This is a genomic window from Rhizobium sp. BR 362 (assembly GCF_036528765.1).
Taxonomy (GTDB): Bacteria; Pseudomonadota; Alphaproteobacteria; order Rhizobiales; family Rhizobiaceae; genus Rhizobium.
Window position 1 is genome coordinate 1 of the sequence record NZ_JARWGH010000012.1, and the last position, 56,304, is coordinate 56,304.

Below are 56,304 nucleotides of genomic sequence, written 5' to 3' on the forward strand. Positions count from 1 at the left end.
GGCTGCGCTCTTAAAGGAGAATGGGAAGCCGGGAGCCGCACGCCATTCTGTGACCGAAGTTAACGCATCAGGGTCACGTATTGGAGCATGGTTCAAGACCGAAGGACAGAAACAATCTGTCCAGCGGAAGGAAGAGATTTAGCCGATCGGTCAAAACGCCGGTCAGAACATAACCGAACCCAAGGAAAAGCCGCCACTTGAAGGTGTTTTGTCCCTTGTGTTCTTTCATTGGAGCGCCCGATGCGCCTGATCATAAATGGTGAACCCGAGACAATTGCCGCAGCCACGCTTTCGCAGCTTCTGGCAGCGCTCGAATATGAGGGTGAGTGGCTGGCAACCGCAGTCAACGGCGAACTCATACATCGCGAGGATCGCGACGATCATCTTTTGAACGACAATGACAGGATCGAGATCCTGACACCGATGCAGGGAGGCTGACCCATGCTTGATCTCCACGGAACCCAGATTGGCTCACGCCTTCTCCTTGGCACTGCACGTTATCCTTCGCTGGCCGTTCTGGCCGAATCTGTCAAGCGATCCAGGACGGAGATCGTCACCGTGTCGTTGCGTCGGGAAACGGCCGGCGGGCGCAACGGCGGTGCATTCTTCGATATGATCCGGGCGCTCGGCGTCCGCGTTCTCCCCAACACCGCCGGATGCCATGGCGTGTCCGAGGCGGTGCTGACGGCCAAGATGGCGCGCGAGGTGTTTCAGACCAATTGGATCAAGCTGGAGGTGATCGGCAATCACGATACGCTACAGCCGGATGTCTTCGCTCTGGTGGAGGCTGCACGCATTCTCGTCAGTGACGGCTTTGAGGTCTTTCCCTACACGACCGACGATCTGGTCGTCGCCGAACGACTGCTGGAGGCGGGGTGCAAGGTGCTGATGCCCTGGTGCGCGCCGATCGGCACTGCGGCGGGGCCGCTCAACCCTGCGGCTCTTCGCTCGATGCGCGCGCATTTTCCCGACGTGCCGCTGATTGTCGATGCAGGCATCGGCCGGCCGTCGCATGCAACGACCGTGATGGAACTCGGCTTTGATGCGGTTCTTCTCAACACTGCGGTTGCCGGTGCGGGCGATCCGGCTGCGATGGCGGAAGCCTTCGCTGGGGCGATCGAGGCCGGCCGACAGGCATATGCTGCCGGCATGCTGGAGCCGCGCGACATGGCGGTTCCGTCGACGCCCGTGATCGGAAAGGCGGTATTCGCGTGAAGCTCGATCCTTTCTATCTGATCGTCGATAGCGCCGCCTGGATCGAAAGGCTGGTTCCGCTTGGTGTCAAACTCGTGCAACTGCGCATCAAGGAACGGGCGCTGTCGGATATACGCACAGACATCCGCCGGGCAAAAGCAGTTTGCGCGGCGTATGAATGCCAGTTGATCGTCAATGACTATTGGCAGCTTGCCATTGAGGAAGGCTGTGATTTCATCCATCTCGGCCAGGAGGATCTGGCGACAGCCGATCTTGCTGCCATTCGTGAGGCTGGCCTGAAATTAGGACTTTCCACGCATGACGAGGCGGAACTGGCAACCGCGCTTGCGGCGCGTCCAGACTATATCGCGCTCGGTCCGATCTATCCCACCATTCTCAAGGCAATGCCCTGGGCGCCGCAAGGTCTTGACCGCCTGCGCGATTGGAAGAGCCGCATCGGCCCGCTGCCGCTTGTCGCCATTGGCGGGCTGACGGTGGAGCGCATTGCCGGCGTGTTCGAAAATGGGGCCGATAGTGCTGCTGTTGTGACCGATATCACGCGCAATCCCGATCCAGAACAACGGACTCTGGCGTGGATTGGGGCTACCCAGTCATTTCGCAGAGAATGTTAAAGAGGAAATTGGCCTTCGGGCGAATGGCTGCGCACACAAGCTACGAACGGCTACCCGGCTTCTGGCCCATCCATTGCACGTGGCGTGAAAGGACCGCTGTGGCAACGTCCACATTTCCGGCGCGCAACGCGTTGAGGATGGCACGATGATCGCGGTCCGTCGGCGCCTCCCACTCCGCCCGCCAGCCGGAAAACAGGAAACGTGCGCTGACGGCGTGCAGGTCATCGATTGTCTTCAGCAGGCGCGGCATGTTGCAGGGAGACAGAATGAGACGATGGAACCTCCCGTTCGCCTCTTCCCATGCCTGCACATCAACCGCGCGATCGCCTGCATGAATCGCCTCTTCGGCCTCGTCCAGGATGGCTTTGGTCATATGAGGAGCGGCGTTGCGCAGCGCCAATACTTCAAGTGCGGCGCGCATCTCCGCCACCTCACGCACCTCCTCGACGCTAAAGCCGACCACGCGCACGCCTTTGCGCGGCTGGCTGACCACCAGTCCCTGGGACTCCAGCCGACGGAAGGCCTCGCGCACGGGCACATGACTGGCGCCGAATTCCTCAGCAATATGGTCCTGCCTGAGCTTGGCGCCGGCTTCGATCACCCCTGAAATAATGCGATCAGCGAGTGTCCGGCTTATCCGCACGGCAATGGGATCATCTTTTGCAACGCTCATATGGCTATCATCGGTTTCAAAAACGGTTGTGCATCGACTCAATGTCCTATGCTTACCCACCCCTTTGCTGATTCTCCACATTCTTCATGGAGCTGTAACTGTTCCATCGCGCGCGAGCTCAGATTGCGAAGATAACGGCACCGCCCGCCAGGCCCGCACCTGCGGCAGTCATGAGCAAATGCTCCCCCGATTTAAACGGTTTGCGGCGATTTTCGACGGAAAGGGACAGCGGAATGGTCGCAGCCGAAGAGTTGCCGAATTCCGCGACCGTGCTGACAAGCTTGCTTTCTTCCAATTCGAGATTGTGGCGAACTGCGTCGCAAAGGCGGAGGTTGGCCTGATGCGGAACGAAGCGGTCGATGGCGGAGACCGTTACGGCAGCCTCATCCATCGCCTGGCGTGAGGTGCGTGTCATCAGATCGACAGCGCGGGAAAAGACCTCGCGCCCATCCCGCATCGTCATCAGCACTTGGTCTGCCGCGGTTTCAGGAGAAAAAGGCTTGTTACTACCGCCTGACGGCATGGTAATCAGATCGTAGCCGCTTCCATCCGAAGCCAGGACGGCTGCCTTGAGGCCGCTTTGCTCGTTTCGGCAGGGGACCAGCACGACCGCACCGGCACCATCGGCGAACAGAACGGCACTGGCGCGTTCCGCCGGATTGATGCGGCGGCTGAGAATATTGGCAGCCACCACCAGCACCGCCCGGCCATGCGCACGCACGAAGCCATCCGCCAGCGTCAGCGCGTAGAGAAAGCCCGAGCAAGCTCCGGCAAGATCGATGGCTCCGGAATTTTGCAAACCGAGCTTGTGCGCCAGAAGCGGCGCCGAGGGCGGCAAGAGATGATCGGGCGTGGAGGTGGCAAGCAAGGACATGGCGATCTCGCCCGGTGCAATTCCGGCCTTTTCAAGGGCCATTTTCCCGGCCTCGGCTGCAAGGCCGCTCAATGTGTCTCCTTCGGTTGCCCAATGGCGAGATCGGATGCCGGTGCGCCTTTCGATCCAGCCTGCCTCGAGACCGAGCCGACCTTCGATTTCCGCATTGTGAACGATGCGGGACGGGACGGCATGACCGAATCCGGTGAGGCGGGAGGCGAGGGGCATCAAGATGCAGTCTCCTCAAGAACGAGCGAGGCGACTTCATCGATCGCATCATAGGCGGCTGCGATATCCTCGGCGCTCGTGCAATAGGGAGGCATCAGATAGATGACGTTTCCGAGCGGACGCAGAAGCAGCCCGCGTTGGCGAAATAGCCGGCGCATGCGCGGCCCCGCTTCGGCGAGATAGCCGCCGGAGGGTACCGCAAGATCAAGGGCGGCGATGGTGCCGCATTGCCTGACGTTTACAAATCTCGTGTCGTTCTCGAAATGTCGCAAATGATGGGCGTGCTGCGCCGCAAGCTCGGCAATTCGGGCTTTGACTGGTTCGTCCTGCCAAATTTTCAGATTGGCGACAGCCGCGGCGCAGGCGATCGCATTGGCGGTGTAGGAACTCGAATGGAAGAAGGTCTTGCGCCGGTCGGAAGACAGGTGGGCCTCAAAGATCTCGCTTGTGCAAAGAGTTGCCGCCAGCGGCAGCGCGCCGCCGGTCAGGCCTTTCGAGGTGCAGAGGATATCGGGTGTCACCCCCGCCCGTTCGCAGGCAAAGCGCGTTCCGGTGCGACCCCAGCCGGTCATCACCTCGTCGGCGATGAAGAGACAGCCGTATCGGCCGGCGATTTCCTTTAAAGCAGCAAGCACGGCACTGCCGTAGAACTTCATGCCGCCTGCGCCGAGCAAAAGCGGCTCCACCAGAATGGCGGCGACCTTTCCCGAGCGGCAGATGGCCTCGAACGCATCGAGTGTCTCTTGTTCGCTGCCGGCTTCTGGAAAGGGAAGGCGGTCAACGCCGAAAAGCAGCGGCTCGAAGGGCGCATTGAACACGCCGCGCTCTCCCACGGACATGGCGCCGATCGTGTCGCCATGATAGCCGTGTTCCATCACAACGATGCGGTCACGCGCGATGGCGCGATTATGGAACGTGCCGAGCGCCATCTTGATCGCCACCTCGACCGCCGTCGATCCGCTGTCCGAATAGAAAACGTGTTGCAGTCCGGAAGGCGCGAAGGCGAGCAGACGTTCGGCGAGGACTTCTGCCGGTTCATGGGTAAATTCGGCGAAGATGATCTGGTCGTAGGCCTCCGTCGCCTCCCGGATCGCCGCCATGATGCCGGGATGGCGATGGCCATGGGTGATCACCCACCATGACGAGATTGCGTCGAGGATGCGATTGCCATCCTCATCGAACAGATATGCGCCTTCGGTCGCGACGATACGCTTCATCGGCGGTTCAAGCGCATGCTGTGTGAAGGGGTGCCAGACGGGCGAGAAGGTCACGCGCTTACCTCCATCAGGGACGCAGTGTCGAAGTTCTCTCGAAAGGCGCGGCGCAGGGTTTCACTCGTCAGACTTTCCAGCAGCGGCAGCCGTCCCAACACCCTCACTTGCCCGATGGCAGCGATGGTCGCCTGAGTGTCGGCGTTTTCCGCGCCCACAAAGGCAACGCCGCAAAGGGGAATGTCGCGGTGGCGAAGTGCCTCGATGGATAGCAGCGTGTGGTTGATGGTGCCGAGCGACGTTCGGGCGCAGAGCATGACGGGAATGCGCCATCGGGCAAAGACATCGGCAAAGACTAGATTGTTCGTGAGCGGGACCAGCAGACCGCCAGCGCCTTCGATGACCAATGGACCGGCGCAGGCCGGCAGTTCAAGGCGGGCCGGGTCGATTTCCACGCCGTCGAGACGTGCCGAAAGATGCGGTGAGACCGGAGTGGCAAGGCGATAGGCTTCCGGCAGGATATGCTCAGCGGGCAGCCCGCTCAGCCGGGCGACCGCGTCACTGTCCGTCTCGCCTTCCAGGCCGGATTGCACGGGTTTCCAATAGCGGGCGTTGAGCGCGCCCGCCAGTGCTGCCGAAAACACGGTTTTGCCGATGCCGGTATCCGTGCCGGTGACCACGAAGCGGACGCTCATCTCTTGTGTTCCTCCATGGCGGCGGCAAGGCAATCCAGCATGCGCGCAATCTGCTCTGAATCGACGTTAAGCGTGATCGACAGCCGCAGGCGCGCCGTGCCCTCCGGCACGCTCGGCGGACGGATCGCACGGATGTCGAACCCTTGAGCCTGGAGAGTGTCGGCAATTCGCACCGCGCGCGCGTTGTCGCCGATGACAACCGGCTGAATCTGCGACCCGCTCGGCTCTACGCCGAACCGGCTTTTCAAGCCGTCACCGAGAAAGGCGAACAAACGTCCCAAGGCCTCGCGGCGCTCAGGTTCGTCGTCCACAATGCACAGAGCTTCGCGCACGCCCGCCGCCATGAGAGGCGAAGGCGCGGTGGAATAGATGAAGGCGCGAGCACGGTTGACAAGATAATCGGCAAGCACGCGAGGGACTGCGAGCAAGGCTCCGGAAACGCCCAGCGCCTTGCCGCAGGTATGAAGCGCTAGCACATTGTCCCGGCCTTCCAGCCCAGTCGCCAGCCCTCTGCCGCCGGTGCCGAAAACGCCGGTGGCATGGGCCTCGTCGATCACCAGAAAGCCCTCGTGACGATCGGCAATGTCGGCGAGGGCGGCAAGCGGCGCTTTATCACCGTCCATCGAATAAAGGCTTTCCACCGCAATCCAGGGCCGGCCTCTGCCGCCATTCCTGCGCCAGTTTCGGATCGCCTCGTCAAATGCGTTCGCATCATTGTGGTCGATGCTGACGGCCGCGGCCTTGCTGGCTGCAATGCCCTCATGGGCGCTGGCATGGATGAGCGCGTCGTAGACGATCAGATCTTCGCGTCGTGGCAAGGTCGAGAAAAGTGCGGAATTGGCGGCATAGCCGCTGCCGAAATAAAGTACGCGTTCGGCGCCGAAAAACTGAGCGGCTTCCGCTTCCAGCGCCTCATGTTCGGGGTGGTTGCCGCGCAGTAAGCGCGAGCCGCCCGCGCCCACCGAAACGCCCCTTTCCATCGCCGTAATGATGGCCGCTTTGAGCCGCGGCGCGCCCGCGAGAGCCAGAAAATCGTTGGAGGTAAAGTCCACGCCACGTAGCGGCGCAAGGCTACGTAGCCGCGCCCTGCGCCGCAAGCCCTCAAGCGTGGCGGCATAATCCGAAAACATTGTCGTCGTCACACCGCCGGCTCCGACGGCATGGGAGAAAGCCCGAGGCGGCGGAAGAGCGTTGTGTCGTGATCCTCGCCGGGATTGTCTGCCGTCAAAAGCGTGTCGCCAACGAAGATGGAGTTGGCGCCCGCAAAGAAACAAAGCGCCTGCATCTCGTCGCTCATCTCGGTCCGGCCGGCCGAAAGCCGCAGATGCGAGGTCGGCATCAAGATGCGCGCCAGTGCGATCGTGCGCACGAAATCAATCGGATCGACAGGTGCCGCATCAGCGAGCTTCGAACCGGGAATGGGGATGAGCTGGTTGATCGGCACGCTTTCCGGCGGCACGGGCAGGTTCGCCAGCGTCAACAGCATCGAGATCCGATCATCGATCGTTTCGCCCATCCCAAGGATTCCGCCGGCACAGACCTTGATGCCGGCCATGCGCACGGTTTCCAGCGTATCGAGCCGGTCCGCGAAGCTTCGGGTGGTGATGATTTCGGAATAGAAGCGTTCGGACGTGTCGATGTTGTGGTTGTAGTAGTCGAGGCCAGCTTCCGCGAGCTCGCCTGCCTGAGACTCACTCAGCATGCCGAGCGTCATGCAGGTTTCCATGCCGAGCGCCTTCACGCCCTCGACCATGGCGACCAGCGTTTCCATATCGCGGTCTTTCGGACTGCGCCATGCCGCACCCATGCAGTAACGGGTCGCACCCGCATCCTTGGCCTTGCGCGCCTCAGTGAGCACGCGTTCGACTTCCATCAGCTTCGAGGCCTTCAGGCCGGTTGGGTAATGCGCCGACTGACTGCAATATCCACAATCCTCGGCGCATCCGCCCGTTTTGATCGAGAGAAGCCGGCTCATCTGCACGGCGTTCGGATCGAAATGCGCGCGGTGGACGGTCTGGGCCCGGAAGAGCAGATCGTTGAATGGCAAATTATAGATAGTTTTGGCTTCGTCGAGGGTGACGCCGCGCGCTTCTGATGCAGAAAATGTCAAATCTTCCAAAATTGAGGTGATTGCTTCCACTTCGCTCGTCCTCCAGATTCAAATTATGGATAGAAAATAATTTTATCGATAATTTTGCAAGGGGTGATGCGAAGAGAACTGAGTGAAATCATCCGGTGCCAAAAAACGACGTGACGCGGCGGATTCGGTGAAGCATTCCATCCGGCCGCGGGCGGGCTGTAAGGGGCCGTCTTTATCAAAGTCCGGATTGTACGATTTCGGACCATACGCCGCAAAGATTTAGACCATGGACGAAAACTATTAACCAAGACGCTGCACATGTCTCGAAGCGCACAAGCAACGGGTGTATATATTTTAAGCTACATCCTCTCCTTCGATGATCGAGGACTTCGCTTAGTCGCTGGTATTCCGGCGAATCTTGCGTCTTAAGGTCGCCCCATCAATGGGAACGGCGACCGAATGGGAGAGTTGCCATGATGAACGCTTCTGACTTCAAGTTTGCGCCAAACAGCGTAGTTCTCATTGCCACTGACGGCAATTCCGAAACATTGTCGATGGCAGCCAGCATAAGGAAAGCCGGATTGTCATGCGTGTGCTTTTCGAACTGTCATACGATGGCGGAGCATTGGCGCGCACTCAATCCGGCCCTCGCTATTGTCGACGCGACAATAGCCGACGAATTTTTCCGCTGTCGCAAGGCGGACGAAGCTTTTTGCGATTTGCCGGTCATCGAATTCGTGCAGCCCCATGCGGAAAGCCGCACCAAAGCCTTCGCGGCCGGTGCAATGGATTGCATCGTTAAACCTGTCATAAGCGAGGAATTGCTGGGCTGCTTGAGAACGCATCTCGCCTCTCGGAGCGCATTGACGCATGCTTGAGCGCGGGTTGTAACCTTGACAGAATCGAAGGCCGGCTGGGTGCGAGCGTAGGTGACATCCGGCTTTCCGGCAGTCGACCTTAGCGACGGAGCCGATGGATAATGGGACGCCGCTTTCAACCGCGCCAACGCGGGGAGACAGCTCGCTTTATTTGAGCTGCTGTGGATCACTGGCTGCGCAAATGCAGCAGTGTGCATGGGCTCTCCGCCGTCGCCCGCTCGCAGGCAACCAATGCGCTCTCAAATGTCGGGCAGATCAAGCACTTTGGGATCGCGAGTCTAACTCGTTGTAATAGCGTGCGGCTTGGGCCACCGTCTTACGCAACGACTGCCGCCGTCGACGGAATTCGTTATGCAGCGGGTAACTGGCGACGGTCATAAAGTCGCCGCTGTGTCGTCAGCAGATCGCCGCGCAATCGCCCCATAGAAAACGTTTGACGACCACATTGCCGCCGAATCGTTCTTCAACCCTGACCGACGGCTAAATCAATGCGATATGCCGCCTTTCGCCCTACGCCATCAAAGAGGTGTTCTCCCGCATTCCTAAAGAGGATTTAAGATGATCACGCGTTATCTCTCTGCCACATCGTTGACCGCCGCGGTGTTAAGCTTGATGTTTCTTGGCAATCCAGCGTCCGCACAGCAAGCAACGCAAGAAAAGCCTACCCAAGGACAATCAGATAACAATGGTGCGGCTGCGGCAGTCAGCGATCAAAAAATCGAGGCTTTTGCGGTCGCGTATCTGCAGGTGGACAAGATCAGGCAGGAATACGCCGCCAAGATCGGAGCAACGTCGGATCCGACCGCGAAGCAGCAGCTACAGACCGAGGCGAGCAAACAGATGGTACAGGCTGTTCAGACCTCTCCAGGCATGTCGGTAGACGAATACAAGGCAATTCTTTCGGCTGCCCAGAAGGATCCGGTGCTCATTAAAAAAGTTCAGGACAAGCTTCAGAAATCCGCGCCTGCACAGCAGTAACCGGCACCACGATCATCAAGCAAAGATCGTCTATTGCGGGCCGCGCCGAGTGTCTCAATCTTGGCGCGGCATCGATGAGGTAGGAGCGCGTCGAACTCTTCAGAACGGCGATGCACCAGACCCGGAGGAGGGGCACGGCTTTGGCCTCGGGGTCCTTACAGAACGCTCATTTTTCCACCGGCTTCAGTAAACCAATCGGGCTCGTATCGTTCCCGGTATCTGGCGAATCTGATCAAGGATGTCATCGGCTGTCTGGCCAACGCCCTCGGCTTCAATGACGACGTAACCTGTTTCGCCGTACGTCTGCAAGAACTCGCCGACGATATTCAGTCCACGGGACGAAAAGATCGTGTTCAGACTGTTTAGGATGCCAGGGCGGTTTTCATGAACATGGATGAAACGCGTGCCGTTTGCACGTGGCGGCAGTTGTACCTGCGGAAAGTTGACTGCGCCCAGTGTCGAGCCAATGTCGGAATACTCGACAAGCTTCCTCGATACTTCCCTTCCAATGCGCTCCTGGGCTTCTTCGGTCGATCCGCCGATATGTGGCGTGAGAATGACATTATCCAAACCCTGCAGCGGCGTTTCGAAGCGCTCCTTGTTTGATGCCGGCTCCTTCGGGAAGACGTCGACGGCCGCGCCGGCGAGATGTCCGTCTTTCAAAACCTTCGCAAGCGCTTCCAGATCCACCACGGTTCCACGGGAATTGTTGATGAAAATGGCCCCCTTTTTCATCCTGCGCAGTTCGGCCTCGGTGATCATGTTTCGCGTCGAACTGATCTCCGGAACATGCATCGTCACGAAATCTGAGATTTCGAGAAGCTCGCCGAGCGAAGCCATCGATTCTGAATTGCCGTGGCGGAGCTTGTCTGAAGGATCGAAATAGCGAACATTCATACCCATGCTTTCGGCAAGAACGCTAAGCTGCGAACCGATGTTGCCGTAGCCCACAATGCCGAGCGTTTTCCCGCGCACCTCACGGCTGCCTTCGGCGGATTTGTCCCATCCACCTTCATGAGCAGACGCCGAACGCGGGAAAATCCGTCTGGTCAACATTATGATCTCACCGATCACAAGCTCTGCGACCGAGCGCGTATTCGAATAAGGAGCGTTGAATACGGGGATTCCACGTCGACGGGCCGCGTCCAGGTCGACCTGATTTGTCCCTACGGAAAAACAGCCGACGGCCATGAGCTTCCTGGCGGAGCTGAAAATTTCGTCTGTCAGATGCGTGCGTGAACGAATTCCGACGATATGCGCTTCTGCTATATGACTTTTGAGATCCTTATCATCGAGCGCCTTTGGCAGATGAGTGAGATTGACGTAGCCGGACGACGAAAAATAGTCTACGGCGCTCTGGCTGATGCCTTCCAACAGAAGCACGGAAATCCGATCGCGGGGAAGAGAAAGTTGTCGGGTCATTGAATAGCCTTCGATGCTCGAATTCGATCAGGCCGAGGTCGCTTTTCGGCTACGAAGCTCACGGCAACATGACTTAGCGACTAACCAACGGACCGCGCAAGAATAAATTCAGCTCCTGGGCGGATACACAAGGATCTGCATACTGCTTTGAACGTCGCCGTTGGCAGGGGCTTTCCAGTGTTTCGCTGCGCTCGAGTTCTTGATCGAAAAAGGGCCGACACAATGCAGCGAATTCAAAAGATTCTATCGAGGTTCTTTACTTCTTGCTGATACGTGTGCTTTGTCCGCGAATACTGGCTCGGCGTGAAAGGTCTTGGGGCCAACGATTTGAAATTCTGGGCGCCGTTATGCCCGATGTTGGACGATTTGCGAGCCTACGAAACGCAATCACCGGATCATGGCAGCTTCGGCCGCGCTACGCTGCAATCAGAGCACAACCACCTTTGTTCCCACTCCGACGCGGCCATAGAGATCCATGACATCTGGATTTGCCATGCGGATGCAGCCAGAGGATACCGCCTTGCCGATCGAATTCGGCTCATTGGTGCCATGGATGCGGTAGAGCGTGGAACCGAGATAGAGCGCTCTCGCGCCGAGGGGACTATTGAGGCCGCCATCCATGTGGTCAGGGAGTTCCGGCCGGCGAGCGATCATTTCCTTGGGCGGCGTCCAATCCGGCCATTCGGCCTTGCGGCTGATCGTCTGCGTGCCCTTCCAGGCAAAGCCCTGTTTGCCGACACCGATGCCGTATTTGAGAGCAGTTCCATCGTTTAGCACAAGATAGAGGCGCTTTTCCTTAGTGGAGATCACGATGGTGCCAGGTTCGTAGCCAGAAAACGGCACAATCATGCGCGGGATCGGTGACTTCGCCAAGCCGGCCCGCCTATCGTCCTTGGGGCCCGGAGTGAGTTGGGGAGCAATCGCCTCGCGGTCAATGGAGGCCCGCCGTTGTGAACGAGGGGGCGGCGGGAAATCGCCGTCTTCGTCGTCATAATAATCATAGCGGTCATCCCGGTAGTCATAATCACGGTCGGAACGCCGATAATCGCGATAGTCCGGCGGCGCCTGCCGCCAATAGCGCCGGGCAGCATAGCCGCCGTCCGGGTCGTCGCCATACTCCGGATAGTACCTCCATTCCTGAGCATGCGCGGCGACGCTTGCCATCAGGACAGCGAGAGCGGGCAAAAGGACTGATCTTATGACAAAGGGGCTAAGCGCCATTGGAATGAGATACTTGCGTCATGCCACGCCGCGGTTGCAAGCTAGAAGCTAGGTTGCTATCGCGGTAAACGCGGAGGCATTTAGGTTGCGACCTGGCAGTGAAGTTTCATCCAGGAGCGCTAGGCGACCTTAATTAGCCATGCTCGGCCGTGTTTTCGGTCGGTATCTACCCGCCGATAAGCTTCAGCGTGTGGCGCGCGATCATGAGTTCTTCGTCGGTCGGCACGACATAGAGCTCTGGGCTGCTGTCTGGTTTGGAGATCAGCAATTCGCCATTGATATTTTTTTCCGGGTCGAGCCTAACACCGAGCCATTCCAGTCTGGCGGCTATTCTCGCTCGCATCTCTGGAGAATTTTCGCCGATCCCGGCGGTAAAGACGAAAGCATCGATGCCGCCGAGCGCGGCCGCCAGCGCTCCGGCGTAGAAGGCGATCCGATAAACGAAGTGATCAAGGGCGAAGGCGGCGCGCGGGTCGTCGCTTGCCAGCAGCGCGCGCATGTCATTGCTGACGCCAGACAGGCCCTTGAGACCGGATTGATTGTAAAGCAGATTCTGGACATCCTTGGGCGACATGCCTTTCTGGTCCAGCAGATACAGGAGAACGCCGGGATCGATCTGCCCACACCTGGTGCCCATGGGCAGCCCGTCGAGCGCCGTGAAGCCCATCGTGGTTTCGATGCTCTTCCCTTCGAAAAGGGCGCACAAGGAGGCGCCACTGCCGAGATGCGCGGTAATTACCCTGCCGTTCGCGATATCCGGTGCGACCTCCCGCAGGCGTCCAGCGACGTATTCATAGGATAATCCGTGAAAGCCGTATCGCTGCACACCCTCGGCGAAAAAGCGCTCGGGAATAGCGTAGTGGTTCGCGACCAGGCTTTGTCCACGATGAAATGACGTATCGAAGCAGGCAACCTGCGGAAGGTCAGGCTGGCGATCCAGAATAGCATGGATCGGTGCTAGATTGTTCGGTTGATGCAGCGGGGCAAGCGGCACGTACCGCTCGAGATCGCGAAGAATCTCCTTTGTGATCCGTACCGGTCGGTCGTAGTCAGGACCGCCATGGACGACACGGTGCCCGGCGGCGACAAGCCGGCCCTCGTCTTTCTCACGCAGCCAAGCGCCGACGATTTGCATAGCTGCGGGCAAATCGGGCACATCCGCCGGCGCATGCTTCTGATCCGCGAGGATCTTGCCGTCACGGCCGTTGACTCGCAGCCGTGGCGCCGTGGCGATACCTTCCATCTGCCCCCGAAATAGTTTCGTCAGCCCATCTTTGGTGGAGAAGACCTCGAATTTAAGGCTGGACGATCCCGCATTGATAACAAGGATAGTATCCATGGCCATCACGAGCTCTGAACGGCAGCAGAATGACGCCGCGCATCTGCAGGCGTTAAGGCGGCCACACGAAAGACGAGGCGGGTGCGGGCCGCGTTGGCCGCTGACAGTAAAAGTGCTGAGGGGATGACAGCCCTCGGCGTTTCAAGGTCGAACTGCGTGCGCGGCTTGAGCGCTTTCTGGCCGATATCACGCCTGCCATCCAGGTTGGGCGCAATGTTGATCGCCGCGTCGATGATGACCAGCGTCTTCGTGTAGGCCGGAGTGTCCGCAACAAAAGTATCGCCGACACGCCGGCCCGTCCGCCGGGGTATTCTTCGTAGCGCCATCCTAGAGCCACCCTCCCGTGAAACCTGCGCGGCGCAGGCCGGTTACGATCGGCTGGCAGCGGCGCGTGATATTCCAGAGCAGTCCTGTCCTGTAGTTTTCGATCATCAAGGCGACGGGTCCCTGATCGATACCGAAGTGGTAGGGACTGATCCACCATCCTTTCTCACCGCCTTCTTGAGTGTAGGTCTGGTTGAACGACGGTTTGAACCCATAGAGGTGGGTCATGCCGAGGCGCATTTGCGCAAAATTCCGGACGGTCGGAACGACTATCTCCGGCGCAAAAGGCAGGGAGGCGACGACCACCCACGGCGAGACGGTCCCGTCGTCCGGTCCGAAGGGCGCGCCCCTGGCGACATAATCGAAGAATTCCCGTTCCACGCCGTCGACCGTCTTCTTGATCCAGCCGGGCCCGTCGCTTGCCGTGAATCCCCAGCAGTGCTTTCCATAGCCAACAAATTTCATAGGATTGCGGATGGCATACTCCTGCTGGACGTAGGTTGCGTCGCGGCTGTTTCGGAAGTAATCGCTATCGTGATTCCTCATGAATTCGTCGCGGATGCCGCGGAAGTCGATCCACATATGCGAGAGCTGGTGAGTGAAAAGCGGTCCCGAATAGAGCAGCTCACGCCCGTAGATATTTCTCCACTCATAGCTTTCGGTGTACGCGGCATAGGCTTCGGGCGGCAAGGGATGGGTCGGCGATCCCAAGCCGAGAAAGTAAAGCAGCAGGCCCTCATCATATCCCCGCCAGCGATAGGGAATAAACCCGTTTTCTGGCCGCCACCCGTGCGTGAGAGTCAGTCCGTGATCACAAGCCCAATTCCAGTCTGCTCGTTCGTAGATTTCATTGGCGAGCCGGCGGACTTCAACTTCGTCCGTGGTGTCGCCATCAAAATAGGCGGCCACGGTCAAAGCTCCAGCGAAGAGGAACGCCGAGTCGATGGTGGATAATTCGCATTGCCAGACACGGCGGCCGGTTTCGATGTCCAGGAAATGGTAGAAGAAACCTTTGTAACCGGATGCGTCTGGTTCAGGCCCCTGTGGGCATGACAGCAAGAACGCCAGGCGCCTCCGGGCAATCTTGGCCGCAAAAGCTCGAATGATGACGCCGCGCTCCACAACGACAGGGAGTGTTGCCAAAGCCATTCCGACTGCGGCGATGCTGGCAGGCGCATCGATTTGTGTCTTGTCGCGAACGAGCCCGTTATCCGGATTGGTGCACTGAAGATAGTAGAGCATTGTAGTGAACTGCAGCCGCCGAAGATCCTCCTCGGTGGGCAGACGATCAAGATCGGGGTCGGTCGAGAGCATTTGGGTCATAGTGGCTGGGAACAGTTCCGACGAAAAGGCGCCATTCGGCGCCCCTTAGACGTTGTCTCCTTCCGTGGATGTCTTTCGGGATGCTTGTGTCGTGCCTTTCACGCCCCACTTCCATCCGCTTATCACGGGCATGTCATCACCATATTTCTCGATGTATTCGCGATGCTCGATCAGCTTGGCATGTATTGCCTGCTTGAAGTATGCAGCGCGGGCACCCAGTTGGGGCAGCCGGTCGATGACGTCCTCGACGAGATGGAACCGATCAAGCTGGTTCATGACCACCATATCGAAGGGCGTGCTTGTCGTGCCTTCTTCTTTGTAACCGCGCACGTGGAGGTTGTCGTGATTTGTCCTGCGATATGTGAGCCGATGGATCAGCCAAGGATAACCGTGGAAGGCGAAGATGATTGGCTTATCCTTGGTGAATAGGGCATCGAAATCAGGATCCGACAATCCATGCGGATGTTCCTCCTTGGGCTGCAGCTTCATCAGGTTCACGACATTGATGACCCGCACCTTCAATTCGGGCAAATGTTCACGGAGCAACTGGACCGCCGCGAGTGTTTCGAGGGTCGGAACGTCGCCGCAGCACGCCATCACCACATCGGGCTCACTGCCCCTGTCGTTGCTCGCCCATTCCCAAATGCCGACGCCCATGGTGCAATGCCTGACGGCCTCATCCATGGTCAGCCATTGCGGGGCGGGTTGCTTGCCCGCGACAACCACGTTGACATAGTTGCGGCTGCGCAAGCAGTGGTCCGTCACCGATAGAAGCGTATTGGCATCCGCGGGCAGATAGACCCGGACGACATCCGCTTTCTTATTGACAACATGGTCGATGAAGCCGGGATCCTGGTGACTGAAGCCGTTATGGTCCTGCCGCCAGACATGAGAACTGAGGAAATAGTTCAGCGAGCCGATCGGTCGCCGCCAGGGGATTTCGTTGCAGACTTTCAGCCATTTTGCATGCTGGTTGAACATTGAATCGATGATGTGGATGAAGGCCTCGTAACAGGAGAAGAAGCCATGGCGCCCCGTCAGGAGGTAGCCCTCCAGCCAGCCCTGGCATTGGTGCTCACTCAGAACTTCCATGATGCGGCCATCGGGTGAAAGATGGTCGTCCTCTGGATAGATTTCCGCCATATAGCAGCGGTCCGTGACCTCCAGCACATCCTGCCAGCGGTTGGAATTGTTTTCGTCCGGGCTGAACAGGCGGAAATTCTTGCTCTCGAGGTTTGCTTTCATCACGTCGCGCAGGAATTTTCCCATCACGCGCGCAGACTCGACCGTCGTAGCACCGGGGCTGGAAACCTCCACGGCATAGTCGCGGAAGTCCGGCATCTTGAGGTCACGCAAAAGCAGTCCGCCGTTGGCGTGCGGATTATCGCTCATTCGACGATGGCCCGCGGGAGCCAATGCCGCCAATTCAGGCTTGAACCGGCCGCTCTCCTCGAAGAGCTCCTCAGGGCGGTAGCTTTTCATCCATTGTTCTAGAATGCGAATGTGCTCTGACTTGTCCATTTCGCCCATCGGCACCTGATGCGATCGCCAGTAATCTTCGCATTTTTTGCCGTCGATCTCCTTCGGGCAGGTCCATCCCTTCGGTGTTCGAAAGACGATCATCGGCCAAACGGGGCGCTTAACTTTGCGGTTCGCGCGGGCGTCTGCCCAAATTGTCCGGATTTCGGCGATGATGGTATCGAGCGTCCCGGCGAGCTGCTGGTGAACGTCGTCGGGATCATGCCCCTCGACGAAGTAGGGCTTGTATCCCATTCCCTCGAAAAACTTCCGCAATTCGTCCCTGGGGATGCGGGCGAGGAAGCATGGGTTGGCGATCTTGTAGCCGTTGAGGTGCAGGATCGGCAGAACGCAGCCGTCGCGGGCGGGGTTGAGGAACTTGTTCCCGTGCCATCCGGTTGCGAGCGGCCCAGTTTCAGCCTCCCCGTCACCGACAATGCAGGCGACGATCAAATCCGGATTGTCGAAGACGGCGCCATAGGCGTGGCTCAAGGCATATCCCAGCTCACCACCTTCATGAATGCTGCCCGGCGTTTCCGGGGCGACGTGACTTGGTATGCCGCCTGGGAAACTGAACTGCTTGAACAGTCTCTTCATGCCTTCCTTGTCCGGGCTGACGTCCGGATAAACTTCACTGTAGGTGCCTTCCAGATAGGCGTGGGCGACAAGCGATGGTCCGCCGTGGCCAGGACCAATCACGTAAATCATATTAAGGTCGTCACGCTTGATGACCCGGTTTAGATGCGTATAGAGCATGTTCAGGCCGGGGGATGTTCCCCAGTGTCCCAGCAGGCGCGGCTTTATGTGTCCGCGCGCCAACGGTTTTCTCAAGAGTGGATTGTCGAGCAGGTATATCTGGCCGACCGAAAGATAGTTGGAAGCCCGCCAGTAGGCGTCAAGCAAATGAAGTTCATCGGCCGACAGATGTTTGTCTGTGCGGGTTCCAGCTGCTGCAGATTGTTTGCCAATTACCGTCTCAAGCGAAGCCATCGGAGTCTCCCTGATGAAGTCGTACTGTTATTGAGAACGATTCAACGATTGCGGATGCGATGTTCGACGAAATGAGAGGTGCTGCTTGGCCCATAGCGCATGCAGACGCAAAAACAATGAGTGGCAACTGATGCCGCCGGAGAGCTTGCTATCGCCGCACCAATGCATCCAATTCCATTATTTAGTATCGCATAAAATCATGCCCCGGTCACACCGTAGGCCGGCTGGACGCCACTTTTCCTTGTAGTTTACGGTATCATCCTGTTCGTTACGGGACGAGACATGGCTTGGCGTTCCAAATTGCGCTCGCATATTCCGAGATCGTGCGATCACTGGAAAACCTTCCTGAACCGGCAAGGTTACGCACAACCATTCTAGTCCAGTCTTGCGGTTTGGCGTAGAGCGATTGAAGACGCATGTCTGCCTCCATGTAGGAGGTGAAATCCGCTAAGTGCCTGTAAGTGTCACCGCCGGTCAGAAGTATGTTACGCATTGCATCGGCCAGCACAGGCTCGTAACGAGAGAAGTGACCGGAGAGGATCAGGTCAAGAACTGCGCGGGTCTCCTGCTCATTCTCATAGTGCCACCACGGACTGTACCAGCCTTGGCTTGCGGCAACTTGCTCGGCGGTCAAACCAAACAAAAAGAAATTCTCCTCGCCGGCCGCGTCGGCCATTTCGATCGTCGCGCCGTCTCGGGTGCCGAGCGTCAAGGCGCCATTCATCATGAATTTCATGTTACTGGTGCCGCTGGCCTCGTATCCCGCTGTCGAAATTTGGTTCGATACGTCGCTCGCAGGAACGAGGCGTTCCGCCACCGAAACACAGTACTCTGGAATGAACACGACCTGCAGACGGCCACGTGTTGCGGGGTCGCCATCGATAGTGTCAGCAAGATTGTTCAAGAACTTGATAATGAGCTTCGCCACGTGATAGGCGGGCGCGGCCTTTCCGGCAAAGAAGAAGGTACGCGGCGGCATGTCGATGTGTGGGTTCTCTCGGATCCGGTTATAGAGCGCCACGATCCTCAGTGCGTTCAACAGTTGCCTTTTGTATTCGTGTATGCGTTTGATCTGGCTATCGAAGATCGTGTCCGGGTCAACCCGGATCCCCGCTTGCGATTTCAGCCACTCGGCAAAGCGTAATTTTGCCCGGCGCTTAGCCATGCGGACGGCTCCGAGGAACTCACCATCGTCGGCAAGCGGCTTCAACCTCTCGAGGTCCTCTGTTTTCGTAATCCAGCGGTCTCCGATGGCATTGGTGATGCAGTTGGAAAGATCGGGATTCGACAGGAGCAGCCAACGCCTTGGCGTAATGCCATTTGTCTTATTGTTGAAACGCTCAGGATATAGTTCGGCCAGATCTCTTACCGTGACATCCCGCAAAAGCCTGGAGTGTATCGCGGCAACGCCATTCGTGCTGTGAGACCCTACAATCGCAAGATGCGCCATTCGGACGAGACCGCCGCCGGGCTCGATAACCGCCGCCCGTTCGACGCGACCTTGATCATCTGGCCAGCGCACCATCGCCTCTTGCCTCAGCAGGCGGTCGATCTTCCCTATGATCTGCAGATGGCGCGGCAGCATGAGTTCGAACCATCGGAGCGGCCATTTCTCCAACGCCTCGGGAAGAAGCGTGTGGTTCGTATAAGCAAGCGATCGCTTCGTGATATCCCAGGCCCGTTCCCAGCCCAGTGCAGCATCGTCCAGCAGAATACGCATCAGCTCCGCAACGGCCAGGCTCGGATGCGTGTCGTTGAGCTGGATCGCGACCTTGTCAGGTAAATTATTCCAGTCGCTATTGTTCATACGAAAGCGGCGGATAAGATCTGCCAGAGAGCACGCGACCAGGAAATATTCCTGGACGAAGCGCAGACCTTGACCCATGCTCGTGGAGTCGTCCGGATAGAGCACACGAGTGACGGTCTCCGCCGTCAGTGACTCGGCCAACGCACTCACGAATTCGCCGGCGCTGAATTCCTGAAAATCGAAGCTGTTGGGAGCGGCTGAAGCCCAAAGCCGCAATGTGTTTATGGTCTTGCCGCCATATCCGACTATCGGTCTGTCGTAGGGTATGCCGAGAAGCTTCGATGGCGCGCCGGTGATAGCTTTCAGATTTCCGCCGCGCACCTCGAAAGAGCATCCGAGCTCAACCGTGACAGCATGTTGGGGACGGGCCACCTCCCAGGGATCGGGTCTGCGCAGCCAGTTGTCGGGTTGCTCCTGTTGCCAGCCATCTACAATCGTCTGCTTGAAGATGCCGTATTCGTAGCGCAATCCATATCCCATACCCGGCAATTGCATGGCTGCCATCGAATCCAGAAAGCACGCCGCCAGTCGCCCAAGTCCGCCATTGCCCAAGCCGGCATCCGGCTCCTCAGCGAGGATCGCCAGCTCGTCCAACTGGTTTTCCTTCAAGAATTGACCGACAAGTGGCTCGAGTCGCAGGTTGAGGATGTTGTTGCTCAACGACCGACCAATTAAAAACTCCATTGAAAGATAATAAATACGCTTTGGATTTTCCTGATTATAGGCCTGGTCGGTTTGCTGCCATCGTTGAGACAGGATGTCCCGAACGGAGCGGGCGGCTGCCTCGTATCGCTCCCGGTTCCCGACTTCAGACGAGGGGAGCGCGTTGTCAAAAAGCAAATGTCGCTCGTAGAGGGCGTTGTTACTGCCGTTGAACTTGATCGGTCCGCAGCCATATTGCTGCAGCAGCTCCTCCGGCGCATCGTTCTGCGGCAGGTTCGGAAGGACTATGCGCTCACTGGTCATGTCTTTTGTCTCCGATGCCCATTCCATCTTAACGTCTTTGAGACATTGTACCTTGTAAGCAGATCGATGCTGGCTCTTTACAATTCCCCCGTTGGAATACGGGACAACTCGATTGTTGCGGCAAACTGAAGCGTTTTCGATATCGACCGCTGCATGACGATGCGTTTCAACACCGTATCAAAGCCGGGTATTGGCAGTGTATTCCGTCTTGTCAGAACATGCTGTGGAGATGAATAGGTGGTAGCTCAATCACGAAGGCAGCTATGAGAAGTGCTCGACAACCCCTCTGACACCGTTGACGCTTTCCGATGCGATGCGTGCGGCTTTCTTGCCCTCTTCCGTGTCGACGTTCCCCCACAGATGCACAATTCCATCAACAACGGCAACCTGCAACTCAAACCCTTCCAGTCCGGTGTTTTCCCCTAAGCGGGTCGCGATGATGCGTTGAATGGCGTCGTCGCCGGTCATTGTTTTATCTTGCCGGGTCACGAGAAATGCCTTGAGCAGATCGGCGCGACTGACGAGGCCGACCAAATCGCCATCTTTTATGACAGGAATTCGTTTAATGCCGTGCTCTTCCATCATCTTCGCGGCTTTCGCGAGGGAAGCGTCTTCGTTGATGGTGATAGGATTGCCGGTCATCGCATCACCGACCCGCCACGAGTGGCGTTTTATGTAAGCGCTCGCTCTCTCCCGGTGGGGAGTGGTCGTGTCGGCGAGTGAGCTGATCGCCGCACCTCCCAACTCCGTTCTTCGGATCAGATCGCCCTCGCTGATGATGCCAACGAGACGTCCACTGTCATCGACAACCGGAATTCCGCTCACATGGCTGGCCAACATAGTTCGAGCCGCCTGCTCGACACTATTGTCAGGTGATATTTTGACGAGCGTAGCCGTCATCACATCTTTGACCAGCATCTCGGCTTCACTCCGAAGTGGCTATCGTCGTAAGAAGATAAACCTGTTGCGACTTATCGGCAACTAACGCGCAAGTATTACGGCGAGGGATGTGCAGGGGACGACGATTCAATTGCCTGAACCTCGGCAGCACTATTTTAAGTGTTTAGTTGCGCGCATTGGCCGGCGTATGCAGTGAAGCGCCTGCCTTTTCTGCCGCCGCCTGCAGACGCTTGTCCCTGGTCCATAATGTCGCCCGCCGATCAAGCAGTATCGAAGCGAGCAAGTGGGCATCTGTATAGCCGATGCCCATACTGAAAATACCGTGGCGATCGATCATTGTCATCATTTCGTCGTGCGTTGCGACCAACGCCTGGCGCTGGACTGCCAGGAGCGTTATCACGCGCCCGCGATCCCGAAGGCTGCCAAGCCCCAGTTCGCCAACCACAGCCGGATGGCAGAGTAGACGATCATCCTCAATGATCGTGCGCAGCTCTGCATCAGCATGGCGGAAGTGATCGATCCATATAGAAGTGTCTGCCAGTATCACTTGGCCGCTGCGCTCCGGCGACGTGGAGCTGCCTCTGCATCGGGCATAGTTCCGCCGAGTGCGATGAGGCGTTTTCCGGACTCCACTCGGACAAGCGTCTCCAACGCTTGGCGGACCAGAGCAGCGGTTTCTTTTGTGCCGGTCAGGGCCCGAGCCCTTTCCAGGAGAGCGTCGTCGAGATTGATGGTCGATCGCATCGTTTCGTGTCCTTGTTCTGGTGCAATAAATAGCACCATTTGGTGATAAAATCTACGCCTAGCTCCTACGTCGTAATGTGCTTGGAGTTCCTCTTGTGAGAGGACATGGTTTCGTTTGCAACCAATCCATAAAGTTCAGAGGCGACCCAATGCCTTTCTGGTACTGAACGGTGGCGCCCATTTTTGCGGCTTTAATGAGGGGTAGTAGAGTGGTCAGGGTATCAGAAATAATGGCCAAAGTTCTGTGACAAACATTCGGCTATGACGTTAGATTTTCAATCGCTGGAGACAATTTAGCTTAATACGCGATGACGGTTCTGATCCGTTCATCTGCAAGTGGGGTCAAATGAAGAGATCGTAGGTTTCGGTCCTGAGTCCAATCACCAAGTTTGCATGGGACAACTCAAGCGGTTTCGCCCGGCACCAGTAAGAATCCGACATCTATCGTCTGAGCTGGCGCATCCTCCAAAAGGAGTTCCGCTGCCCGCCTTCCTATATCCACACGCCGTGTGAGAATACTGGCAATGGGCTGCGGGGTGTGGCGGCAGATATCGAGCGCGTTGAAGCCGATGATCGCAAGCCGGTCAGGCACGGGAATTCCCGCGGACAGGCAATGGAAATAGCCGCCAAGCGCCATGTCGTCGTTGGAGAAATACACGGCATCAATGTCGGGGGATCGGCCTAACACACTCGCCAACCCGGCCTTTCCGGCGCTGACGGAGGAAGGAGCGCTCAGGATTTCCCGATCTCTTAGCGCCAGCCCTGCCTGTTTGAGCTGATCGACAAATCCTTCGAAGCGTTTTGCGCTGCGGGTGTCGCGTTCGATGTCGTGGCCGACATAAGCGATACGCGTATAGCCTTTTTCAATCAGATGAGCGGCGGTAGCCCTGCCAGCCGAACGATGAGAGAACCCGACAGCGATATCGATCGGTTCTCCGTCAATATCCAGCAATTCCAGAACGCGGCATCCGGCGGCGCGAAGCAGTTTCCGCGTTCCTTCCGTATGTTCCAGGCCGACAAGCATGACCGCTTCCGGCCGCCACGCCAAAACGGCGGCGACAAGCGCCTCCTCCCGCATGGGATCATATTCGGTAACCGCGAACACGGCCTGCTTCTGCCGCACTTCTAGCCCCCTCGTAACGCCGCTCAAGACATCGGCGAAAACGATATTCGATAGAGAGGGCACGATGATCGCTACCAACGGCGTGCCCGTCGATGCCAGGGCTCCGGCGATCTTATTGGGAACATAACCAAGCCTATCAACCGCCGCCATGACGCGCGCGCGTGTTTTTTCCGAAAAGGACCCATGATTGCGCAGAACGCGCGAGACCGTGCTTTCGCCAACGCCCGCAGCGTCCGCGACCTCGGCCAGCGTGATCGGAGTACTTTTCAGGTCCATTTCCGTCCCAAGCTCCGTTTGGCGAATTCGCCCGCGAGGGCGGCGGGTTTTCCCTTGTCATTCAAGACTTTGGAAAGTGCTGAATGGCAACCTTCGCAACCATATTCGCAACGGACCTGCTTGTACAATGGCAGCGCTGCCAAAAACTGCTTGGCAGCGCTGCCAAAATTATTTATAAGAATGGCAGCGCTGCCAATCCGGAGCGCGGGAGGTGAGAAGACCCATACCCATTGGAGGAGGAGAGCAATGACGGTGCTGGATCAGGCATCGGCCGCCGCAGCAGGCGTGCCCGATGCTTTGGAAAATACTGCTTACAAGAAAGTTTTCTGGAGGATCATACCCCTGCTGATGTTCTGTTACGTGGTCGCATATCTTGATCGCGTGAACGTCGGCTTTGCCAAATTGCAGATGTCCAGCGAGCTCGGACTTTCGGAGGCCGCCTATGGGGCCGGCGCCGGCATTTTCTTTATCGGCTACTTCCTTTTCGAGGTGCCGAGCAATCTGCTGATGAACAAGGTTGGGGCACGGATATGGATCGCCCGCGTGATGATCACCTGGGGCATCGTTTCCGCCGCTTTCGCATTCACGACCTCGGAAACGATGTTCTACGTTCTGCGCTTTCTGCTCGGTCTGGCGGAAGCCGGCTTCTTTCCGGGGATCATTCTTTACATGACGTCCTGGTATCCGTCCCATCGCCGCGCCAAGATCATCGCCACGTTCATGTCGGCCATTCCGGTTTCCGCCATCTTCGGCAATCCGCTTTCGGGCTGGATCATGGACGGCCTTCACACTTTTCACGGCATGTCCGGATGGCAATGGATGTTCCTGATTGAAGCCATCCCCGCCGTCCTGCTTGGTTTTGTCGTTTTTTTCTATCTCGACAACCGTATCGAAGATGCAAAATGGCTGAACCAAAAGGAGAAAGATGTTCTGCTGGCCAATATGGAAGCTGACAACCGGATCAAGACAGCAAGCCCCAGCAGCCTCGGCGCGACCCTGAGCGACGGCCGCGTGTGGCTGATGAGCCTGATTTACTTCTGCTTCGTGCTTGGTCAATACGGCTTGAATTTTTGGATGCCGACTCTCGTCAAAGCTTCCGGGGTCGTCGGCAATTTCAATGTCGGACTGGTCTCGGCCATTCCCTACATCTGCACATTCATCACCATGCTGGTTCTCGGACGCTCGTCTGACCATTTCCGCGAACGTCGTTGGCATCTCGTTATCCCCGCCATGGTCGCCAGCATCGGCTTCATCGCCGCAACCGTCGCATCAAGTACCGGGATTGCCATCGCGGCGCTCTCGCTGGCGGCTGCCGGTGCGATTACCTGCGCGCCGCTGTTCTGGTCCTTGCCGACAGCCTTTCTGGCCGGCACCGGCGCCGCAGCAGGCATCGCCTGGATCAATTCGGTCGGCAATCTTGCGGGCTTCCTGGGACCTTTCATAATCGGTTATCTCAAGGACACCACGGGCAGCAATTCCATTGGCATGTATTTCCTGGCGGCGGCATTGGTGGTCGGTTGCATCGCCACGCTTTCGGTGCCAGCAAAGACGGTAAATCGCTGAATGAGCGCCTCCCCGACGTGAGACGCCGGGGAGGCCATCCGTTGCATCAATTAAGGATCATCATATGACAACCCTTCCAGAAAACGTGGAAACCCCTCAGGTGGCGGTGGTAATCGGTCTTGGAGCCATGGGTATGGGCATGGCCCTCTCGCTCAGGAAGGCCGGCTTCGATGTGATCGGTGTCGATATTTCCGCAGATGCGGTGTCCCGTTTCGTGCAGTCAGGAGGCCGCTCTGCCTCCAGCATCGCCGAAGCCGCAAAAGAAGCCGACATCGTGGTTTCGGTGGTCGTCAACGCGGCGCAGACGGAAAACGTCCTGTTCGGTGCCGGCGGCATTGCTGATGTCATGCGTCCGGGCTCCGTGTTTATTTCGTCCGCGACGATGGATCCCGCCGTGGCCGGCAAGCTTGCCTCGCGGCTCGAAACAACGGGCGTGCACTATCTCGATGCGCCCATTTCGGGGGGAGCGGCGCGCGCCGCCAGTGGCGAGCTGACCGTCATGGCCTCAGGGACAAAGGCTGCCTTCAGCGCCGCGCGCCGAGCGCTCGATGCCATGGCCGCCAAAGTCTATGAGCTTGGTGATGCCGCCGGGGCCGGTGCGGCCTTTAAAATGATCAATCAGTTGCTCGCCGGGGTTCACATTGCTGCCGCCTGCGAGGCGATTTCGCTCGCCGCGAAACTGGGGCTCGACCTCGACAAGGTCTATGAGGTGATTACCGCATCCGCCGGCAATTCGTGGATGTTCGAAAACCGCATCCCCCATGTACTCGCCGGCGATTACACGCCGCTCAGCGCCATCGACATTTTCGTCAAGGATCTCGGCATCATCCAGGACATGGCGCGGTCCGAACGCTATCCGGTGCCGCTCAGCGCAGCGGCATTGCAAATGTATCTCGCGGCTTCCGGCGCCGGCATGGGGCGCGACGACGATTCTTCGCTTGCACGCCTTTACGCGCAGCTTTCCGGCGCCTCGCTTCCAGAAAAGAAGAGGTGAGCCATGCCCGCCTTCGCCGCCAACCTGACGATGATGTTCAATGAATGGTCGTTCCTCGATCGTTTCGACGCTGCCGCCGAGGCAGGGTTCTCCGCCGTCGAATACCTGTTTCCCTATGACTTTAAGCCCGAAGATATCCAGGAACGGCTTGTCCGCAACGGTTTGACCCAGGCGCTTTTCAACATGCCTCCGGGTGATTGGGACGCCGGCATGCGAGGAATGGCATCGCTGCCGGGCCGCTTCGACGATATGGCCGACGGCGTGGACCGCGCGCTCGTCTATGCCGAGGCCACCGGCGTAAAGAACATTCACCTGATGGCCGGCCTGGCCGACTGCAACGATCCGGAGGCGCACGCAAGTTATCGTCGTGCCGTGGAGCATGCCGCTCATCGGCTCGCTGAAAAACGGCTCAATCTTCTGCTGGAACCCATCAATGGGCGTAATATGCCCGGCTATTTCCTCAATGATTTCCGTATGGCCGAGCAGCTAATCGGTCAGCTTGGCCTTACCAATGTGAAGCTGCAGTTTGACATTTATCATTGTCAGATCATTCATGGTGACGTGACGACGCGCCTACGCAAGCTGATGCCGATCAGCGGGCATGTGCAGATCGCCAGCGTGCCGTCGCGTCAGGAGCCCGACGGCGAAGAGCTTAACTTTCCATTCCTGTTTTCCGAGCTCGATCGGCTCGGCTACGCGGGCTATGTCGGCTGCGAGTATCATCCTCGCGGTCGAACGACGGATGGTCTGGGCTGGTTCGAACCTTACAAACGGGGATAAGCAATGGGTATTCTTCTTGGCGTCATCGCAGACGACTTCACCGGCGCCACCGATATCGCCAGCATTCTCGTACGTCAGGGAATGCGGACCGTCATGTCGATCGGCGTTCCCACGCCGGCATTCGACGTTCGTGACGCCGAGGCGGTCGTCGTTGCACTGAAATCCCGTACCATTCCGGTAGCAGAAGCTGTCGCGCAATCGCTCGATGCGCTTAGGTGGCTGCGGGCGCACGGTGCCGAGCAGATTTTCTTTAAGTACTGCTCCACATTCGACTCCACCGCTAAGGGCAACATCGGTCCCGTCGCCGATGCCTTGAGCGATGCGCTTGATGCAAAGGTCGCGGTCGTATGTCCCGCTTTTCCCAAGAACGGGCGGACGGTGTTCAACGGGCATCTTTTCGTCGGCCGGCAGTTGCTGCAGGATTCGCCGATGAAGGACCATCCGCTGACGCCGATGCATCGTTCCGATCTGGTCGCGCTGATGGCGGAACAGTCGGTCCACAGCGTCGGCCTCATCCCTCATGAGATCATCTCCGCCGGTCATGCCGCGATCGCGGAAGCTTTTGCCAGAAGCGTGGAGACGGGACAGCGCTACGTCGTCACGGACGCGATCCATAATGATCATCTGCGCGCCATCGGACGCGCGGTGCGCGGCCACAAGCTCGTGACCGGCGGTTCGGCGCTCGCCATGGGCCTGCCGGCCAATTTCGGCATTTCGCCACGCAAGCCGGCGGAACATACGCCCACATCCTCATCGCCGCCGCGAACGGCAATTCTGGCGGGCAGTTGCTCCGCCGCGACCCGCGAGCAGCTTGCCAGGGCGAGGGCACTCTGGCCGAGCCGCAGGATCGACCTGGACGCCCTAGCCAATAAGGGTCCCGTCATCGAGGAGACTCTTTCCTGGGCGCAAAGCCAACCCGCCGACCAGCCGGTCGTAATCTATGGGTCTGCAGATCCTGCTGAGGTGGAAGAGAACCAGGCGAGATACGGAATCCAGCAGGCCGGTGCCATGATGGAACACGCACTGGCCGCGATCGCGGAGGGACTCGTGGCAAACGGAGTCAGCCGGTTGCTCGTGGCCGGCGGAGAGACGTCTGGCGCGGTGATTTCGGCGCTCAAGGTGCAGGGCCTTGCCATCGGCGCTGAAATTGCACCCGGGGTGCCATGGACAACGACCCTCTCCGATCGACCATTGCAGGTGGCGCTCAAAAGCGGCAATTTTGGTGGTCCTGATTTCTTTGAACGTGCCCTGGATATGCCCGCATGAGCGAGACACAGATTCGCGACCAGATCGCCGGCTATGCAAAATCGCTGTTCGACCGCGGCCTGACCGCTGGATCGACCGGCAATATCAGCGTCCGCGTCGACGATGGATGGCTGATGACTCCGACAGGATCATCCATGGGAGCCATCGATCCCGCACGCATTGCCAAGCTGGATGAGACGGGGCGGCATATTTCTGGCGACGCGCCCACCAAGGAAGCATTTCTGCACCGGGTCATGTACGAGAAGCGGCCGCGCGCGCGGGCTGTCGTCCATCTGCATTCGACGTATTCCGTCGCGGTTAGTTGCCTGTGCGGCCTCGACCATAATGATGTGCTTCCGCCGCTTACGGCCTATTATGTCATGCGCGTCGGTCGTCTGCCTCTCGTGCCCTATTATCCCCCTGGCGACGAAGCCTTGGCCCACGCGGTCGCAGCGCAGGCTGGCGGCAACCGGGCGGTTCTGCTGGCTAATCACGGTCCGATTGTTGCCGGCGTAAGTCTTTCTGAAGCGGTCTATTCCAGCGAGGAGTTGGAGGAGACGGCCAAACTGTTCTTGCTGTTGCGCGGGGAGAAAACGAGACCGCTGAGCTGTGACGAGACGACTACACTGCTGCAGCGCTTTCCGGATAGGGGATAAGAATTGGTGACGGCGGAATAGGCCCCGAGCTGCGGATGGATCCGGTGGCGAGTATCGCTCAAGTCATAAACTCTCGACAAATACCTCTGAACGCGTCGTACAGCGGCCAATGTCGTGCCATTCATGCGCAATAAAGCTGGGCCAGCCAGATCGACCCAGGCTTTCCGCCCGGCTCGACCTATTCTGCGGACCGGCTTGCCTTCTCCGCCAGTGACAACAATCTTGTGAAAAATCCAATACTAGGGCACAATTTGTGAATGCACCTGAAGTGCGGAGCCAACTCGAATCCGGCCGTCTCGCGCCGAGTGAGAGCTCGCGTGGGAGGGTGGCGTCGATGGATCAGGGGTTCTTTCTTCTGTTCGCTACGGTGTCCGTGATTGCGGCCCTGATGGTGGTCGTGGCGCGGAATCCGGTTCACAGCGCATTGGCGCTAATGGCGTGTTTCCTGCAGATCTCCGCAATTTTTGTCTTGCTTGGAGCGCCGTTGCTCGCGGTCATCCAGATCTTCGTCTATGTCGGCGCGATCATGGTGCTGTTCCTATTCGTAATCATGATGATCGATGTTCGCGAAGCCGTGTTGCAGCGGTTCTTGCCGGGCGCCAATCTGCCGGCTCTCGTGCTCCTCGTTCTGCTTGGAGTCGAGATGCTCGTGCTGGTGCTCCGGAGCCCCCGCTTTTCGATCACGGAGCCGGTCGCTATGCGTGGCGGCGATCAGATCAGGCAGCTCAGCACGACACTCTTCGCCGACTATCTCCTGCCGTTTGAAGTCGCCTCGGTCATTCTGCTGGCGGCCCTGATCGGCGCCATTGTTCTGGCGCGCAAGGAGTCGGAGTGATGGTTCCGCTCTGGTGGTATATTTTGCTCGCAGTGGTCCTGTTCGTGATCGGATCGGCGGGAGTGTTGCTCAGGCGCAATATTCTGGTGGTGCTGATGTCGCTGGAGTTGCTGCTGAACTCGGTCAACATCAACTTCATCGCTTTTGGACGTCAATACGGCGATTTCCGCGGGCAGATCTTCGCGATCTTCGTCATCGCAATTACCGCGGCGGAGGTTGCCGTCGCCCTTGGCATCTTGGTCGCCCTTGTGAGGAACAAATCCACCCTCAAGGTCGACGACGTGACCATGATGAAAGGATAGCGGCTTGGACCCGGTGATATCGATCCGGCCACTGCTTGCCGTCGCCGTCCCGGGCCTGGCGGCTCTAACAATTCTGCTTCTGAACAACCGCGAGAAACTCCGCGATATCGTGTCGCCAATAGCAGCAATTGTTCTGTTTGCGATTGTCGCTTCAATGGCACCGACGGTGCTGACGGGCGGGACCGTCGACTTGCGCCTGTTCGAGATCTTGCCAGGGGTCGAGTTCGCTTTCCGGGCTGACGCACTCGGCATGGTGTTCGCCACGATCTCGTCGCTTCTATGGATCGTGGCCGCGATTTATTCCATCGGCTATATGCGGCATCTGAATGAGCATGCGCAGACCCGGTTTTTCGCCTGCTTCGCAACCAGCCTCGCGGCCGCAGTTGGGGGCGCTTTCGCTGCCAATCTGTTCACGTTGGTCATCTTCTACGAGCTGCTCAGCCTCGTTACCTATCCGCTCGTCTATCACCATGAGGACGAAGCGGGATGGAAGGGCGCCCACAAGTATCTCGTCTATTTGATGGGGGCCTCGAAAAGCGTGCTGCTTGCCGCGCTGGCGCTGACCTACTCCATTGCGGGATCGCTCGATTTTGTAGAAGGGGGACTGTTGGCGGGCACCAATGCCTCAGCGGCGCTGCTGACGGTCGTCTATTTCTGCTATCTTTTTGGTTTCGCCAAGGCTGCGGTGATGCCGATGCACGCCTGGCTGCCTGCCGCGATGGTGGCGCCGACGCCGGTCAGCGCGCTCTTGCATGCGGTGGCAGTAGTCAAGATGGGCGTGTTTTGCTTGCTGCGAGTGGTGTTCCATGTCTTCGGCGTCAAGCTAGTCGGAGAACTTGGCCTCGGCATTCCCACGGCCTATCTGGTTTCGTTCACGATCCTGATGGCGTCTGTCTATGCCCTGACGCGGGACGACCTCAAGGCGAGGCTTGCCTATTCGACAGTCAGTCAGCTTTCCTACATCGTGCTGGGCGCGGTTCTGCTATCGCCTGTCGCGATGGTCGGTGGCGTTATCCACATGGCTGCGCACGCGTTCTCAAAGATCACCCTGTTTTTCTGCGCCGGGTCGATCTATTGCGCGTCCGGCAAGCGAAATATCAGCGATATGGCGGGTATTGGCCGCAGGCTGCCCTGGACGATGGGCGCCTTTTTCATCGCGTCGCTGAGCATGATCGGGATACCGCCGACCGCAGGCTTCATCAGCAAGTGGTATCTAACCTTGGGCTCCGTGGAGGCAGGACAGATAGCGTTCCTGGCTGTGCTCCTGGTGAGCTCGATCCTGAACGCAGCCTATTTCCTGCCGATCAGTTACGCCGCCTTTTTCGGGACGGAGACTGAGGAAAGCCCGGCGACGATCCGTGAAATTCCAATGGTCACGATCCCGCTTGTCGCGACCGCCATCCTGTCGGTGCTGATGGGCATCTTTCCCGGCTATTTCCTCACCCTGGCGGACGGAGTGGTCAAATGATCAAGCGTGTCATCGACTTCTTTGGTGATGAAGAATATGCGAGGCTGCGGCGCCGACTGCTCTATCTGGTGCTCATTCTGATCGTCGCGGCTGACTTTCTGGTCTCTCGCGAACACGCCGAATATCTGTGGGACCGCCTGCCTGGCTGGTCCGCCGTCTACGGCTTCGGCTCCTGCGTACTGATCATCTTCGTTTCGAAGTTCCTCGGCCATCGGGTCGGGCTGATGCGGCGCGAGGATTACTATGACTGACTTCATTCATCCGGCTCTGCTCTTCATTCTCGGTGCTCTGCCGATCCCGTTCCTCGGCGGATCGATACGCAAAGTCTATCTGCTCGCAATCCCGACGCTAGCGATCCTTGCCGTGCTCATGATGCAGCCCGGCAGCTATGGCGAGGCGTGGTTCATCGGGCAGGAAATCTTGATCGCGAAGGTCGACAAGTTGAGCATCGTCTTCGCCACCGTTTTCACCATCATGGCGCTGATCGGCATGGTCTATGCGCTGCACCTAACGGACGCTGGCCAACACGTGGCGGCCTTCATCTATGTTGGCGGAGCGCTCGGTGTGGTGTTCGCCGGCGATTACCTCACCCTCTACATGTTCTGGGAAACCATGGCACTCGCTTCCGCCTACCTGGTTTTTGCGCAGCGCGGCGGGCCGGCGATCCAGGCAGGGTTCCGGTATCTCATGGTTCATATCACCGGCGGCGTGGTTTTGCTTGGAGGCATCATTCTTCACGACCTCGCCACCGGCTCGTTGCTCTTTGGGCCAATGGAACGGGGTCCGATCGAAGGAGGAATGGGCCTGGGCGCCTATCTGATCCTCGTCGGATTCATTCTCAACGCGGCGGTGCCGCCACTCAACGCCTGGCTCACCGATGCCTATCCAAAGGCGACCGTCACCGGGGCGGTGTTCATGAGCGCCTTCACCACCAAAACCGCCGTCTATGTCTTGGCGCGGGCGTTTCCAGGCACCGAGCTTCTGGTTTGGCTCGGCACGGCGATGGCGCTCTACGGCGTCATCTACGCGGTGCTCGAGAACGACTGCCGGCGGCTCCTCGCCTATCACATCGTCAGTCAGGTGGGTTACATGGTGGCTGGCATCGGCATAGGGACGGAGATGGCGGTGAACGGAGCCACCAGCCATGCCTTCGCGCATATCCTCTACAAGGCCCTGCTCTTCATGGGGGCCGGGGCGGTGATCTACGTCACCGGACGGCGCAAGCTCACGGAGCTTGGTGGGCTCTACAAGACCATGCCGCTGACGGTGGCACTCTACATGGTCGGTGCTTTCGCGATCTCGGCCTTTCCGTTCTTCTCGGGCTTTGTCACCAAATCGATGGTGATATCAGCCGCTGGGCAGGATCATCGGGCGCTGGTGGTGCTGGCGCTGACGATGGCGTCGTCTGGCACGTTCTTGCACACCGGCCTCAAGCTTCCGTATTACATGTTTTTCGGCACCGATCGGAAACTGGAGGCGAGGGAACCGCCACGCAACATGCTGGTTGCGATGGCCATGGCGGCGGTGCTCTGCATCGCGATCGGAGTGTTTCCGCAGCCGCTCTATGCGCTTCTGCCTTATCCTGTCGATTTCCAACCTTACACAGGCCTCCATGTTACCGAGAGCCTCGGCCTCTTGATGTTCACCGCCCTGGGATTCGTGCTGTTCCTAAAGGCGCTCGATCCAGAGAACACGATCAGCCTCGACACCGACTGGTTCTATCGCAAGGGTGCGCGGTGCTTCATGTGGCTCGCCGAAAAACCGCTGGCGCGTTACGAGAAGGCGGTGAGCGACGTGTCCGAGACCGCGGCGCTTCCCTTCCTGCATGGAGCGGCGCGATCGGGACTTCGGTTTGATCTCACCGGCGTGGACGCCGTTGTGAACGGTGTTGCTCGCTCGATTCTGCGCGGGGGCGGTGCGCTGCGGCGGCTGCAGACCGGCCTCGTCACCCATTATGCGCTGGCGATGATCGCCGGTGTGATCGCAGCTACCGTCGTTTTCGCCGTGATCTGGCGGTAGGGGGTGTGATGGGATTCCCGCTTCTCAGTCTCATCATCTTCACGCCTGCCGCCGGCGCAGCGGTTCTGATGTTTCTGCGCAGCGACGACGCGGCGCGTTGGACGGCGCTCGCCGTCACCATCCTCGACCTTGCTTTCTGCATCGTCATGCTTGCGAACTTTGACACCACTAGCCACGCGATGCAGTTCACCGAGACGCGCCTGTGGGTGCCCGCACTCGGGATCACTTACGCGCTCGGCATCGACGGAATCAGCGCGCTCTTCGTGTTTCTGACGGCGCTGTTGAGTGGCATCTGCGTGCTCGCCTCGTGGGTTGCGATCGACCGCAAGGTCAAGGAGTTCATGGTTACTCTGCTGGTCATGCAGGCTCTGATGCTGGGGGTGTTCTGCGCGCTCGACCTCTTCTTGTTCTACGTCTTCTGGGAGGCCATGCTGATCCCGATGTATTTGATCATCGGCGTCTGGGGCGGCGACGGCCGGGTCTATGCAGCGTTCAAGTTCTTCCTCTACACGCTGGCGGGCAGCCTTCTGTTCCTGATCGGTGTCATCGTGCTCTATCTCCACGGTGGCAAGACCTTCGACATCCTTGCGCTCACAGCTCAGGATTTGCCGTTCCGGGTCCAATCCTGGCTGTTCTTCGCCTTCCTGATCGCCTTCGCGGTCAAAGTGCCGATGGTCCCGGTTCACACCTGGCTGCCGGACGCTCATGTGCAGGCGCCGACGGCGGGCAGCATCATACTCGCCGGAGTGCTCTTGAAAATGGGCGCCTATGGATTTCTGCGGTTCTCGCTGCCGATGCTGCCGCAGGCGTCGGTATATTATGGGCCGCTGATGCTGGGGCTTTCGGCGCTTGCGATCGTCTATGGCGGGTTGCTTGCGCTGGCGCAGGACGATCTGAAGAAGCTGGTGGCCTATTCCAGCATCAGTCACATGGGCTTCGTGACGCTCGGAATTTTTGCGCTGAACCTCCGCGGGCTAGAGGGCGGCATTCTGCAAATGTTCAATCACGGCGTAACGACGGGCGCGTTGTTCTTGTTTGTCGGCCTGATTTACGAACGGACACATACTCGCAGCATCGCGGACTATGGCGGGCTGATGAAGGTGGCGCCTGTTTACACCGCGTTTCTTGCGCTGTTCACCCTATCGTCAATGGCGCTGCCGGGAACGAATTCGTTCGTGGGCGAGTTGCTGGTGTTGTCGGGTGGGTTTGCCGTCAACCTGACCGCCGGCGCGGCGGCCGTTTTGGGCGCATTGCTGGGTGCGGCCTATCTGCTTGGCATGTATGGGAAAGTGGCGCTCGGTCCACCCAGCGTCGGTATCCGGTTCAAGATACACGACGTGAATGGCCGCGAAATGGCCGCGATCTTGCCGCTGGCTGTCTTCGTGCTTTGGGTCGGGCTCTATCCGAAGCCCTTTCTCAACATCATCGACGTCTCGGTAAAGCATCTGCTGGCGCACGTACACGGTGAGGGGAGTGGTCCATGACCGACGCCGCGCTCTTCCAATCGATCGTAGCGAGCATGCCCGAGATCGTGGTGGTCACCGGGGCCTGTATCCTGCTGATCCTGGGACAGCTTATACGGAAAGAGCAGGAATATCTCCTTGTCTGGGCTTCCGTCGCAGTCGTGTTGATCGCCGCCTCCGTTACGCTTCTGCTCGCAGGGGAGGCCCGGCCGGCTTACGCAGGCATGTTCATCGCCGACCGCTTCGCGGTCTTCTTCAAGCTCGTGTTCTACCTGGCTACCGTTCTGACATTCCTCCTTTCACGAAAATATGCCGATGTCGAAGGGATCGGGAGCAGCGAATACTACGTTCTGTTGCTCTTTGCGCTTTCGGGAATGATGATCATGGCCTCGGCGACCGACCTCCTGTCGATCTATGTGGGGCTCGAACTCATGGTGCTTTGCACCTATGTGCTGACCGGCTTCCTGCGCCAGCAGCGGCGATCGAACGAAGCGGCGCTGAAATATGTGATCCTCGGCTCCGTCTCGACCGGGATTTTCCTTTTCGGCGTTTCTCTGGTCTATGGGCTCACCGGTACGACGCAGTTGGACGCGATGGCTGCGGCTGTGACCGGCGACCCGCTTGATCCCGGATTACTGCTGGCGGTGGTTTTTATCGTCGCGGGGCTGGTGTTCAAAGTCGGCGCGGTTCCGTTCCATATGTGGGTGCCGGACATTTATGAGGGTGCGCCAACGACGATTACGGCCTTCATGTCAGTGGGGCCCAAGGCGGCGGGTTTTGCGGTGATCCTACGCGTGTTTCTCAATCCGCTCGTTGCAGCCTCGAACGTCTGGATCATCGTTGCGGTGATTGCCGTTGCAACGATGGCACTCGGCAGCTTCGTGGCGCTGGTGCAGGATAATTTCAAGCGCCTCCTAGCCTATTCGAGCATTGCCCATGCCGGATTCGCGATTTTTGGCGTGGCTGCCGGTGGTCCGGACGGCATCGCGAGCGTTATGCTCTACCTACTGATCTATTCCTTCATGAACCTCGGTATTTTCGGTACCGTCATCATGATGCGGAACGGCGATTTTTCGGGCGAGGTCATCGAAGACTATGCGGGTCTGGCCAAGTCGCATCCCGGGCTTGCCCTTCTGATGCTGCTCTATCTCTTCTCTTTGGCCGGCATTCCGCCGACGGCCGGGTTCTTCGCCAAGTTCTATGTGCTGGTCGCGCTCGTCGAGCGAGGTTTCGTCATGCTGGCGGTGATCGCAGTACTGCTGAGCGCCGTTGCCGCCTACTTCTACATCCGCATCGTCATGGTGATCTATATGCGCGAGCCAGGCAGGGCTTTTACCCCGGCACTGACGCCATTGGTGCGCGCCACGCTCGCCTTCACCGCCGCCGGCACAATCGGCATCGGCCTATTTCCCTCGTGGTTTCTGAGGCTTGCCCAACATTCGGTGTTTGGCGGCTGATCAATTAGATTTGCAATGACACGTCCGACGGAATAAACTGAGAACTCAGGAAAGGATTGCCCAAGCCGCTTTCCGGAGCGACCGCTTTATCGGTCCCAAACAAGGTTGGTCGCCGCCCGAGGAAAGCCCCCAGTTGGGTGACCGGTGCAGTGTGATATGACTGCAATGGAATTCTTGCCGGTTCTTTTCATGGTCGCCGGAGTCGTTCTGGTGGCGACGGTGACGCTTTTCGTCTCCTCGCTACTACGCCCATCCAATCCCTATCCGGCGAAGAACATGCCCTATGAATGTGGGATGGACGCGGCCGGAGAGGCTGCCGGCGGTCGCTTCAGGGTGCCGTTTTTTATTCTCGCCATCCTGCTGGTCGTCTTCGATGTCGAAGCAATGTTCCTCTTTCCCTGGGCTGTCGTCCTGAAAGAGATTGGACTGGTCGGCTATGTTGAGATGTTCGTCTTCATGTTGCTGCTTCTTGTGGGCTTCGCCTACGCCTGGCTGAAGGGAGCGCTGGAATGGGAGGCGTAAACGATGCGATCCGCGACAGCGTGCTTTTCACGACGGCCGACAGCATTATTAGCTGGAGCCGAAGGTCGGCGCTATGGCCTGAGACCTTCGGAATTGCCTGCTGCGCCATTGAGATGATTTCGGCGGGGTGCGCTCGCTATGATCTTGATCGCTTCGGCGTGGTGTTCCGCCCTTCGCCGCGACAGTCCGACGTGATGATCATCGCCGGTACCGTGACCCGAAAATTCGCGCCCGTCGTGCGGCGGCTTTATGACCAAATGCCGGAACCGCGTTGGGTGATCGCAATGGGCACCTGCGCTATTTCAGGCGGGGTCTACAACACCTACGCGGTGGTGCAGGGGTCGGAAACCTTCGTGCCCGTCGACGTGCATGTGCCCGGTTGTCCGCCCCGGCCCGAGGCGCTGATGCATGGCTTCCTCCTGCTTCAGGAGAAGATCAAGAGGTCGCGCGCGCTGGCCGGGACGCCTCTGGACCGGGTTGCAACGTCATGAGCGTGGAGCAGTCTCTCAATCCCGCCCTGATCATGGAGCGTTTCGGGGGAGCAATCGAGGATCTCGGCGTCGCCCACGCCATTCATGCCTTTGCTGTTCCTCCTGCCAAGATCGTCGAGTTCTGCCGATTCCTGAAAGAACATCCGGCGCTGCAGTTCAATTTTCTTTCGGACATCTGCGGAGTTGATCATTATCCCGAAACGCCGCGGTTCGAAGCGGTTTACCATCTCTATTCGCTCCCCAACAGGTGGCGAGTTCGCATCAAATGCCGGCTTGGTGACCCCCCGCAGCTTCCCTCGGTCACAGGCGTCTGGCGTACGGCGAACTGGCATGAGCGCGAGGCCTGGGACATGTATGGCATCAGGTTCGAGGGGCATCCCGATCTGCGCCGGATCTACATGTGGGAGGGCTTCGCGGGCTTTCCCCAGCGCAAGGATTTTCCCCTGCGCGGTTACAAGGACAAGCTGAACCCCCTCGGTGCCGAAGGTCCGCCGCCAACGCAGCCGGACCTCGCCACCAGGGATATTCCAGGGGGAGGCCGTTCGACGCCGGAAAGTTGAGATGACCGAAGTCACCGAGCTCAGCAGGCCGGAAGGCGAAGCGCTCAATACCAGGGAAGTGCTTCTCAATCTCGGCCCCCAGCACCCCAGCACTCATGGGGTTCTCCGGCTCGTTCTTGAACTGGATGGTGAGTGCGTCGAGCGCGTGGACCCGCATATCGGCTACCTCCACCGCGGCACCGAAAAGCTGGCGGAAAGCTTCACTTATACCCAGATTTTTCCGCTGACGGACCGGCTCGACTATCTCTGCCCGCCTTCGAACAATCTGGCCTTTGCGCTGGCGGTGGAAAAACTCCTCGGCATAAAAGCACCGCCGCGGGCGCAGTATATCCGCGTGATGATGGCGGAGTTGGCGCGGATATCCGGCCATCTCCTAATCACCGGCGCGCTGCCGATGGACCTCGGCGCCATGACCGCGCTCCTTTACGCCATGCGCGAACGCGAAATGATCATGGACCTGTTGGAAATGATTACCGGTGCGCGCATGCATACCTCCTTCTGCAGGGTTGGCGGGTTGCGCGAAGACCTGCCTGACGGTTTCCTGACCAAGATCCGGGAGTTCTGCGACATCTTCCCGAACCGGATTCGCGACTATGAGCGGTTGCTCGAAAATAATCGGGTATTCCTCAAGCGCACTGAAGGCGTCGGCGTGATCTCCGCCGAGGACGCTATCGATCTGGGCCTCAGCGGCCCGAACCTGCGCGCTTCCGGAGTGGATTGGGACATTCGGCGCGACGAACCCTACGAAATTTATGATCGGCTCGATTTCAACGTCATCACCCGCAACGAGGGCGATTGCTACGCACGCTGGCGATGCCGGGTCGATGAGATGCGCGAAAGCGTCCGGATCATCGAACAATGCATCGAGCAGATGCCGGAGGGTCCGTTCCAGATCGACATGCCGACAATCGCCTTCCCAATGGATAAGGATCGCGTGCACTGTTCGATGGAAGCGCTCATCCAGCATTTCGACCTGTCTGCCTACGGCTTCAAAGTGCCGAAGGGTGAGGTCTATTCGGCAATCGAAGCGCCGAAGGGCGAGCTCGGCTTCTACATCATCAGCGACGGGTCACCAAAGCCGTTCCGCATGAAGGTGAGGGCACCCTCGTTCGTCAACCTTCAGGCACTTTTCGGGGTCACCAACGCTCGTTACCTGGCGGACATGATCGCCGTGCTGGGCAGCCTCGACCCCGTGATGGCGGAGGTGGATAAGTAGTAGGAATTTGGACGCGATGACCATGCGCGAAAAGATCGAAGAAGCGGCAGTGAGGTATCCCGACCGGCGCTCGGCCATCATGCCCGCGCTTCTGATCGCTCAGAGGGAACATGGCCATCTGCCCGGCCCGGTGCTGGAAGAGGTTGCAGACATTCTCGGCGTCGAGCGGATCTGGGTCTACGAACTGGCGACCTTCTACACCCACTTCCATACCGAGCCGGTAGGGATGTTCCACCTGCAGCTCTGCGACAATGTTTCCTGCATGCTATGCGGATCCGAGAACCTGCTGACGTATCTGGAAGCGGTGCTGGGGATCAAGAAGGGCGATACCACTCCGGACGGGCTGTTCACGCTTTCGACGGTCGAATGCCTCGGCGCTTGTGAGATGGCTCCGACGATGCAGGTCGGCGACGACTATCACGGAAACCTCGACATCGCGAGGATTGATGCACTCTTGAACCGCCTTCGGGCGGTAGAGGGGCGGGCAGCGAGCATTGAGCACGCCTCTGTGCGGCCGCCGGGAGCCTAGTCATGTTCGAGCCGGTTCTTCTCAAGAATATCGGAGTGCCCGACGGCCATTTGCTCTCGACCTATGAGGCTGAAGGCGGCTATCAGGCGCTGGCAAAAGTGCTCAACGAGCATACGCCCGAAGAGATCGTCGAGCTCGTCAAGAAATCCAACCTGCGTGGTCGCGGCGGTGCTGGATTCCCTACAGGCATGAAATGGAGCTTCGTGCCGAAGCGGGCCGATAAGCCGAAATATCTGTGCTGCAACGCCGATGAGGGCGAACCGGGTACCTTCAAGGACCGGATCATCATGGAGCGCGACCCGCATCAGCTCATCGAGGGGCTGGCGGTAAGCGCCTACGCAATTGGAGCCGAGACGGCCTATGTCTATATTCGCGGAGAATATGTAACGGCGATACGGCGCTTGGAGCAAGCGATCGCCGAAGCTCATGAAAAGCACTACCTCGGAAGAGGCATTTTGGGCTCGGACTTCAATTTCACCATACACATCCACTGCGGAGCGGGGGCCTATATTTGCGGCGAGGAGACTGCAATGCTCGAGTCGCTCGAGGGCAAGCGGGCTCAGCCGCGATTGAAACCGCCATTTCCCGCTGTTGCCGGGCTCTATGCCAGCCCGACCGTCATCAACAATGTCGAGACGCTGGTCTGCGTGCCGCATATCGTTATGCGGGGGGCTGATTGGTTCCGTGACACCGGCCCGGAGAAGAGCCCCGGCCCGAAGCTCTACTGCCTCAGCGGACAGGTGCGCAAACCCGGCCTTTACGAGTTACCGATGGGCATACCGCTGCGCGAACTGGTCGAGGACCACGCCGGTGGGGCGCTGCCCGGGCGCAAGATCAAGGCGGTGATCCCCGGCGGCGTCTCGGCGCCGCTGATCCCCGAGCGAGGTCTGGACGTCGGAATGGATTTTGACTCGCTGGCGGCTGTCGGCTCGATGCTGGGCTCCGCCGGGGTGATCGTGATCGACGACTCAACCTGCGTGGTCAAGGTCGCCACCAGGATCATCGAGTTCTTCCACCACGAGTCCTGCGGCAAGTGTACGCCTTGCCGCGAGGGGTTGAACTGGGTCGTGAAGGTGCTGCGCCGCATTGAGGCCGGAGAGGGCGCACCGGGCGACCTCGAACAGCTAAAGGCGCTCTGCAAGGGCATTTTCGGCAATACATTCTGTGCTCTAGGCGACGGCGCGGCCATGGGGCTGCGGGCGGCGCTGGAGCATTTCGAATCTGAATTCGTCGCCCATATCGAGGAGCGGAGGTGCCCGTTTCACTGAGGTGCGCGTTGGGTGAGAGGCGTGAGGAAGCCATGGTTAGCATTACGATCGACACACAAACGCTGGAAGTTGAGGCTGGCTCGACAGTGCTGCAGGCCGCCCAGCGTTTGGGCATCGACATCCCGACTTTCTGCTATCTGAAGCGCCTGCCCGCGCTCGCCTCCTGCCGCATGTGTCTGGTCGAGATCGAGGGGCTGCGGCGGCTGCAGCCGTCCTGCGCCACCGTGGTCACCGACGGCATGGTGGTACGGACGAACACGCCGCTCATCGAGGAAACGCGCTCGTCCATGCTCGACATGTTGCTTGCCAATCACCCACTCGATTGCCCGATCTGCGACAAGGGCGGCGAATGCGAGCTTCAGAACATGGTGATGGCCTACGGGCCCCGCGAAAGCCGATTCCGCGACGAAAAGCGCGTATTCCACTCTGAAGACATCCGTCTCAGCCCCGTGGTCATCATGAACGTCAACCGATGCATCCAGTGTCAGCGATGCGTCCGGATGTGTGAGGAGGTCGTCGGCGCGGTCGCGCTCGGCACCGTCGAAAAAGGCATGGACACCGCCGTCACCGGTTTCGAGGGCAGTCTCGCGAGTTGCGATCAATGCGGCAATTGCATCGAGGTTTGCCCGGTCGGCGCGCTGATGAGCTTCCCCTATCGCTACAAGGCGCGGCCCTGGGACCTGGTGGAGACCGATACTGTCTGCCCACATTGCGGCACGGGTTGCCAGCTAACGGTGGGCAGGCGTAAGGGCGAGTTCATGCGGGTCCGCTCCAAGTGGGATCAGGGGCTCAACCGCGAAACGCTCTGCGTGCGGGGACGCTTCGGTCTGGATTTCGTCTCGAGCCTGGACCGGATCAAGCGGCCGATGATCCGTCGTGACGGCGCCCTGATCCCGGTTTCCTGGGACGAAGCGGGGGACTATTTGCGCCGGCGGCTGTCTGTTGTCGAGAACAAAGCTGCCGGTGGGCTGGCCTCGCCGCGTTTGCCGAACGAAGTGCTTTATCAATTCCAGAAGCTGATGCGGACGGTGTTCCGGACCAACAACATTGACTGTTCGACGCGCTGGTCCACTCCCTTCGATATACTCGGTCCGTTGGTGACAAGCTTTTACAGCCGCGCGCCGCTCTACGAAGTGATCGGCAACGACTGCGTGCTCATCATTGGCGGCAATGTCACGGAGGAGAACCCCGTCACTGAATACATGCTGCGGGACAGCGCGCGGCGGCGCCATGCTGCATTGCTCATGCTCTCGGCGCGGCCATCCCGTCTCGACGCCGATGCCCGGGTGGTTGTTCGCGCTCCCCCCGCCGGGGAAGCAGCGAGCCTCGCGGCGGTGGCAGCCGGGCTCGTGGCCGCCGCTGACCAGACCTTGCTGGGTAACGCTTTGGCAGATATCAGCGCAAAAATCGGCAGGCCGGGAGCGAGTACCGGCAAGGATGGGCCGGATCGCCTGGCCGCAGCGCTCAATAAAGGCCGCAGCGTTACTGTGCTCGTCAGCGTTGAGCTGCTGAGATCACCCGAAGCGCGGGCGACGCTGCAACAGCTCAACAACCTGATGCGGGTTCTCCACCTGCTCGGCAAGAACCCTGCGATGCAATTCCTTTTCGACCGTGCCAATCAGATGGGCGCCTGGGACATGGGAGTTCTGCCGGCGGCTCTGCCCGGACTGCGGGCGGTCACCGATGATCCGGCGCGCGCAACTCTCGCAGGCAAGTGGGGTGCCGAAATCCCGTCTGAACCCGGCGCTGGTCTCGACGCCATGCTGGAGCGCTGCGTCGGTGGGGAGATGGGCGCACTCTATATCGCCGGAGCCGACCCGCTGATCGCCTATCCGGACAGAGATTTCGTCACGCGAGCGCTTGGCTCCGCCGATCTCCTGATTGTGCAGGACACATTCCTCACGGATACGGCGGGCCTGGCAGAGGTCGTTCTACCGGCGGCGGGTTACGGTGAGGAATCCGGCACCTTCACCAACAACGAGGGCCGTATCCAAACAGTCCGCAAATTTCGCGAACCCGCCTTCGAAGCGCGAGGCAATCTGGCGATCTTCGACTTCGTCGCAGCGCTCCGCAACCAAGCGCTGCAGCCATCGATGCAAGGCGAAGTTTTTGCCGAAATTAGCCAACTCATTCCCGCCTACCAGGGGCTGACACAGCACGGGCTTGGCGCCGATGGCGCGTTCACCAAGGCGGTCCCAGCGCTATCGACTGATGACTTCTTCGTGTCGCCTGCTGCACCGAAAGCAGCCGACCGGCTCATGCTCATCACCGGCGACTGCTTATTCCACAACGGATATCTCTCCGAGCGCTCGGAGATCCTGAATACGGTCGCAGATGACCCCTATGTCGAGATGAGCGCGCAGGACGCCGCGCAACTCGGCCTTTCGGATCGTGATCTGGTCACCGTGCGGTCTGCTCGGGGCGAACTGACGGCAAAGCTGAAGGTCAACAGGCACTTTCCCGAAGGCCTCGTATTTGTTCCCGAAAACTACAGAGTCCTGCGTCTCAACACGCTGATGCGGCGGGGCGAATATCCATGCCCCGTCGATGTTCGAAAGGCGCACGCGGCCCTCGAGGTTCCCACGGTCGCCGGCGTCGCGGCGGGACCGGAGAGTCTGCGTTGAGGGATCCTCGCTGACAGATTGGTCCCGCCTCTGGACATCAGGCCGGGGCCATCAGTGGTAACCGGTCCCGGCAATGTATTCGTGCAGCGCCTGCTCGTTGCGCATCGATTCGTCGAGCCGGTGCTTGACCACGTCGCCGATGCTCACCACGCCGATAGGGGTGCTGCCTTCCATGACCAGCACATGGCGCGTGCGCCGTTTGGTCATGATCGCCATCACATAGGGCAGCAGATCCTCTGTCGTACAGGTCGCTACTTTGCGGTTCATGATATCGGCGACCCGCATCATGGGTGCTTCGGTTCCGTATTCAGCCACTGCGTTGCAGCAGTCACGCTCGGACAGCGTGCCCAGGCATTCCCCGGGCTTACGGCCTACGACCACGAAGCCGATGTTGTTGTCCCGAAACAGCCGCAGAACCTCAACCATCGGCCGATCTGGTCTGATCGAGATGAGCTCGGGCGATTTGGTTTTCAAGATTTGGCAAACATGCATCTGAGCCTCCTGTCTGCACGCTCCGGCTTCACGCAAGCGCCTTCACGTTCGCCGGATATTCCGCCACCAGTTGTAGCCCTGCGGTTCACTGGTCTCGACCCGGACGTCCTGTCCGGTGTTCAGGCGCGCAGCGACTACGCCGCCGCCGGTTGTCGCCTTGCCCGGCTTGCCGAGCAGATCCTCGCGTCCGATCACCAGGTCACGGGAGGAAAAACTCGAGAATTCGTATTGCTGGCCAAGTGCGATCGCGTCCGCGGGGCAGGCGTCCTCGCAAAGCCCGCAAAACAGGCATCGGGCCGTGTCGATCTCGAATTTTGCCGGGTGACGATTGCCCTTCGCATCCTCGTAGGGAATGACTTCGATGCAGTCGCATGGACAAATGCGCGCGCAGAGTTCGCACGCCACGCATTTGATCTCGCCCTCATCGTCGCGCGTCAGAAAGTGGTGGCCGCGGTAGCGCGAATAGGGCAACCATTTTTCTTTGTCAGGATATTGCATGGTCACGGATTTGGAGAACATGTAGCGGAAGGTCAAAGCCAAACCGCTCACCAGATCGGCGAAGAATGCCCAGCCGATCCATGTTCCAAATCTGTCCTGCGCGCGACATTGTCGCCTCGCTGCGGAGCCCGCTGTGGCTCCTAAAAGAAAACAATACCACTAATAATTATGTTCGCGATCGACAGAGGAAGCAAGACTTTCCATCCGATCGCCATCAGTTGGTCGTAGCGGTAGCGGGGGAAGGTGAAGCGGAACCATATAAACAAATAGACGAAAAACGCGACCTTGAGCAGAAACCAGAGGAGCGGCGGCAAGGGGATCAATATGCCGTTCCAGCCGCCGAAGAACAGGATCACCACCAGGACTGACACCAGCAGTACGATTGCATATTCGCTGACCATGAAGAATGCGAAGCGGATGCCGCTGTATTCGGTATGGAAACCGGCCCCCAGATCGCCTTCCGCTTCCGCCAAATCGAAGGGAATGCGCTGCGCTTCGGCGAGACCGGCGACAAAGAACACGAAGAAGCCGATCGGTTGATAGACGATGTTCCATACATCGGCTTGCGCTCGCACGATCTCGAGCAGACTCATGGAGTGCGCCAGCATCACCACGCCAATGACCGAAAATCCCATCGGGATCTCGTAGCTGATCATCTGCGCGCACGTCCTGAGGCTACCCAGGACAGCATATTTGCTGTTAGCGGCCCAGCCGCCGAAGATGACGCCATAGACCTCGATCCCGATGACGGCGAAGACGAAAAGGATCGCAACGTTCATGTTGGAGACATAAAGCGTAATCTTGGCGCCAAGGACCGAGACATTTTCGCCAAAGGGGATCGCGGCGAACACCACAAAGGGTGGGACGAGCGCCAGGATTGGCGCCAGTTTGAACAGAAAGCGGTCAGCCTCGGCCGGAATGTGGTCTTCCTTGGTTAAGAGCTTGATCCCGTCTGCCATCGGCTGCAGCAGCCCGTGCCAACCCACACGCATCGGGCCCATTCGCTGCTGCATGTGACCGGCGATTTTGCGTTCCAGCCAGGTCAGGGGCAAGGGCAGCAGCAGAAGGATCGCAATCAGAAAGGCGACCTTGAAGACAATCAGGCCAAGGGCGACGATAAGTTCCATATCCGCGGCTACTTATTCACGGGTTGAAACGCGATCGGCTTCGGCTCGGCTACAGCTCGAGCACGCTGCGCCTATCGGTACTATAGAGTACAACGGCGAAGCACCTCATACAATGCCATTGCACCGGCGATGCCTGTGACGAGCGAGCTGTCAATTATCGTCCGAAATCACAATGCCAAACGCACCACGGGGATGTGACGTTATCTCTGTACAACTCAGACGCGGAAATCGTCGTCGGTTGAGATCTTCGATCAAATCTCGAGGGCAGGTCCGCCATTCTGTTGTTGCGACTGGATTTGATGGTGGCTCATTGAACCGATGGCTGCCTTCACTGAGAAGATCAGAAGGTACGCTGCAATCGCGCGCGCAGTTTTTGAGGCGGTAAAGATTTGGACATTCAGGCTGCCAGTCGGTCGCTTCTGCGGCGGGCGATGGTGCGGAAAGCTGCGAACAAACACACGAGCCGTTGTCACCGAATGAACCCGAAATCGACGATGTTTGCGGCACGAGCCGTTACATCGGCAAGCGCCTATCCCTATTCAACCGAGAGAACTCGACCCGTTTGCCGATCAATCACGACTTTTATGTCGTCATCATCGCGATCCACACCGCGTATGATGAAAACATTTGCTCTTCGAGTGACGCTATCCACGTCCTGCAAGCCTTCGCGGCGTGCTATGCGAACCGCTTGGCGCTCAGTAATACCCATGTCGCGAGGCGGCGGCTCAAGGCCGGGATTAACACGCACACCGCCAGGACCGATCTCAATGCTTTGTGAGAATGAGGGAGTTGCTGACATAACGGTTACTGCTGCAATTGCCGCTATGGCAAAAACCTTCAACATTGGGCCATCCGAGAAACCAAACAGTGATGTACTCCCTTCGCTCTTTCAGGGAGAATAATCAAGGGCTCGATTTGGTCGTTGATGGACCCGTCTGTGCCGGGGTGGCGATATACCGCCTAACCACGAGATTTTTCGCATGTCGGGAATGTCCCGCAGGCGGAAAAGATTTCTTGGATTTGTATGGGCTCTTCTTGGTGAGAATGATTTGAGCGTTGCCGATATTCGGCACGTTCGCAAGCGCTGGGCAGCGTCGTGCTATTCCGTGCTGTCGTCCGAGCCGTCCCGTCCCGGGCGCACTCGCCGGCAGAGCTCCTGCGGGTCGGGATAGAAAAGGGAGGCGAATTCACTATCGGAGCATGCGATGGCCAGGGTCGCATCTACGCGGGCCAAGTCGTTCGGTCAACTCGATCCAGAGGCTTAGGGCGAAAATCACCACCCTGGCACTTATGGCCGCCGCGTTGACCTGGCCAGTCCACGCTGAAACACAGACAATCGAGATCACGCTGAAGGGAACGACCTTCTCCCCGGCCGAGGTGAAGATTCCGGTGGGCCAGAACGTCGTGGTGAAATTCAAGAATTTGAATGCCGCTCCCGCGGAGATCGAGTCCAAGCCGCTGAAGATCGAAAAGGTTGTCCAGGGCGGTGGTGACATTACGGCGAATGTGAAGGCGAAATCCGCCGGCAAGTTCCTCTTCGTCGATGAGTTTCACGAAGACGTTGCCAAGGGATATTTCATCGCCGAGTAAGGATTGCAGCCATGTCGGCCGCGTTGATTATTGTTTTCCGGGAAATCATTGAAGCCGGTCTGGTGATCGGAATTGTGGCCGCCGTCACGCGCGGGGTCGCCGGCCGGGCGCTCTGGATCATGGCCGGCGTTCTGGCCGGCGTCCTTGGTAGCTGCATCGTGGCGTTGTTTACAGGTACAATCGCCGCGGCCTTTGCGGGCTCGGGGCAGGAACTGCTCAATGCAGGCATCCTCGTCTTGGCCGTTCTCATGCTCGCTTGGCATAACATCTGGATGGCTCAGCACGGCAGGGAACTTGTAGATCAACTCAAGTCCGTCGGCAAATCGGTTGCCACCGGCTCGAAGAGCCTGGCAGCACTCGCTGTTGTGGTTGGGGTGGCTGTCTTGCGAGAAGGGGCCGAGGTAGTCCTTTTTCTTTATGGCATTTTCGTTAGCGGTAACGAGGCACCTGTCTCCCTGGCGATTGGGAGTGTCTTGGGGCTCTGCCTCGGCGCTGCCTTGAGCTATTTGACCTTCCGCGGACTGGTGCGCATTCCGCCGAAGCATATTTTCCGCGTGACGGGAATCATGGTCACACTGCTGGCGGCAGGCATGGCGGCACAGGCCGTCGGCTTTCTGGAATCCGCCAATCTCGTCACCTGGTTGGACGGCACGGTATGGGACACGTCGGGCGCCCTGGCGGAGGCAAGCATCGTCGGTCGGATACTGCACACGCTGATCGGCTATATGGAACAGCCTACCTTGCTGCAGGTGATTACCTATTTTGCGACCGTCGTTATCATTACCGGCCTGTCGCGAAGGATTCAGGAAATCAAAGCCCCAGTCCCGTCAGCATGATAGCCATTGGAATTGACGATCGCGCGACGCATCACTGCGGGCGTTCGCGCTGGCGACGACGCCGGCGTCGCTCAGTTTAAAATAGGAAATGCCGCTGCTTATCGGCATTTTAAACAACGCGATAATTTTTCTCGATTCCGCTGTACTGTCGCTACCAACCATAGCTGAAGGTAGCGCCGCTCCTGCCATCACCATCCTGCACCACATCGGCGCTGGTTTCTTTTCCGTATTGGAAAATGCCGTAAGCATCGTCGTTGCCGTTCTGCTGCAAAGTTGCCGAGTGACCGTTGCCCTGTTGCTGGATAATGCCAAGATTGCCGCGGCCGTTCTGAGCCATGCCGGCAACATTGCCATGGCCGGACTGCCGGATATCGCCATCGCGCAGGCCGCGATACAGCGAGTAAAAACGGAGACCGGTCGCAAAGATACCAGCATCTTCGGTGTTGGCCGGAGCTAAGCTTACGGAGATCCGGCCGCCCGCATGGGCCGGTACGGACATAGCCGCCTGGCCGATGCTGCCGGCAAGAAGAGTGGCGGTAATGATCTTGAACATTTTGCGGGTCATCCTAGTCTCCATTTTCCGGCTGTCCTCAAGCCAATGGCCAACCCTCGCATTTTGCGGCTGAACCCAATCGGAATTCCCTGTTCAGTTATCATTCAGTCGTGTCGGCAGGGGTTGACACCACAAAGGGCGCCGGAAACCCGGCGCCCTTTGTGGTGGATTTTGCGAATACGGTCAGTTCGCCTCGTCGATCCGCCGCGCACACCGGACGGTGTTGTCGCCAGCGGTGATATCAAGCGTGGCGTCGTAGGCGCCGGCTTTGGAGCGGAGCGAGACGGAGCCGAGTGTGACGGCGCGTCCTGGAGTGGCATCGAAGGCTCCGCTCTGATCGATATTGGAACCGCCTGCACTTCCGGCACTCTTCACATGGAAAGTGTAGTTGCCGCTGACGCGCTTGTCAGCCCGGGCAAGCGCCTCCAAAGTGACCATGCCTGCCTCCGGCGTGGCGCGGATCTCGCAACGCAGGCCCCCTCCGGATTGATCGGTCGCGACCATGGCCGCCAGTGCGCCGGCGGGGAGGAGGACCAAAGCGAACGCCGCAATAAGACGGCGCGGATGATTGACGACATGTGGCATGGTTCGTCTCCTTGACGTTCCGTCGCCGCGACTACGGTTTCTTCTGGCCGCGTCGCCGGTGGTTGTCGGTTACGGGCAGGCCTGAACGAAGGCAGCGACATTACCGCTGCCGCCCTGGCTGACATTGGCGTTGCAGCCATGCCCCACCTGAACGCCGGCGGCGATATTGCCGTTGCCGTCCTGTGTGAGGATGGTGGCATGGTTGGAACCGAACTGGCCTATGCCGGCAACATTGCGGTCGCCATTTTGATAGGTGGCGCCGTAGTTGCCGTCGCCTTCCTGGCCGACGGCAGAAAGGTTGTGGCGACCATATTGCTGGCCCACCATCCTGTTGTAACCGCCATTCTGATAGACCCTGATCCGGTTTCTGAACCCTTCCTGGGCGCCGCCGGCCGAGTTAGCCCAGCCATATTGGTCGATGTGTACATCGTTGGCCATGGCGGGGGCGGCGGTAGCAACGCCGACGAGAGCAACGAATGCGGTTGCGATGAAAGAATTGCGGATCATGACTGCGTCTCCTTTAGCAGACGGGACCGGTTGAACATCTTCTTTTTAGAAGCTGTCGTTGGAACCGATGCTGAAGACATCATTCAGTTGTGGTTCATTCAGGAGGATCGGTGCCACCACACTCTCGGCGCGAGGACTTCCATCTTAGTTCAGGCCCTCGTCGCACATCGATGCAGCCGCTTCCTATTCAGCGAATGCACTTCCACCCACCAGAAAACAAACAGGCGAGTACATCGCAGCTTCATCGTGGCGCGGTTAAATCGACTTCAGATATTCGATCAGCTCACCTTTTTCCTGATCGGTCAGCTTAAGGTCGAGGTGACGGTCGTAATGGTCTACGACGTCCTGGAGGGTGGCGAACCGGCCGTCGTGGTAAAACCCGCCTTTGTGGACCTTTTCCGCATCCCACAATGCACGAAGAGGCGCCGTCCGGTAGCGCTCGTCTGGAGAACGCATCGCCTGGAAGTCGTCGATCCCTATCTCCTCCGCCTTGTGCAAGTTCCATCCGGGCTCGGTGAAGATCGGCGGCACGTGGCAGGTGGCGCATTTTGCCTTGTCGTTGAAAAGGGCTTTTCCTTTTTCTGCGGCGGCACTGTCGAAAGCGCCTTCTGGCGGCTTCGGCGCCGTCAGCGCAAGCTGGTAGAACTGAAGCGCTGGCAGCTTGGGGGTAATCCGGTCCTCCTTATGCTGCTTATGGCCCTGCTTCGTCCTGGCGGCGACTGGATATTTTTTGGCGTCGTCCAGACGCGGATCGTAGAACACCCCTTTTCCGTGCATTTCCAGATTGCCGACATAAGCATTCCAGTAGCTTACCGTGCCCCATGCCCCCGTCCATGTATGGTTGTTCACACCCGCCAGCCCGAACGCTGGAGGATTGAGCGTGGCGGCGGTCTTGCCGTCCGGCCGGAATGCCTTGCCGTCGAGATTGAGCTCCGCATTGAATTTGCCGGGACCCCAAGCAGAGAGCGCTTTTTTCACCTCTTCTTCGCTGAGATGCAGCATGTCGGTAAAGGCGGTGAGATCGGGCGCCAAGCTGACGATTGCGCCAATGTTGAGATCACGGTTGGGCCAGCCGTCGAGACGGTTCCCGATTCCGGGTGCATACGTGTCGTCAACTGTCGAATGGCACAAAGAGCACTGGATGCCGACTGACCTCAGCGTCTTGCCATCCTCGCTAAAGAAACCCGTCACGCCAACGACCGCATTGGACTTGAGTAGAACGAGGGTGCTTGCCGGATCCTTGAGATCAACCTCGCCCTTGTTCAGTGCCTCGGTTACCTTCTTGGGAAGTGCGCTCACATCGACCTTCAAACCCAATTCAAGAGCCTTTTCAGGACTGAGGCCCGGCCCGACGCCGCCGGCCTTTTCGCCCGCAATCGCCTCGTGAAGCTTGAGCTTGCCGCCCCAAAAGTCTTCGCTGCCAAATGTGTCGAAGCGGAACGTCTCCCGTCCTTCTTTGAGATACCGCTTCGCCTGCTCGGCTACCGAAGCCTCGAAATCCTTGCCACTTGTTCCCTGCTTGCTCATTTGAGCAGCGGCCGGAATGAGGGCTGTCGACAGCATAAGTGAAAGAAATAAAGCAGAAACCGGCCCACGTCTTTGCATGACACGTTCCTCCCGAGAACCGTGTGTCAATCGGCGGTCATGTGGATTTTCGCGGGTCGTCAGGCGAAGCGCAAAACCGACCGAATATTCGCGAACGATAATGTTACGCTGATTCCGAGTATGGGCATGTGACCGGCGCCGACATGCGCAAAAGTATCGGCGACTTTGCCAAACGTCCGGCCGCCCGCGATCGTCCGGCGACCTTGTCGTCGTGACGCGCCTGGCCATCAAGGTGCTACGAATTTGCGCATAGGAAGCAGGGAGAAAAATGCCGCAAGACACTCGGCATGCCGCTCTTTGAAGAGAGCGCCATGTAGGTTGCCATGGTTTGCGCCGACCTTACCGACCGCGAGGTTGATCAGCTCCGCAAATCGATGGCGACCTTCAAGTTCACCGGCGGAATGTCGAAATTCAAGACCAAACTCTTCCGGAATGGTCAGTCGGCACATGACGAACGATTAGAAGGTCTGCTGCGAGCCGATCACGTAAACGGCCGGTCTCTGCCGCTTGCGTGAGACCGATTGGCGTGTAGATACTGAACCATATGGTTCAGTTTTCGACAGCTCGCCTTAATGCCTCTTTTGCCGCGCTCTCCGACGCCACTCGACGTGGCGTTCTGGAGCAACTCGGGAGTGCGGATGCTTCGATCACGGAGCTTGCAGAGAAGTTCCACATGACCCTTACGGGCATGAAGAAGCATGTCGGCCTTTTGGAGCAGGCGGGGCTGGTTACGACCAAGAAGGTGGGACGTGTGCGGACCTGTAGGCTCAGCCTAGGCGGGCTCGATGAAGAGGCGGCCTGGATCGAAGCGCGCCGCCAGATCTGGAACGCACGCTTCGACGCACTGGACGAAGTCGTTGAAGCCTTGAAACGGAAGGAGAAAATCGATGGGCAACAGAGCGAGTGACGGCCGCACAGCAGTCGAACGGAGGTCCGAGCGCGAACTCGTGGTGACCCGCACTTTCAACGGCCCGGTTCGCCTCGTGTTTGACGCGTGGACCAAGCCCGAATTGTTCAAGCTGTGGTGGGCGCCGAAATCGAGCGGCGTACCCCTGCTTTCCTGCGAGATGGATGTTCGCACCGGGGGCGGTTATCGCATCACGTTCGGGCGCGACGCTTCGAACTCCATGGCCTTCTTCGGTAAGTATATCGAAGTCTCGCCGCCTTCGCGCCTCGTCTGGACCAATGACGAAAGGAATGACGGCGCCGTCACGACCGTCACCTTCAAGGAAGAGGACGGCAGGACGTTGCTCGTCCTGCAAGAGGTCTATCCATCGAAAGAAGCGCTCGACCAGTCTTTCGTCGGCATGGAAGACGCTATGCCCGAGCAGTTCGGTCAATTGGACGAACTTCTTATCACCCTGGGTGCCGGCGTGTGACAGTCACCATCTTCACCTCTATCGGCAATGCCTCTAAACGGCAGAGGGCAGGGGCGATGTGTGGAATTTCTTGTCCTATTTCGAGTCGCCGGAAGCGGTCGGCAGTTCGAGTCCCTTCAACTGATTGCCGGCTTCCTTCAGCCGCAGCGCTTCCTCGGCCGAAATCTCGTCGAACGGGTTCATCGACATCTTCACATTCGCAAGCTCGACACCCGAACCATCCGGCTTCACACGGATCTTCACGTTGTAATCAACCACCCGCTTCACCGGGACGAGAATCTTCATGGAATCCTTCCTTTAACATCATCGCCAAGACCGAGTTCGGCCAAGATCTCCGCAGTGTGCTCACCCAACCTGGGCGATCGGCGGGACGGGTTGAATGAGGCTCCCGAGAATCTGATCGGCACTCGTAGGCCTGGCACGCCATCGAGTTCGACGAGCATCTGGCGATGACGGAACTGCTCGTCGGCAAACAAGTCGCCAACCGTATTGATCGGCCCAGCCGGCACGGTGGCTTTTTCGAGCGCTTCTAAAAGAGTGTCTCGGGTCCACAAAGTCGTCTTTGTGGCTAACGTTCGCTCAAGAAGAAGCCGATTCTGGACACGTTGAGCGTTTGTCGCGAACGCTTCGCTACCAGGCAGCTCAGGCATGGCCAACACTTGGCACAAGCGGGAGAATTGGCCGTCGTTTCCACAGGCGACGATGATATAGCCATCAGCAACTGGAAAGGTCTGATACGGCGCAATATTCGGATGGGTATTACCCATGCGCTTCGGCGTAACTCCCGAAGCCAAGAAATTCATGCCTTGATTGGCCAATACCGCAGCCATGCAGTCGAAAAGCGCCATGTCGATGTGTTGGCCACAACCGCTGCTTTCGCGTGCGGCCAGAGCAGCCTGAATAGCGATGACGCCGTAAAGGCCCGTAAAGATGTCGGCGAACGCGACACCCACTTTTTGCGGCGATCCGTCGGGCTCTCCTGTCAAATCCATGATGCCGCTCATGCCTTGGATCATGAAGTCATAACCTGGCCGGTGCGCATATGGGCCAGTTTGGCCGAAGCCGGTCACGGAGCAATAGATCAAGCGCGGATGAGTCGATCGGAGGCTCTCGTAATCGAGGGCGAACTTCCTTAACCCTCCGACCTTAAAGTTCTCAATGACTATATCGGCGGACGCGATGAGCGCACGAACAGCTCTCATGTCATCGTCTGAGTTGAAATCCGCAATCATCGATCTTTTGCCCCGATTGCACGCGTGAAAATAGGCGGCCGAACGCTTGCCTTCGCCTTCGTCGATGTAAGGCGGGCCCCAATGGCGGGTGTCGTCACCATTCGGACTTTCGATTTTGACGACATCGGCCCCCAATTCTGCCAGGGTTTGGCCGATCCACGGGCCTGCCAGAATGCGAGCAAGTTCCACAACCTTCAGTCCGGCGAGCGGTGCTTGCGACATTGTATTTTCCTCGGTGATGGGGATCAGAAGAACGCTTGAATGCCGGTCTGAGCGCGGCCGAGGATGAGAGCATGGACATCATGCGTTCCCTCGTACGTATTGACAGTCTCAAGATTCTGCGCGTGACGCATAACGTGATACTCGATCTGAATGCCATTGCCGCCATGCATATCGCGGGCTTGCCGAGTGATATCGAGGGCCTTGCCGCAGTTGTTACGCTTGACGATGGAAATCATTTCGGGCGCCATCTTATGATCATCGAGGAGCCGTCCGACACGCAGCGATGCCTGAAGCCCGAGTGCGATCTCCGTTTGCATATCGGCGAGCTTCTTCTGATAGAGCTGCATACCCGCGAGCGGCTTGCCAAACTGCTTGCGATCAAGACCGTATTGCACAGCACGAATCCAGCAGTCCTCCGCCGCACCCATGACGCCCCAAGAGATGCCATATCGCGCTCGGTTAAGGCACCCGAAGGGGCCTTTGAGGCCTGAGACATTCGGAAGCAGTGCGTCCTCGGTGACCTCGACGCCGTCCATGACGATCTCGCCGGTGATCGAGGCGCGCAGGCTCAGTTTGCCGCCGATCTTCGGAGCCGAAAGGCCCTTCATGCCTTTTTCGAGCACGAAGCCGCGGATCTCATTGTTATGTGCTTCGGATTTGGCCCACACGACGAAAACATCGGCGATTGGCGAATTGGAAATCCACATTTTCGCACCCCGCAGACGATAGCCGCCTTCGATCTTTTCCGCGCGGGTTTTCATGCTGCCCGGGTCCGACCCGGCGTCCGGTTCCGTCAGGCCGAAGCAGCCAATCAAGTCGCCGGAAACAAGGCCCGGCAGGTATTTCTTTTTCTGATCGGTGGAGCCGTAGGCAAAGATTGGATATATGACCAGTGAGGACTGCACGCTCATCATAGAGCGGTACCCGGAATCGATGCGTTCGACCTCACGGGCAACGAGGCCGTATGCCACATAACTCGCATTCGCCGCGCCGTATTCCTCTGGCAATGTTACTCCAAGAAGCCCGGCTCGACCCATGAGGCGAAACAGCTCTGGATCTGTGACCTCATCAAGATAGGCCTCCTGAATGCGAGGTAGCAATTCTATTTTGGCGAAAGCCGCTGCTGTGTCGCGGATCATCCGCTCGTCTTCCGCAAGCTGATCATCAAGAAGAAAAGGGTCGTTCCAGGCGAACGTCATCGTCGTATCTCACATTTGGACTTCCGCTAGGATGTCAGCAAATCCGTGCAGTGAGAAACGATGTTTACTCATCGAGGTATGAGTTGTAGTTATAGCTTATGGATCCATTACAACGTCGTCTGCTACCCTCGACAACCGCACTAGCGGCATTCGATTCCGTCGTCCGCCTCGGAAGTTTTTCTGCTGCCGCGGTTGAGCTGACATTGACCCAGGCTGCAATAAGCCGCCAGATTTTGACGCTTGAGGAGCGGCTTAACACGACGCTATTCATACGTGGCGGCCGCGGTGTGGCGTTGACGCCTCAGGGCATCGTCTACCACAAATCGATTCAAGAGGCTCTTGCGCTGATCCGAAGTGCCTCGTTGCATGCTATAACAGGCTCGCCATCGGCAACGCTGAACCTTGCCATTCTACCGACGTTTGGGACGCGGTGGCTTCTACCTCGCATTCCGAATTTCGTGTCTGAGCATCCCGAGGTGACACTCAATTTTGCATCGCGTATCGGGGTCTTCGATTTCGCAAGCGAAGGCATAGACGCGGCCATCTACATCGGCGGCGATGACTGGCCGAACGGCGAGTGTACGTTTCTTATGGAGGAGATTGTCGCACCAGTTTGCAGCCCGGCGTTTTTGAAAGACAGTGCAATTGTCGCGGAGCAGGATCTCTTACGCTTACCGCTTCTCCAAATGCGCTCGAGACCGCTTGCTTGGGAGGACTGGTTTTCAAGCCTGGGAATCAACGGCAAACCGCGACCAAATATGGGTTTTGAGCAGTTTCTCGGTGTTGCTCAAGCTTGCATCGCGGGTCTCGGCGTAGCCTTGATGCCTCTTTTTCTTATCAAACCTGAACTAGACAGCGGGCAATTGATTGTCGCCTCACATCACCGGGTGCGAAGCAGAAGCAATTACTATCTTGTGTCACCGGAGGGGCGGGAGCCTCCAAAGCCTGTTAGAGCATTTCGCGAATGGCTCTTGCGGGAGACGGCGGAATTTTGTGAATCAGAATCTGCTTCATTAACTAACCAATAGCGACGTTTTCCGATTGAAAGGGATTGGCTTACTAGGAGCAAATACCGGTACTGTACCCTACCA

58 protein-coding genes and 1 pseudogene are annotated in these 56,304 nt (G+C 58.5%); 31 read left to right on the forward strand and 28 right to left on the reverse strand.

Annotated features, from left to right (window positions below):
* The first annotated feature begins 240 nt into the window (after positions 1-240).
* From thiS to QDY28_RS16750, 3 genes are read left to right on the forward strand one after another with little or no spacing between them, the layout of a single operon-like run.
* The gene (gene thiS / locus QDY28_RS16740; RefSeq protein ID WP_331382805.1) at positions 241-438 is read left to right on the forward strand and encodes a sulfur carrier protein ThiS; all 198 of its coding nucleotides are present in this window, start codon (positions 241-243) and stop codon (positions 436-438) included.
* 3 nt (positions 439-441) lie between these two features.
* Positions 442-1,215, forward strand: coding sequence for a thiazole synthase (locus tag QDY28_RS16745; protein ID WP_331382806.1), 774 nt, complete (start codon positions 442-444; stop codon positions 1,213-1,215).
* Entirely contained in the window at positions 1,212-1,826 is a 615-nt protein-coding gene (locus QDY28_RS16750) for a thiamine phosphate synthase (RefSeq protein ID WP_331382807.1), read from the forward strand. The genes QDY28_RS16745 and QDY28_RS16750 overlap by 4 nt, the downstream gene beginning before the upstream one ends.
* Before the next feature lie 40 nt (positions 1,827-1,866).
* Here QDY28_RS16750 and QDY28_RS16755 read toward each other — a convergent pair whose 3' ends face one another.
* From QDY28_RS16755 to bioB, 6 genes are all read right to left on the reverse strand, one after another.
* Entirely contained in the window at positions 1,867-2,499 is a 633-nt protein-coding gene (locus QDY28_RS16755) for a GntR family transcriptional regulator (RefSeq protein ID WP_331382808.1), read from the reverse strand.
* A 118-nt stretch (positions 2,500-2,617) separates the two neighbouring features.
* Positions 2,618-3,604 carry a beta-ketoacyl-ACP synthase III gene (locus QDY28_RS16760; RefSeq protein ID WP_331382809.1) on the reverse strand — a complete coding sequence of 329 codons (987 nt, stop codon included), beginning with the start codon at positions 3,602-3,604 and terminating at the stop codon, positions 2,618-2,620.
* Positions 3,601-4,872, reverse strand: coding sequence for an adenosylmethionine--8-amino-7-oxononanoate transaminase (locus tag QDY28_RS16765; RefSeq protein WP_331382810.1), 1,272 nt, complete (start codon positions 4,870-4,872; stop codon positions 3,601-3,603). The genes QDY28_RS16760 and QDY28_RS16765 overlap by 4 nt, the downstream gene beginning before the upstream one ends.
* Complete coding sequence (bioD, locus tag QDY28_RS16770; protein WP_331382811.1) at positions 4,869-5,507, reverse strand: dethiobiotin synthase; 639 nt, start codon at positions 5,505-5,507, stop codon at positions 4,869-4,871. Before bioD ends, QDY28_RS16765 begins: the two co-directional genes overlap by 4 nt.
* Complete coding sequence (locus QDY28_RS16775) at positions 5,504-6,649, reverse strand: 8-amino-7-oxononanoate synthase (RefSeq protein WP_442967542.1); 1,146 nt, start codon at positions 6,647-6,649, stop codon at positions 5,504-5,506. Before QDY28_RS16775 ends, bioD begins: the two co-directional genes overlap by 4 nt.
* The gene (bioB, locus tag QDY28_RS16780) at positions 6,646-7,638 is read right to left on the reverse strand and encodes a biotin synthase BioB (protein WP_442967544.1); all 993 of its coding nucleotides are present in this window, start codon (positions 7,636-7,638) and stop codon (positions 6,646-6,648) included. The genes QDY28_RS16775 and bioB overlap by 4 nt, the downstream gene beginning before the upstream one ends.
* Before the next feature lie 497 nt (positions 7,639-8,135).
* Here bioB and QDY28_RS16785 point away from each other — a divergent pair, with 497 nt between their 5' ends.
* Both QDY28_RS16785 and QDY28_RS16790 read left to right on the forward strand, forming a co-directional pair.
* Positions 8,136-8,465 carry a response regulator gene (locus QDY28_RS16785; RefSeq protein WP_331382812.1) on the forward strand — a complete coding sequence of 110 codons (330 nt, stop codon included), beginning with the start codon at positions 8,136-8,138 and terminating at the stop codon, positions 8,463-8,465.
* 558 nt (positions 8,466-9,023) lie between these two features.
* Positions 9,024-9,443 (forward strand): DUF4168 domain-containing protein, encoded by a 420-nt coding sequence (locus QDY28_RS16790; protein WP_331382813.1) that lies wholly within the window; start codon positions 9,024-9,026, stop codon positions 9,441-9,443.
* A 183-nt stretch (positions 9,444-9,626) separates the two neighbouring features.
* On the opposite strand, the gene serA is transcribed toward QDY28_RS16790, so the two are convergent.
* From serA to QDY28_RS16845, 11 genes are all read right to left on the reverse strand, one after another.
* Positions 9,627-10,865, reverse strand: a complete 1,239-nt coding sequence (gene serA / locus QDY28_RS16795) for a phosphoglycerate dehydrogenase (protein ID WP_331382814.1) — start codon at positions 10,863-10,865, stop codon at positions 9,627-9,629.
* Between the two features lie 426 nt (positions 10,866-11,291).
* A complete protein-coding gene (locus QDY28_RS16800; RefSeq protein WP_442967543.1) occupies positions 11,292-12,029 on the reverse strand; it encodes a L,D-transpeptidase in 738 nt (245 codons plus the stop codon).
* 223 nt (positions 12,030-12,252) lie between these two features.
* Positions 12,253-13,425: an acetate/propionate family kinase gene (locus QDY28_RS16805; RefSeq protein ID WP_331382815.1), complete on the reverse strand. Its 1,173-nt coding sequence runs from the start codon at positions 13,423-13,425 to the stop codon at positions 12,253-12,255.
* Positions 13,426-13,430: 5 nt separating this feature from the next.
* Entirely contained in the window at positions 13,431-13,751 is a 321-nt protein-coding gene (locus QDY28_RS16810) for a hypothetical protein (protein ID WP_331382816.1), read from the reverse strand.
* A gap of 1 nt (position 13,752) precedes the next feature.
* A complete protein-coding gene (locus QDY28_RS16815) occupies positions 13,753-15,072 on the reverse strand; it encodes a glucoamylase family protein (protein WP_331382817.1) in 1,320 nt (439 codons plus the stop codon).
* A gap of 45 nt (positions 15,073-15,117) precedes the next feature.
* Positions 15,118-17,580 (reverse strand): phosphoketolase family protein, encoded by a 2,463-nt coding sequence (locus QDY28_RS16820; RefSeq protein ID WP_331382818.1) that lies wholly within the window; start codon positions 17,578-17,580, stop codon positions 15,118-15,120.
* Between the two features lie 268 nt (positions 17,581-17,848).
* On the reverse strand, positions 17,849-20,353 hold the full coding sequence (locus tag QDY28_RS16825) for a glycogen/starch/alpha-glucan phosphorylase (protein WP_331382819.1): 2,505 nt from the start codon (positions 20,351-20,353) through the stop codon (positions 17,849-17,851).
* 261 nt (positions 20,354-20,614) lie between these two features.
* Positions 20,615-21,271 carry a CBS domain-containing protein gene (locus QDY28_RS16830; RefSeq protein ID WP_331382820.1) on the reverse strand — a complete coding sequence of 219 codons (657 nt, stop codon included), beginning with the start codon at positions 21,269-21,271 and terminating at the stop codon, positions 20,615-20,617.
* Between the two features lie 145 nt (positions 21,272-21,416).
* Positions 21,417-21,800 (reverse strand): type II toxin-antitoxin system VapC family toxin, encoded by a 384-nt coding sequence (locus QDY28_RS16835; RefSeq protein WP_331382821.1) that lies wholly within the window; start codon positions 21,798-21,800, stop codon positions 21,417-21,419.
* Positions 21,797-21,997 carry a type II toxin-antitoxin system VapB family antitoxin gene (locus QDY28_RS16840; protein ID WP_126919113.1) on the reverse strand — a complete coding sequence of 67 codons (201 nt, stop codon included), beginning with the start codon at positions 21,995-21,997 and terminating at the stop codon, positions 21,797-21,799. The genes QDY28_RS16835 and QDY28_RS16840 overlap by 4 nt, the downstream gene beginning before the upstream one ends.
* A gap of 403 nt (positions 21,998-22,400) precedes the next feature.
* Entirely contained in the window at positions 22,401-23,396 is a 996-nt protein-coding gene (locus QDY28_RS16845; protein WP_331382822.1) for a LacI family DNA-binding transcriptional regulator, read from the reverse strand.
* An 83-nt stretch (positions 23,397-23,479) separates the two neighbouring features.
* Between QDY28_RS16845 and QDY28_RS16850 the strand changes: the two genes are divergently transcribed.
* The 20 genes from QDY28_RS16850 to nuoG all read left to right on the forward strand — a co-directional run bounded on the left by QDY28_RS16850 (position 23,480) and on the right by nuoG (position 43,388).
* Entirely contained in the window at positions 23,480-23,611 is a 132-nt protein-coding gene (locus QDY28_RS16850) for a hypothetical protein (RefSeq protein WP_331382823.1), read from the forward strand.
* A gap of 31 nt (positions 23,612-23,642) precedes the next feature.
* On the forward strand, positions 23,643-24,959 hold the full coding sequence (locus tag QDY28_RS16855) for an MFS transporter (RefSeq protein WP_331382824.1): 1,317 nt from the start codon (positions 23,643-23,645) through the stop codon (positions 24,957-24,959).
* A gap of 64 nt (positions 24,960-25,023) precedes the next feature.
* Positions 25,024-25,953 carry an L-threonate dehydrogenase gene (gene ltnD, locus QDY28_RS16860; protein ID WP_331382825.1) on the forward strand — a complete coding sequence of 310 codons (930 nt, stop codon included), beginning with the start codon at positions 25,024-25,026 and terminating at the stop codon, positions 25,951-25,953.
* Positions 25,954-25,956: 3 nt separating this feature from the next.
* Positions 25,957-26,733: a 2-oxo-tetronate isomerase gene (gene otnI, locus QDY28_RS16865; RefSeq protein WP_331382826.1), complete on the forward strand. Its 777-nt coding sequence runs from the start codon at positions 25,957-25,959 to the stop codon at positions 26,731-26,733.
* A 3-nt stretch (positions 26,734-26,736) separates the two neighbouring features.
* Complete coding sequence (gene otnK, locus QDY28_RS16870) at positions 26,737-27,999, forward strand: 3-oxo-tetronate kinase (protein ID WP_331382827.1); 1,263 nt, start codon at positions 26,737-26,739, stop codon at positions 27,997-27,999.
* Entirely contained in the window at positions 27,996-28,634 is a 639-nt protein-coding gene (gene otnC / locus QDY28_RS16875) for a 3-oxo-tetronate 4-phosphate decarboxylase (RefSeq protein WP_331382828.1), read from the forward strand. Before otnK ends, otnC begins: the two co-directional genes overlap by 4 nt.
* 334 nt (positions 28,635-28,968) lie before the next feature.
* Positions 28,969-29,469 carry an NADH-quinone oxidoreductase subunit J gene (locus QDY28_RS16880; RefSeq protein WP_331382829.1) on the forward strand — a complete coding sequence of 167 codons (501 nt, stop codon included), beginning with the start codon at positions 28,969-28,971 and terminating at the stop codon, positions 29,467-29,469.
* A complete protein-coding gene (gene nuoK / locus QDY28_RS16885) occupies positions 29,469-29,771 on the forward strand; it encodes an NADH-quinone oxidoreductase subunit NuoK (protein WP_331382921.1) in 303 nt (100 codons plus the stop codon). Before QDY28_RS16880 ends, nuoK begins: the two co-directional genes overlap by 1 nt.
* A 4-nt stretch (positions 29,772-29,775) precedes the next feature.
* A complete protein-coding gene (locus tag QDY28_RS16890) occupies positions 29,776-31,239 on the forward strand; it encodes a monovalent cation/H+ antiporter subunit D family protein (protein ID WP_331382830.1) in 1,464 nt (487 codons plus the stop codon).
* Positions 31,236-31,490, forward strand: coding sequence for a hypothetical protein (locus QDY28_RS16895; protein ID WP_331382831.1), 255 nt, complete (start codon positions 31,236-31,238; stop codon positions 31,488-31,490). The genes QDY28_RS16890 and QDY28_RS16895 overlap by 4 nt, the downstream gene beginning before the upstream one ends.
* The gene (locus QDY28_RS16900) at positions 31,483-33,258 is read left to right on the forward strand and encodes a Na(+)/H(+) antiporter subunit D (protein ID WP_331382832.1); all 1,776 of its coding nucleotides are present in this window, start codon (positions 31,483-31,485) and stop codon (positions 33,256-33,258) included. The genes QDY28_RS16895 and QDY28_RS16900 overlap by 8 nt, the downstream gene beginning before the upstream one ends.
* A gap of 8 nt (positions 33,259-33,266) precedes the next feature.
* Positions 33,267-34,742: an NADH-quinone oxidoreductase subunit M gene (locus tag QDY28_RS16905; RefSeq protein WP_331382833.1), complete on the forward strand. Its 1,476-nt coding sequence runs from the start codon at positions 33,267-33,269 to the stop codon at positions 34,740-34,742.
* The gene (locus tag QDY28_RS16910) at positions 34,739-36,178 is read left to right on the forward strand and encodes an NADH-quinone oxidoreductase subunit N (RefSeq protein WP_331382834.1); all 1,440 of its coding nucleotides are present in this window, start codon (positions 34,739-34,741) and stop codon (positions 36,176-36,178) included. Before QDY28_RS16905 ends, QDY28_RS16910 begins: the two co-directional genes overlap by 4 nt.
* Positions 36,179-36,334: 156 nt before the next feature.
* The gene (locus QDY28_RS16915; RefSeq protein ID WP_331382835.1) at positions 36,335-36,700 is read left to right on the forward strand and encodes an NADH-quinone oxidoreductase subunit A; all 366 of its coding nucleotides are present in this window, start codon (positions 36,335-36,337) and stop codon (positions 36,698-36,700) included.
* Positions 36,688-37,191 (forward strand): NADH-quinone oxidoreductase subunit NuoB, encoded by a 504-nt coding sequence (gene nuoB, locus QDY28_RS16920; protein WP_183939994.1) that lies wholly within the window; start codon positions 36,688-36,690, stop codon positions 37,189-37,191. Before QDY28_RS16915 ends, nuoB begins: the two co-directional genes overlap by 13 nt.
* Positions 37,188-37,751: an NADH-quinone oxidoreductase subunit C gene (locus tag QDY28_RS16925; RefSeq protein ID WP_331382836.1), complete on the forward strand. Its 564-nt coding sequence runs from the start codon at positions 37,188-37,190 to the stop codon at positions 37,749-37,751. Before nuoB ends, QDY28_RS16925 begins: the two co-directional genes overlap by 4 nt.
* A 1-nt stretch (position 37,752) precedes the next feature.
* Positions 37,753-38,967, forward strand: coding sequence for an NADH dehydrogenase (quinone) subunit D (gene nuoD, locus QDY28_RS16930; RefSeq protein ID WP_331382837.1), 1,215 nt, complete (start codon positions 37,753-37,755; stop codon positions 38,965-38,967).
* Between the two features lie 16 nt (positions 38,968-38,983).
* Positions 38,984-39,496, forward strand: a complete 513-nt coding sequence (nuoE, locus tag QDY28_RS16935) for an NADH-quinone oxidoreductase subunit NuoE (protein ID WP_331382838.1) — start codon at positions 38,984-38,986, stop codon at positions 39,494-39,496.
* A gap of 2 nt (positions 39,497-39,498) precedes the next feature.
* Complete coding sequence (nuoF, locus tag QDY28_RS16940) at positions 39,499-40,764, forward strand: NADH-quinone oxidoreductase subunit NuoF (RefSeq protein ID WP_331382839.1); 1,266 nt, start codon at positions 39,499-39,501, stop codon at positions 40,762-40,764.
* A gap of 32 nt (positions 40,765-40,796) precedes the next feature.
* Positions 40,797-43,388: an NADH-quinone oxidoreductase subunit NuoG gene (gene nuoG / locus QDY28_RS16945; protein WP_331382840.1), complete on the forward strand. Its 2,592-nt coding sequence runs from the start codon at positions 40,797-40,799 to the stop codon at positions 43,386-43,388.
* Between the two features lie 51 nt (positions 43,389-43,439).
* Here the strand turns inward: nuoG and QDY28_RS16950 are convergent, their stop codons facing one another.
* From QDY28_RS16950 to QDY28_RS16965, 4 genes are all read right to left on the reverse strand, one after another.
* A complete protein-coding gene (locus tag QDY28_RS16950) occupies positions 43,440-43,880 on the reverse strand; it encodes a CBS domain-containing protein (RefSeq protein ID WP_331382841.1) in 441 nt (146 codons plus the stop codon).
* A gap of 42 nt (positions 43,881-43,922) precedes the next feature.
* On the reverse strand, positions 43,923-44,456 hold the full coding sequence (locus tag QDY28_RS16955) for an NADH-quinone oxidoreductase subunit I (RefSeq protein WP_331382922.1): 534 nt from the start codon (positions 44,454-44,456) through the stop codon (positions 43,923-43,925).
* A gap of 62 nt (positions 44,457-44,518) precedes the next feature.
* On the reverse strand, positions 44,519-45,505 hold the full coding sequence (nuoH, locus tag QDY28_RS16960) for an NADH-quinone oxidoreductase subunit NuoH (RefSeq protein ID WP_331382842.1): 987 nt from the start codon (positions 45,503-45,505) through the stop codon (positions 44,519-44,521).
* Positions 45,506-46,040: 535 nt separating this feature from the next.
* Positions 46,041-46,349, reverse strand: a complete 309-nt coding sequence (locus QDY28_RS16965; RefSeq protein ID WP_331382843.1) for a PepSY domain-containing protein — start codon at positions 46,347-46,349, stop codon at positions 46,041-46,043.
* A 356-nt stretch (positions 46,350-46,705) separates the two neighbouring features.
* Here QDY28_RS16965 and QDY28_RS16970 point away from each other — a divergent pair, with 356 nt between their 5' ends.
* Both QDY28_RS16970 and QDY28_RS16975 read left to right on the forward strand, forming a co-directional pair.
* Complete coding sequence (locus QDY28_RS16970) at positions 46,706-47,095, forward strand: cupredoxin domain-containing protein (RefSeq protein ID WP_331382844.1); 390 nt, start codon at positions 46,706-46,708, stop codon at positions 47,093-47,095.
* Between the two features lie 11 nt (positions 47,096-47,106).
* Positions 47,107-47,931, forward strand: coding sequence for an FTR1 family iron permease (locus QDY28_RS16975; protein ID WP_331382845.1), 825 nt, complete (start codon positions 47,107-47,109; stop codon positions 47,929-47,931).
* A 151-nt stretch (positions 47,932-48,082) separates the two neighbouring features.
* Here the strand turns inward: QDY28_RS16975 and QDY28_RS16980 are convergent, their stop codons facing one another.
* The 4 genes from QDY28_RS16980 to QDY28_RS16995 form a co-directional block, all read right to left on the reverse strand.
* Complete coding sequence (locus QDY28_RS16980) at positions 48,083-48,496, reverse strand: curlin (RefSeq protein ID WP_331382846.1); 414 nt, start codon at positions 48,494-48,496, stop codon at positions 48,083-48,085.
* A 171-nt stretch (positions 48,497-48,667) separates the two neighbouring features.
* Positions 48,668-49,069, reverse strand: a complete 402-nt coding sequence (csgH, locus tag QDY28_RS16985) for a curli-like amyloid fiber formation chaperone CsgH (protein WP_331382847.1) — start codon at positions 49,067-49,069, stop codon at positions 48,668-48,670.
* A gap of 69 nt (positions 49,070-49,138) precedes the next feature.
* Entirely contained in the window at positions 49,139-49,576 is a 438-nt protein-coding gene (locus QDY28_RS16990; RefSeq protein WP_331382848.1) for a curlin, read from the reverse strand.
* Between the two features lie 255 nt (positions 49,577-49,831).
* Positions 49,832-51,181, reverse strand: a complete 1,350-nt coding sequence (locus QDY28_RS16995) for a hypothetical protein (RefSeq protein ID WP_331382849.1) — start codon at positions 51,179-51,181, stop codon at positions 49,832-49,834.
* Positions 51,182-51,504: 323 nt separating this feature from the next.
* Between QDY28_RS16995 and QDY28_RS17000 the strand changes: the two genes are divergently transcribed.
* The 3 genes from QDY28_RS17000 to QDY28_RS17010 are packed head-to-tail and all read left to right on the forward strand — an operon-like array spanning position 51,505 to position 52,560.
* Positions 51,505-51,696: a hypothetical protein gene (locus QDY28_RS17000; protein WP_331382925.1), complete on the forward strand. Its 192-nt coding sequence runs from the start codon at positions 51,505-51,507 to the stop codon at positions 51,694-51,696.
* Between the two features lie 29 nt (positions 51,697-51,725).
* The gene (locus QDY28_RS17005) at positions 51,726-52,088 is read left to right on the forward strand and encodes an ArsR/SmtB family transcription factor (protein ID WP_331382850.1); all 363 of its coding nucleotides are present in this window, start codon (positions 51,726-51,728) and stop codon (positions 52,086-52,088) included.
* A complete protein-coding gene (locus tag QDY28_RS17010) occupies positions 52,069-52,560 on the forward strand; it encodes an SRPBCC family protein (protein WP_331382851.1) in 492 nt (163 codons plus the stop codon). Before QDY28_RS17005 ends, QDY28_RS17010 begins: the two co-directional genes overlap by 20 nt.
* Positions 52,561-52,686: 126 nt before the next feature.
* On the opposite strand, the pseudogene QDY28_RS17015 reads toward QDY28_RS17010, so the two are convergent.
* From QDY28_RS17015 to QDY28_RS17025, 3 genes and pseudogenes are all read right to left on the reverse strand, one after another.
* Positions 52,687-52,845 (reverse strand): annotated as a pseudogene (locus QDY28_RS17015) (electron transfer flavoprotein subunit beta/FixA family protein); the annotation flags it as partial.
* Complete coding sequence (locus QDY28_RS17020; RefSeq protein ID WP_331382852.1) at positions 52,842-54,014, reverse strand: CaiB/BaiF CoA transferase family protein; 1,173 nt, start codon at positions 54,012-54,014, stop codon at positions 52,842-52,844. The gene QDY28_RS17020 and the pseudogene QDY28_RS17015, both read right to left, overlap by 4 nt.
* A 23-nt stretch (positions 54,015-54,037) precedes the next feature.
* Complete coding sequence (locus tag QDY28_RS17025; protein ID WP_331382853.1) at positions 54,038-55,213, reverse strand: acyl-CoA dehydrogenase; 1,176 nt, start codon at positions 55,211-55,213, stop codon at positions 54,038-54,040.
* 98 nt (positions 55,214-55,311) lie between these two features.
* Between QDY28_RS17025 and QDY28_RS17030 the strand changes: the two genes are divergently transcribed.
* Complete coding sequence (locus tag QDY28_RS17030; RefSeq protein ID WP_331382854.1) at positions 55,312-56,241, forward strand: LysR family transcriptional regulator; 930 nt, start codon at positions 55,312-55,314, stop codon at positions 56,239-56,241.
* Positions 56,242-56,304: the final 63 nt, after the last annotated feature.

Coding starts and splice junctions, on each gene's coding strand:
- QDY28_RS17000 (WP_331382925.1), top strand. CDS start 51,505: ATGGTTTGCGCCGACCTTACCGACCGCGAGGTTGATCAGCTCCGCAAA.
- QDY28_RS16970 (WP_331382844.1), top strand. CDS start 46,706: ATGCGATGGCCAGGGTCGCATCTACGCGGGCCAAGTCGTTCGGTCAAC.
- QDY28_RS17025 (WP_331382853.1), bottom strand. CDS start 55,213: ATGACGTTCGCCTGGAACGACCCTTTTCTTCTTGATGATCAGCTTGCG.
- QDY28_RS17005 (WP_331382850.1), top strand. CDS start 51,726: ATGGTTCAGTTTTCGACAGCTCGCCTTAATGCCTCTTTTGCCGCGCTC.
- QDY28_RS16950 (WP_331382841.1), bottom strand. CDS start 43,880: ATGCATGTTTGCCAAATCTTGAAAACCAAATCGCCCGAGCTCATCTCG.
- QDY28_RS16820 (WP_331382818.1), bottom strand. CDS start 17,580: ATGGCTTCGCTTGAGACGGTAATTGGCAAACAATCTGCAGCAGCTGGA.
- QDY28_RS16800 (WP_442967543.1), bottom strand. CDS start 12,029: ATGGCAAGCGTCGCCGCGCATGCTCAGGAATGGAGGTACTATCCGGAG.
- QDY28_RS16755 (WP_331382808.1), bottom strand. CDS start 2,499: ATGAGCGTTGCAAAAGATGATCCCATTGCCGTGCGGATAAGCCGGACA.
- QDY28_RS16790 (WP_331382813.1), top strand. CDS start 9,024: ATGATCACGCGTTATCTCTCTGCCACATCGTTGACCGCCGCGGTGTTA.
- QDY28_RS16840 (WP_126919113.1), bottom strand. CDS start 21,997: ATGCGATCGACCATCAATCTCGACGACGCTCTCCTGGAAAGGGCTCGG.
- QDY28_RS16745 (WP_331382806.1), top strand. CDS start 442: ATGCTTGATCTCCACGGAACCCAGATTGGCTCACGCCTTCTCCTTGGC.
- QDY28_RS16990 (WP_331382848.1), bottom strand. CDS start 49,576: ATGATCCGCAATTCTTTCATCGCAACCGCATTCGTTGCTCTCGTCGGC.
- nuoK (WP_331382921.1), top strand. CDS start 29,469: ATGGTTCCGCTCTGGTGGTATATTTTGCTCGCAGTGGTCCTGTTCGTG.
- otnK (WP_331382827.1), top strand. CDS start 26,737: ATGGGTATTCTTCTTGGCGTCATCGCAGACGACTTCACCGGCGCCACC.
- nuoG (WP_331382840.1), top strand. CDS start 40,797: ATGGTTAGCATTACGATCGACACACAAACGCTGGAAGTTGAGGCTGGC.
- QDY28_RS16900 (WP_331382832.1), top strand. CDS start 31,483: ATGACTGACTTCATTCATCCGGCTCTGCTCTTCATTCTCGGTGCTCTG.
- QDY28_RS16850 (WP_331382823.1), top strand. CDS start 23,480: ATGGCAACCTTCGCAACCATATTCGCAACGGACCTGCTTGTACAATGG.
- QDY28_RS16905 (WP_331382833.1), top strand. CDS start 33,267: ATGGGATTCCCGCTTCTCAGTCTCATCATCTTCACGCCTGCCGCCGGC.
- QDY28_RS16965 (WP_331382843.1), bottom strand. CDS start 46,349: ATGTTGAAGGTTTTTGCCATAGCGGCAATTGCAGCAGTAACCGTTATG.
- QDY28_RS16825 (WP_331382819.1), bottom strand. CDS start 20,353: ATGACCAGTGAGCGCATAGTCCTTCCGAACCTGCCGCAGAACGATGCG.
- QDY28_RS16805 (WP_331382815.1), bottom strand. CDS start 13,425: ATGGATACTATCCTTGTTATCAATGCGGGATCGTCCAGCCTTAAATTC.
- nuoB (WP_183939994.1), top strand. CDS start 36,688: ATGGGAGGCGTAAACGATGCGATCCGCGACAGCGTGCTTTTCACGACG.
- otnC (WP_331382828.1), top strand. CDS start 27,996: ATGAGCGAGACACAGATTCGCGACCAGATCGCCGGCTATGCAAAATCG.
- nuoF (WP_331382839.1), top strand. CDS start 39,499: ATGTTCGAGCCGGTTCTTCTCAAGAATATCGGAGTGCCCGACGGCCAT.
- QDY28_RS16910 (WP_331382834.1), top strand. CDS start 34,739: ATGACCGACGCCGCGCTCTTCCAATCGATCGTAGCGAGCATGCCCGAG.
- QDY28_RS16810 (WP_331382816.1), bottom strand. CDS start 13,751: ATGGCGCTACGAAGAATACCCCGGCGGACGGGCCGGCGTGTCGGCGAT.
- QDY28_RS16975 (WP_331382845.1), top strand. CDS start 47,107: ATGTCGGCCGCGTTGATTATTGTTTTCCGGGAAATCATTGAAGCCGGT.
- QDY28_RS17020 (WP_331382852.1), bottom strand. CDS start 54,014: ATGTCGCAAGCACCGCTCGCCGGACTGAAGGTTGTGGAACTTGCTCGC.
- ltnD (WP_331382825.1), top strand. CDS start 25,024: ATGACAACCCTTCCAGAAAACGTGGAAACCCCTCAGGTGGCGGTGGTA.
- QDY28_RS16880 (WP_331382829.1), top strand. CDS start 28,969: ATGGATCAGGGGTTCTTTCTTCTGTTCGCTACGGTGTCCGTGATTGCG.
- thiS (WP_331382805.1), top strand. CDS start 241: ATGCGCCTGATCATAAATGGTGAACCCGAGACAATTGCCGCAGCCACG.
- QDY28_RS16925 (WP_331382836.1), top strand. CDS start 37,188: ATGAGCGTGGAGCAGTCTCTCAATCCCGCCCTGATCATGGAGCGTTTC.
- nuoD (WP_331382837.1), top strand. CDS start 37,753: ATGACCGAAGTCACCGAGCTCAGCAGGCCGGAAGGCGAAGCGCTCAAT.
- csgH (WP_331382847.1), bottom strand. CDS start 49,069: ATGCCACATGTCGTCAATCATCCGCGCCGTCTTATTGCGGCGTTCGCT.
- QDY28_RS16855 (WP_331382824.1), top strand. CDS start 23,643: ATGACGGTGCTGGATCAGGCATCGGCCGCCGCAGCAGGCGTGCCCGAT.
- QDY28_RS16830 (WP_331382820.1), bottom strand. CDS start 21,271: ATGCTGGTCAAAGATGTGATGACGGCTACGCTCGTCAAAATATCACCT.
- bioD (WP_331382811.1), bottom strand. CDS start 5,507: ATGAGCGTCCGCTTCGTGGTCACCGGCACGGATACCGGCATCGGCAAA.
- QDY28_RS17010 (WP_331382851.1), top strand. CDS start 52,069: ATGGGCAACAGAGCGAGTGACGGCCGCACAGCAGTCGAACGGAGGTCC.
- nuoE (WP_331382838.1), top strand. CDS start 38,984: ATGACCATGCGCGAAAAGATCGAAGAAGCGGCAGTGAGGTATCCCGAC.
- QDY28_RS16915 (WP_331382835.1), top strand. CDS start 36,335: ATGACTGCAATGGAATTCTTGCCGGTTCTTTTCATGGTCGCCGGAGTC.
- QDY28_RS16995 (WP_331382849.1), bottom strand. CDS start 51,181: ATGCAAAGACGTGGGCCGGTTTCTGCTTTATTTCTTTCACTTATGCTG.
- otnI (WP_331382826.1), top strand. CDS start 25,957: ATGCCCGCCTTCGCCGCCAACCTGACGATGATGTTCAATGAATGGTCG.
- QDY28_RS16980 (WP_331382846.1), bottom strand. CDS start 48,496: ATGACCCGCAAAATGTTCAAGATCATTACCGCCACTCTTCTTGCCGGC.
- QDY28_RS16845 (WP_331382822.1), bottom strand. CDS start 23,396: ATGGACCTGAAAAGTACTCCGATCACGCTGGCCGAGGTCGCGGACGCT.
- nuoH (WP_331382842.1), bottom strand. CDS start 45,505: ATGGAACTTATCGTCGCCCTTGGCCTGATTGTCTTCAAGGTCGCCTTT.
- serA (WP_331382814.1), bottom strand. CDS start 10,865: ATGACCCGACAACTTTCTCTTCCCCGCGATCGGATTTCCGTGCTTCTG.
- QDY28_RS16815 (WP_331382817.1), bottom strand. CDS start 15,072: ATGACCCAAATGCTCTCGACCGACCCCGATCTTGATCGTCTGCCCACC.
- QDY28_RS16895 (WP_331382831.1), top strand. CDS start 31,236: ATGATCAAGCGTGTCATCGACTTCTTTGGTGATGAAGAATATGCGAGG.
- QDY28_RS17030 (WP_331382854.1), top strand. CDS start 55,312: ATGGATCCATTACAACGTCGTCTGCTACCCTCGACAACCGCACTAGCG.